Origin of the sequence: Lacihabitans sp. CS3-21, from assembly GCF_024343675.1 — a bacterium.
In the GTDB taxonomy this organism is placed as follows: Bacteria; Bacteroidota; Bacteroidia; order Cytophagales; family Spirosomataceae; genus Leadbetterella.
Genome location: NZ_RJUD01000004.1, coordinates 57,672 through 115,342 on the forward strand (window position 1 = coordinate 57,672; position 57,671 = coordinate 115,342).

Genomic DNA, 57,671 nt, shown 5'->3' on the forward strand with positions numbered 1-57,671 from the left:
AGGATTAGGGTTAAATGTCATTGGTGTGGATGCGTCAAAAAGATTTTATGCAGCATTAAAAGGCCTGACCGATCCTGAAGCAAAAAGAAAAGCAATTGGTAAAACTTTCATTGAAGTTTTTGACGATGAAGCACACAAAATTTCAGATGTTAAGTGGCTTGGACAAGGTACAATTTATCCGGATATTATAGAATCGGTTTCAGTAAAAGGACCTTCTGTAACGATAAAGTCTCATCACAATGTTGGTGGCTTGCCAGATTATATGAAACTAAAAATTGTAGAGCCGCTAAAAACTCTTTTTAAGGATGGTGTAAGGTTAGTTGGAAAATCTATGGATATGCCACAACATATTTTAGGTAGACACCCATTTCCAGGCCCAGGCTTAGGAATTAGAATTCTTGGAGAGGTGACCGCCGAAAAAGTAGAGATCCTTCAAAATGTAGATGATGTGTTTATTTCAGGTTTAAAAGAAAAGGGATTATATGATTCTATTTGGCAGGCAGGAGCAATGTTATTGCCAGTACAAAGTGTAGGTGTTATGGGCGACGAACGTACTTATGAGAGCGTGGTAGCTTTAAGAGCTGTAACTAGTGTAGATGGTATGACTGCTGACTGGGCACATTTGCCTTATGAATTTCTAGGAGAAGTTTCAAATAATATTATCAATAAAGTTCGGGGTGTTAACAGAGTCGTTTATGATATAAGTTCAAAGCCACCTGCTACCATTGAATGGGAATAAAAAAAGCCAGACTATTCAGTCTGGCTTTTTTTTAAGAATATTTTTGTCAGTTTGGATTTATGCTTCTTTCAAATTTTAATGAAGGCTTTCTCATTGATTTCAAATTTTTTTCAGCTTCTTTATTCGAAATCTTCTGCTTATAAAACTTCAATCTTCTTACTTCTAGCTGTCTAGCCAATAAAAGATAGGCTAAAAATAAAATCAAAAGCGATACTGATAATTGAGTATTTGTAAAGTAAGTTCTCAAAACGTACGTAAAAGTGGTAAGTGAAATTGTAGCGAAATAAAGAATAAATGAAGTAGCAATGTGGGAAAGCCCATTATCGACCATTAAATGGTGTAGGTGCAACCTATCTGCTTTAAAAGGCGATTTACCCTTTAAAATTCTTAAGCCAAAAACTCGTAAAGTATCAAAAATAGGAACTGAAAGCAAAACTATTGCAATTACGGGAGCATTTTGATATACTGAGTTATGATTTGTATTAAAAACATTGTGTTGAACAAACTTGATGGCCAATACTGCAACTACAAATCCGACTATTAATGAACCAGTATCTCCCATAAATATTTTGTTGGTTGGAGAAAAGTTATATCGCAAGAAACCCAACAAAGACGCAGACATTGAAAAGCCAAGGCATGCCAAAGACCATTCATTATTTAAAGCAAACCAAAGAGCAAAACCAGCACTGGCAATCATAGCAATTCCACCAGAAAGACCGTCAACGCCATCTATTAAGTTAAATGAGTTTATAAGTGCCACTATTAGAAATATTGTAAAAAGAACGCTGACCACATAATGAAGCTCATAAATTCCAAATATTCCAAAAAAACTAGTGATTCTTAAATCGCTTCCAACCACTACTAAAATCGCTACCAAAACTTGTGAACCAAGTTTTTTCAATGCATCTAAAGCAAAAAGATCATCTTTAATACCCAAGAAGAATAGGATAACAAGCCCAGCAAATACTTTATGCAATAAAAAACCTTCATCGCTGAAATTCCACAGCATGTAGCCAATTAAAGTACTTGCAAATATCGCCACTCCTCCGAAAGTTGGAGTTGGGGTTTCGTGCGAACTCCTTTTGATAGGATCCACCATTAAACCCTTAAGATTGCAAATATTTATAATTACAGGAATAGATCTCCATGTAATGGCGAAAGAAAGAACCATTGAAATGACCAATTGATAGGTTTTTTCAAGGAAAAGATTTTCGAATATAAAATTCATTTTATAATTAGTTTCTTCATCAGAACATTTCAAATATACTTACAAAACAACCTTACGAACAAAATTTTAACAGAATATTGCTTTAAAATCTTATTTTAAGGAAAGATTAGTCTAAAATTTTACGTACTCTAAGGAAAATTGCTGGATTTCCTTGAAAAACTGAGTAAGCGGATAAGTTTTTGGTAGCAACTGATCCTACTGTTAAAACAGCATGACTTTCTATAGTTACACCTGGACAAACCACGGTCTTTGCTCCTACCCATGCACCATTTTCAATGGTGATTTTTCCAGGTATAAGGTCGAATGTCTTTTTTGAGTAATCATGATTTCCTGTTAGCAACAATGCCCCCTGAGAAATACAAACATTTTCACAAATTATAACATCAACAAAATTATCAATCCATACATTTTCGCCAATCCAAACATTATCTTTAATGGTCAAGAACCATGGATATTTAATATTTACGCTTGGTTTTATCGTAATATTATGACCAATTCTTGCTCCAAAAAGTCTCAAAAAAAATATTTTAATTTTTATCGGAAATGGTAATGTACTGTTGATGAATATGTTACTAATAACATGCCAAAAAAATCTTTTAATGAAACTTCCTGGTTTATACCATGAATTATCGAATTTTCCCAAGTCAACTTCTTTCATTTGTTTATTCTAGAAATTAGTTCATTACTTTTTCTTCTTCCTTCTTCCAATCTGGGAGCTAAAAACTTTTTAGTAGCATCAAAATGCTGTTCATAGGCTTTTTTATCACCTAATTCAAGGATATTCGTCCATTCATGAACGGCAGTGTGAAATGCCAAATCATCAATAATGTTGCTTTTATCTTTTATGGCTGTTTCTATGGTTTCTTCTAGTAAATCATCATTTAAAAATAAATACTCCGCTAATCCTACCCTCAATTTAAATGGAGGAGTCTGGCACACAAGGTTTTTATAGGGATTTATGCCCAGTTCAGACCAAGTACACACCATACTCAATAAACTTAAATGAGAATTTGCTTTATGATTTTCTCCAGGATTGAGTGTATATTCTTGCATGATGTCATCATTTAACATCATTTCGGCATTGTGATTGGCGAAAACGGTTTCCTTGGCTTTGAGGATTTTATTTCTAAACTTTTGTTTGTTTTCAGAAATCATCATCCCGAAAAGTTCATTTTCAGTGGTAGCGAACTTTCTTACATCCTTAATCGCATAAGGATTGTGAAATGCTAGACCCGAATACACGTGTGATTTGTACGAAAATATCCTTAAAGTGAGCAGAATCTTCATGTTATCAATCCCATTGATGGTGTTTTTATCTTCCCATGGAAAGGATTTTCGATGCATAAAGGCAGTTCCTATACTTTCAAAACCTACATGCGTGATAACTTGTATATCCGCCATCATTTTATCGTGAGCATGAAAATCTTCTAAAACTTCAACATTAGCTCCTGTTTTGGAGAAAAGCTCTTGTGACAAGACAAAAGCCTCATTTGAAGCTCTGTGTTGAAAAATAGCAATCGTTTGTCCTTTGGGGTTGATTGCTGGCCCAAAAAGTGCATGTGAACCTACTATCTGCGTATCCTTTGGTAAATATTTTTCAAAAGCGGCTATTTCTGGAGTTTTTACAGACGTTTGCCCAGTAACGATTGCCCCAAATTTTGTTGAAGGTCCAGCAAACTTTACCACTTCTGCAATGTTTTCGGCTTCGACACAATACATGATAAAATCACAAATTCTGGAAACCGAAACTGCATCAGGTAGAATTTTTATGTTTGTATCCGCAAGTTCGGTTACCAACTCATCAAATTTGTTTGGTAGGTCGCAGCCATAAACTTCCATGGATAGGGAATCCCATGTTTTGGCAAAAAGTTTGCCCATATCACCCAAACCAATAATCCCAATTTTCATTAAAAGAGCGAATTTTTACAAATTTAGGATAAAAGTATGGTTATAAAAAAGGGTTTGATGTAAAACACCAAACCCTTAATGAGTAAATTTGAATAGCTTCTTATTTTATTCCGTACTTAGAATTGTATTTTTCTGCTAGCCTTTTTTGTTTATCGTCAAGTGAAACTTCAGCTCCTTTTATGAATGCTTGTGTTACTTTAGCAGTTCGCATATCCAAAATATCACCTTCTGAAACTATAAAAGTAGCATGTTTTCCAACCTCTAAAGTACCAACCTCCTTGTCGATTCCGAGAATTTTGGCATTGTTGATGGTTATCATTGACAAGGCTTGAGCTTTCGTTAGGCCATGTCCTACTGCTGTTCCTGCCACAAATGGAAGATTTCTCGTTCTCCAATAAGAATCGTTGTAGTGCATTCCTACCAATACTCCTTTTCCAAACAATTTTGCAGGAAGTTTATATGCTTCCCACACATCAGAATCAGCCTTGGCGGGTAGCCTATGTGTACTTGGAATTATTATAGGAACATTGTTTTCCTTTAAAGCATTTATGGCTGTTTCAGAATAAACAGCACCCACTATAACAGGAAATTTTATTTGTTGAGCTACACAAAATGAAATGGCTTCTAGTGCTTCTTTGTCATTTCCAATTTGAATGTATAACCTATCATTTCCTTTCAATACACCATTCATGGCCGAAAGTTTTAAGTTATCATATACATTGTTTTCTGTGGCCAGGAGTTTGGCTTGAGCAAAAAACTTGTTCAATTCTTCAACGGTTGTTTGATAATTCTCATTTTTCTTGGCTTCTCTAGTTCCAGTTGTAAAGTCAAAAGAGGTTGTCATTTTAGATGGCCAATTTAACCAAACACCATCGTCAGCTTTCAAAAGAGCGTCTTCCCAGTTCCAGCCATCCAAATACATAACAGATGATCTTCCTGAAATCAAACCTCCTTCTGGAGTAGCTTGGGTGATTAAAACACCATTACTTCTAACCGTAGGAATTACTTCAGAATCTGTATTGTAGGCTATTAAAGCTCTTACATTTGAGTTAAGTTGACCAATTTCTTGGTAATCAGACGTAGTTCTTACTGCTTCTATTTCAGTTAATCCAAGAGCGTTTACTGGAGAAATAAGGCCTGGGTAAATATGCTTTCCGCCCACATTGACTTTTTTGGCAGAAGCATAATTGGCAGAAATATCTCCTTCAGAAACTGAAGTTATTTTGCCATTTTCAATTACCAATGAACCATTATTTATTTCTCTGCCGTTTCCAACGAAAATTTTGGCGTTTGTAAAAACTGTAACGCCTGCGACAGATTTGCCAGCTGCTGGGTTTTGAGCCATTAAGCACTGACTAATCAAAATTAGATTTATTGCTATGATTATTTTTTTCATCATTCTTAGTTTTGATTGTTCATTTTTTCTAAATATTCATCCAAATTTTCAACCGATACTCCATCATATTCTAAAATAGCATCACAATGAAAATCTGATGGTCTTGTTCTGTTTGTAGGTCTAACTGTTGGAGTTCCTTTACTTTTTTCAAGTAAAAGTTTCTGAATGATTCTATTTTTCTCTGTTTCTACGCTTTTGAATTTGATTGATTCATTTTCAAGGTCAAAATAGATTGTACCATCGATGATAGTCTTTTCTGGTTTTGCATAAACCGAAAGTGGATTATCTGTCCAAAGAACCAAATCTGCATCTTTCCCTTTTTTAATAGATCCTAATCTGTCATCTAAATGCAACATTTTAGCGGGATTGAGTGTAACTGTTTTCCAAGCTTGCTCTTCTGTCAAACCACCATAAAGGATGGTTTTAGCAGCTTCTTGGTTTAATCTTCTGGCCATTTCAGCATCATCAGAGTTTATGGCTGTGTTTACACCTACTTTGGTCATAATGGCTGCATTGTAAGGGATTGCCTCTTTTACTTCCATTTTATATGCCCACCAGTCTGAGAATGTCGATGCATTGATACTTCTTGCTTTCATTTTATCCGCAACTTTGTAACCTTCCAAAATGTGGGTCAAAGTGTTCACTTTAAAACCTAAAGAGTCAGCCAATTTCATTAACATATTGATTTCTGACTGTACATAAGAGTGACAAGTAATATTTCTTTTTCCGTCTAAGATTTCAACCAAAGCATCTAGTTCTAGGTCTCTTCTTGGTGCAATAAGACCAGTTTTAACTTTTTGATTGTTATAGTTGGCCCATTCCTTCTTATACGCTATAGCTCTTGTAAATGCATCAGTAAAAACTTGCTCCACGCCCATTCTAGTACTTGGGTAGCGATTTGGAGCTTGTGGTGCGTTGCCTCTTTTTACGTTTTCACCTAAAGCAAACTTGATGAATTTTGGAGAATTCGGCATAATCAAGTTTTCTGCAGTTTCGCCCCACTTAAGTTTTATAATGGCCGATTGACCGCCAATACAGTCAGCAGATCCGTGTAGTAGTTGCGAAGTTGTTACCCCACCAGCCAATTGGCGATAAATATTAATATCTTCCGAGTTTACTACGTCTTCTTGTCTAACTTCAGATGAAACCGTTTCTACTTCATTGATTGAAAACAATGCAATATGACTATGTTCATCTATAATTCCGTTGGTAAGATGCTTTCCTGTGCCATCTACAACTTTAGCTCCCACAGCCGATAAGTTTTTGCCAACGTTTTCAATTTTGCCATCTTTCACCAGAACATCACCCGTCATATTTCCTTCGGTCTCGTTTGTCCAAATGGTAGCGTTTTTAATCAGCAAATCTTGTTTTGCAGGGATTGAAGGATTGCCAAATGCGACAAAAGGATAAACCAAATCTCCAACTTTAGGGAGGTCAGCCTTTTTTGTACTATCTGTTTTGGCTTTTTCAGTAGTTGTTTCCTCCAATGAAGCAGACCAAACAAAAGACTGTCCACTAGGATCTTTGCCTTCTCCTGATATTTTTTTGTCAGAAATAAAACCTGAAAGTCTATATGAACCTGCCTCTTTTTTCTTGTAGCTTATTGTTAAGAAATTCCTATCTCTTACTGTGGTTGCTTTTATTTTGGTTGTGTCATTTTCGAAAAACTCAAGTGAGGGCTTGTCGTTTTCACCTGTGATTTCTAATTTAGAAAACCCTGGGAGATTTACTTTGTATTTGCCATTGATAGTGGATAAACTTAAATCTGTAATCACAAATTTTTGGCCTTGAACCCAGTTTTCTAATAATTTAGCTTTTGCATCAAAAATATCTTCATTAGAAATCAAGAAGTTTGCGATAAGACCAGTTTTTATTGAACCAACTAAGTTATCAATTTTGAAAGCTTTCGCTGGTTGATTGGTGAGAGCATCTAAAGCAGCTCCTTTATCAAGTCCATGGGCTACAGCTTTTTGTAAATTCCCGAAGAATTGTGATTTATCTACTAAATCTGAAGTAGTTATAGAAAAGCTGATTTGGTTCGACGCCAATTTTCCTAAATTTGTTGGGGCGAGTTCCCAGTGCTTAAGGTCAGTTAGTGAAACAGATTCAGCATCTAATGGATCTTCAACATCTAAAGCTTTCGGGAAATTAATGGGTGCAATTATATGGGTATTGAGTTTTTTGATTTCTTCAATCCTTTGATAATCGTCTCCTCCAGATTTAAGTATATATTTTTGACCAAACTCTTTGCCAATTTTATCGGCTCTAAGAGCATCTAAAATGCTTTTTCCATGAAAAACCGATGGTAAAGTCATACTGCTAGACAAAGCCTCTAATGATAAATTTCTCTCGGAATTATTTCCGCCGTTTTTAAGCCAAGTGGCATCGTAGTAAGCCTGACGAAGCAAAGCAACAGAACCCATCAATGAAACTGGATAAGACTGCGTGCTTGAACCCTTTTCAAATGAAAAATGAGCTGAAACGTCAGACTTTAACAAAACCTCGTTTTCTTTTCCATTCGCTAAAGAAACCAATGCAGAATTTCCTCTAGCAATACCGTCCTTTGAATGAGAAATGACTGCTCCAAAACCAATTTTCCTCAAATCTTCGGCTCCTTTAGGATTCGCCTTAAAAATTTCGGAAGCTTTGGTTTCTGGTTTTATGGCCTGATTCCAGTAATATGCTCCATCTTTTAGTGAGTTGAATTGTGTTTCAAAGAAATTTCCACCTCTCGTTCTTTTGATTTCGGGCATTCCATAGTCTGAATAAGCATCTACAAATCCAGGATATATGTGTTTTCCTGCCAAATCAAAAACTTGGGCTGATTTAGGAAAGTCAAAATCTTTTCCCACTTTCTCAATTCTGTCGCCTTTGATCAGTAACCATCCATTAGAAATGGTAGTTTTTCCGTCGACATGAATGGTGGCATTTTTGAACAAACTATATTCTGGGCGTTTGTCTCGTACCCCATTTTCGTGGAAGGTGGGTTGGGCATAAGCAGCCAATCCCAGTCCAAATAGATTTAATAAAAAGAGAAATAGTCTTTTCATAAGTATAGTTTAAATGATGATTAATAATCTTTAAAGATAATATAATCATAGTTTTATTTTTTTGAAAATGAAGTTTTTTTGCTGGTTTTATAGACTAAAGTTTACTTTTTGTTGATTTAGGGAAATTGGGCTTTTTTACTTTGCAATCCTACAAAAAAAAATGTCTCAGTGGAAGTTTCCAATGAGACATTTTTTAAATATCTAAATTTCAATTATTTTACACGTAATGTACCTTGCATCAGCGTGTAATGCCCTGGAAATGTACAGACAAAAGTATAATTTCCAGGTTTTGAAGGTGCAGCGAAATAAATCGTTTCTGACGACTCAGGCTCCAATATTCCAGTGTGATAAATCACCTCTTCTAGATTTGGAATGTAGTTTTGCTGAGCTCCTTCTAAGCCAAGCTCAAGGGCTGCCTTTCCTACCTTATCTACTGTATTAGGTTTAACAATCAATAAGTTATGCAACATATCGTCATTGTTTTCAAAAACCAATTTAATTTTTGAGCCTGGTTTCACTTGAATATTGTTGATATCGAACTTTAAACCAGGTTTTGTACCAATGGTGATAGTTTGATCAACAGCGTTATTCCAACTTTCAGGCATTTTGTTAATTCTTTTGGCAGATGCTGGCATTGGAGCAACTTTCATATCTTCCATTTTGTGATTTTCATGACTCATAGCTTTTTCTTTTACTCCAAAAATCGATAAATCAACCTTTGAATCAGCAATATTGATCTGATTCAAAGTATAATATCCCACATTATGAAGTAAAGGCTTGTTTTGGCTATTCAAAATACCTTCCATTTTCACTTCATGAATATAGCCTAATCGCAAAGTGTCCAAAACGATTCTTACACTAAGGTTATCTTCCGCTACTTTTATTCCTTTAATTTTAAGTTTCAAATTGTTAATAACCGGACTTCCGTAAAAGTGGTGATATTTATAATTAAAACTATTAAAGCTATAATTATCAGCATCTAAGGCAGATTTTTTATCTACTTCTTGTGTAAATTCTATTTGAAAACCGTCAGGCATAGATTTGATTGTTTTCATTTCGAAGGGTGTATTTCCTGTCCAAATCATTCGTTGCAATCCAAATTTTTCTTTACCTGTAGATGCCCAGCCACGGCTCGTCATCCCAACAAACATTGAGCCATCCAATCCCCATTTCATCCGTAAAATACCTGAACTAAATCCTTCTCTGAATGGAAAACAAGCACCTTGGTAAACGCCGTTTACTTTTTCGAGGTACATTCTCATTATTTTACTGTGACCTTGATCACCGACAAACATTTGGCCTTCAAAGGGTCCAAAGTTTTTTGGCGAGTCCAATTCCAGAATATCGGAGGTAGAAATACCCATTAAAGTATGTGGAAACCAAACAGCAGGTGGTTTTATACCCGGTACTCTTTTGGCCACATCGTACAAGGGTTCTCCGGTATCAGGAATATCTTTAAGAGTAAGTTTTACAGGAGAATCTTTCTCTCCTGACCAAATTAAACCAGCTGCATTACCGGCAAAATCTCCTTTTTCCAAGTGTGTAACTCTTCCAGAACCAACCCAGTCGCCTTGGTTTTCAGTATAAAAAATATCTCCGGCCTTATTGATATTGAAACCTGAAGGTGAGCGAAGTCCGGTTGCCCAAGGTGTCATTTTGCCATCTGGGCTAATTTTCAGCATCCATCCACGCCATTTTGAAAGACTTGCTCCTCTTCCAATCCAATCTAAATTAAGCGTGAAAAGCATGTCTTTGTTCGGCAGTAATATCGGGCCATAAGAATATTGGTGATAATTGCCCGAAAGTGGCCATTTGTAAAAAGTCTTATAAGAATCTATTATTTCGTCACCATTTTTGTCTTCCAAAGTGGTAACTTCCCCCCTTTGCGTGGCGAAAAATTTATTGTCGATATAATTTAGACCCAAAACTTCGTGCATTCCCTCTGCTATTTTTTTATAAATTGGCGGAGTGTTATCAATCATATAGGGATTTTTGATTAAAAAAATCTCACCTCTCCTTGTTGAAGTTGCAATATTTCCATCATTGAGAACAGTTAGCCCTCCTACTTCCATTTCAACTCCTTCTGGCGTCGGGAGCGTAATTATTTTATAGAAATCATCCTCCGTTTGTGGTTTTTGTTGTGCCTTAATATTTTGACACAAAAACAAAAATGAAATACCTGTTAATATTATATGTTTCATGATTTACCAAGTTAAAGTATAAGCAATTTTTCCAGTCAAATTAGTCCTCAAATAGTATTTCCCATTAATTTCTTTTATATAAACCTTCGCTTTTTCATTAATTTCAATGTAAAAATTATCAACTTTGTACAAATTATCGCTAAGCTTGGTTATTTCATTGCTTATGGCAATTGTATAGCCAAATTTTAAATTCTGATTAGAGGTAATCTCACAAAAAAGCCCACCATTACTAGGTGAAAATTTTTGTGTGAAGTTCGCATTTTTCCAATTGTACGAATAAGTCGGAACCCCGCCTTCATCCAAATCGTAGCCAGTATTGACAAATTCAGTATAAACATCAGATTTAGGCTGGACTTCATTGCTGAGTTCAAAAAATGGTATTTCATCATTCAGAACTGTGAGTAATCCAGATGGATAAAGTAACTGCGGTTCTCCCCTTTCATGCCACATTTGCGTAACATCGGCAAATTTACCTTTCCAAACTTGCAGAAGCGATCCATTGTCTAAATCAAACGAATAATGAATTTTTTCAGGAGTGCCTACCGAAATCACCTTAGTTAGTTTAGTTTCGTTAAAATTCAAAAAAGACCTTATTGTTTTGGCCTTACTTTCTACATTATCGATAAATATTCCACCTTCTAACTGTCTGGTAGGGAGTGTTTTAGGGTCGTTTAATCCATAAGGTCTAAAGTCAGCTCCAGAAACTTCTATACCAAACACAGGTCTCCAATAAATTGGATGATAAATATACTCGAAACTGTGCTTTCCAGCCTTGATTTCTTTTAAACCCGAAATAGGATTTCTATACAAATATTCTCCAGAACCCACCACTTGTTCTCCATCTATCAAAAGTTTTCCAGTTCCCTGGTGTTCCAAGGTGAATCCATACATTGCATCTTTTTCTACTGTCAAATCTCCTTTATAATGAAGAATATATTTATTGAAATTATTCGGAATGTCTGTAGTCAAGGCTGCACTTTTTCCACTTACTTTTTCTTGCTTTTTTGATTCAAAAGAGCGGTCAGCGTTGTAAGTTTCTTCTAATGTGTAAGTTAGGTTACTGATTGATATAGGTTTCTTTTTCTCAAATCCTATATATTCAAAGTCTTTGAATGCCAGTAAGCCGGTCTGATTAGTGAATGAAAGACTTCCATTTGTACTTTTTAGATTGGGCAAAAGTACATTTGAATGAATGAGCAAATCATTCAAAATAACTTTTTCAATAACTGGAATGCCGTTTAATCCAGTTAGTGACAAGACCAATTCCACTTTTTGCCACAAACCTTCCTTTCTTTTGGCTTCTGCCAAAGGTTTAATGATTGTTTCGTTGTTCTTTAATATGGCTCCAAATGTATCATTTGAATTCATATCAAAAATCAAGCTCAAATTATCCCCAAGATTCAGTTTCGCATTTCCTGATTTTGATTGCAAAATATAAAATTTCAATTTTAGGTCTTGTAATTTTATTGCGGACACAATGCTGCTGTTTGGAGCTTTCGAGTAAATAATCGAATTTCCATCAATTATTTGGGTTTTCTTTTCATTGATTGGATTCAATGTAATCTTACTTGCATTTTGCCAAGGACTGGAAATACTCCAAGTGAGCGTATTGAGCGGGAAATCCTTCTGTCCAAACACCAAAAGCGTTTGTAACAATAAGAGTTTTAGAATTATTATTTTCTTCATTTAAAGTTAATTATTTAGAATTATTTACAAATTTATTAATAAATGTTAATATTACACTTAAAGAATTTCTTTAGAAATATTTAAATATAACTATTTTTGCAAAAAAAAGATAAATGAAACCTACACTATTGATTTTAGCGGCTGGTATGGGAAGTCGTTATGGAGGCATAAAACAGATTGACCCTTTTGGACCAAACGGAGAAACTATAATTGATTACTCACTATATGATGCTATACGTTCTGGATTTGGAAAAGTTGTATTTATTATTCGTGAGGAACTTAAAGAAGACTTTATCAGACTTTTTGGTCCAAAATTAGAAGGAAAAATAGCATATGATTTTGCTATTCAAGGATTCCAAAGTTATGTTCCAGCAGATTTATCGGGTGTTAAGCGTGAAAAACCTTGGGGTACTGGTCATGCTGTTTTATGTGCTTGGGAACAAACAGAGACACCTTTTGCAGTAATAAATGCAGATGATTTCTATGGCTTTGAAGCTTTCAAGACTATGGCAGATTTTTTAAGTAGCAATATTGACGATGCCATGCATGCCATGATAGGCTATCAAATAAAAAATACACTTTCTGAAAACGGTACAGTTTCAAGAGGAGTATGTGTAACTACTCCCGAGGGTCTTTTGATAAATGTGACCGAACGGACTAAAATAATTAAGCAAGAAAATGGTGAAATTGCATTTCTTGACGAAGGAGATCCAGTAATATTGGGAGAAAACACCCCTGTTTCGATGAATTTCTGGGGTTTTATGCCGAGTGTTTTTCCAGAAATAAAAGCTTTGTTTGAGACCTATGCCAGAGAAAATTTTGATGCTCCCAAAGCAGAATTTTATATTCCTAAAGTTATGAGTTATTTGATTGATACTGAAAAAGGAAATTGTAAAGTCTTCGAGAGTGCTTCTGATTGGTTCGGAGTAACTTATCCAGAAGATAAAGATATGGTTATAAGCCAATTGAATAGACTAATTAGCGAAGGGAAATATCCAAACAAATTGTGGTAAGCCGAGATTAATTCTCGGCTTTTTTTATTTTCTCGATAATATTTATTTGTTCTAAAATCTGCTCCGGCTTAATAATCGGTTCAGCATTATTTGTAATTACATCGGCCAAATTATCAAATAAATGACCCCAGTTTCCACCTTTGGTTTCCACTTTTCCAGAAATTTCGACACCATTGATGTTTGTTTTGACGGAACCATCCATCGCTTTTAGTTCGAATCCAAATCCAGCCTGATTTGGCCATAACCCAGCAACCAAGTGGTCTTCTTGAATATCCAATCCGTATTTTGTGTAGGTACCTAGTGTACCGTTTATGACATATTTAGGTCCTTGGTCTTTTACCATCAAACTCGATTTTAGTGTAACTCTGAGTTTTCCATAATCTAAAATTATGTCAAATGCGTCATCAATTTCAGAGCCTGCTCTTTGGGTAAAGACTTCTCCAAATACTTTGTTTGGTTTTCCAAAAAGATAAATAGATTGGTCAATTAAATGTGAACCCAAATCATAAAGAATTCCATTGGCTGGTGCCACAACTTCTTTCCATTTTTTTGCATTCAAAATTGGCTTATATCTGTCAAAATGAGCCTCATACGAAATTATTTCACCCAAAACTCCTGATTCAATTACGCTTTTGACGGTCATAAAGTCTGAATCAAACCTGCGGTTTTGGAAAACACAAATTTTGAGATTCAATGCTTCGGCTAATCTAAAAAGTTCTTCAGCCTCATCAAGATGAGCGGTAATAGGTTTCTCTATCAGAATATTTTTGCCTGCCTCCAAGCATTTTTTGGCATATTCGAAATGCGTATTACTTGGAGAACAAATTGAAATCAAATGAATGCTTGTGTCTTCCAAGAGCGTTTCGTAAGTGTCCACTCTTTGCGTTTCTGGAAATAAATGCTTGGGTATTTCCTGTGAAGTAACGATACTTTTTAAATTGAAATTTGGATTGGTTTGAAAAAAAGGAGCTTGTAGGTATTTACCAGAAAGTCCGAAACCAATGAGGCCTACATTTATCATAATTTTATTTAAAAGATTGAATACCAGTTATTTCGTTTCCTAAAATCAATAGATGAATGTCATGCGTGCCTTCGTAAGTTACCACAGACTCCAAGTTCATCATGTGTCGCATTACTGAGAATTCTCCAGTAATACCGTTTCCTCCAAGAATTTGTCTTGCTTCTCTCGCAATTTCCAATGCCATTTGTACATTATTTCGTTTGGCCAATGAGATTTGGGCGGTTGTGGCTTTACCCTGACTTTTATTTTGACCAAGTTTCCAAACCAGCAATTGTGCTTTCGTAATTTCTGTCAACATTTCAGCCAATTTCTTTTGAATCAGCTGAAATGCTGCTATGGGTTTTCCAAATTGAACTCTTTCCGCCGCATATTTTCTAGCTGTTTCATAACAGTCCATAGCTGCTCCTAATGCACCCCATGCAATACCGAATCTGGCATTGTCCAAACAAGCTAAAGGGGCTTTTAATCCATCGGCTTCAGGCAAAATATTCGACTTTGGAACTCTTACATCGTTAAAAACCAATTCACCAGTAGCACTTGCTCTCAAAGACCATTTATTGTGAATTTCTGGTGCAGTGAAACCAGGCATCCCCTTTTCTACAATTAAACCTTTAATTCTGCCTGCTTCATTTTTTGCCCAAACTACAGCAATATCGGCATATGGAGCGTTTGAAATCCACATTTTGGATCCATTCAAAATTACATCATCGCCATCTTCCTTAAAGTTGGTCACCATTCCGCTTGGATTGGAGCCATGGTCGGGTTCGGTCAATCCAAAACAACCCAAAAACTCTCCTGAAGCGAGTTTGGGTAAGAATTTCAATTTTTGTTCTTCAGAGCCAAATTTGAAAATAGGAAACATGACCAAAGAACCTTGAACTGATGCTGTAGATCGGATTCCCGAATCGCAGCGTTCTAATTCCTGCATCATGAGTCCGTATGAAGTGTAATCTGTACCCATACCTCCATATAGCTCTGGAATAGTTGGGCCAAATACACCCATTTCGCCCATTTTTTTCACCAAATAGTACGGAAACTGGGCACTTTGGGCCGCATCCTCAATTATGGGAGAAATATCTTTTTTTACAAAATCTCGAACCGATGAACGAATCATTTTTTGTTCATCAGTCAATAAATCATCTACACCATAAAAATCTGGTGATTCAAATTCGTCTTTTTTGTGAGAAATTTTAAAATTGTACTCCATCATTTAAAAGTCCACGAGGACTTGGTTTGTTAATATGTCTTGAATTGTTTCTCTTTTCCGTACCAAATGAGCCTTATTTTCGTAAATCAAAACCTCAGCAGGTCTAAAACGAGCATTGTAATTGGAAGCCATAGTGAATCCATAAGCTCCTGCATTTTTAATCGCCAATATGTCACCCTCTGAAGCCTCTGGTAGCTCTCTTTCCTTAGCAATATCGTCTGTTTCGCAGATATATCCCACCACATCATACATTTTTTTTGGAGACGTTGCTGGTTGTGAAACATTAACAATATCATGAAATGCGTCGTACATCATGGGTCTTATGAGGTGATTAAGTCCTGTATTCAATCCCAATAGCGTTTTTGTAGGATTTTCTTTTACCACATTAATTTGAGCAAACAAATAACCACTTTCGCTTACCAAATATTTACCCGGCTCAAACCAAAGCTCTAAGTCTCTACCATATATTTGACAAAATTCCTTGAAAGAAGCACTTATTTTTTCTCCCAAATCTTTCATATCTGTTTCTGTGTCTCCTTTTTTGTAGGCGACTTTAAATCCACCACCAAAATCAAGGTATTTTAAGTTTGGGAAATCCATCGCAAATTCAAAAATCACTTTGGCAACGTTCACAAAAGTTTTTCCATCTTTTATGTCTGAACCGGTGTGTTGGTGTATTCCGACAATGTTCAAGTCATATTTTTTGATTAAATCCAGAATTGCCGGCTTTTGTTCAATCGCGATTCCAAATTTGGATTCCTTATGTCCAGTACTTATTTTCAAGTTTCCGCCGCCTTCAATATTCGGTCTTATTCTTATCAAAACTGGAACCGAATTACCATATTTTTGTCCAAACTTCTCTAAAGATGAAAGATTATCAATGTTTATTAAGACATTTTCGGCCACACACTCTTCTATTTCATCAAAAGAAACACCGCTAGAGGTGTAAGTGATTTGACGTGGAGAAAATCCTGCTTTCAATGCAATGGCCATTTCTTGAGGAGACACCACATCAATATCGACCCCCAATTTATTCATCAATTTAAGTACAGAAATATTCGTATTGGCCTTACAAGCATATTTTATTTTCATTTTAACGCCACTAAAGGCCTCTTTCAATGCATTGACTTTTTCTTCTATTTTAGCTCCATCATATACATAAAGCGGCGTGCCAAAATTCTGACAAAGTTCTAACACATCTTGATTTTGAATAAAATACCTATCTTCTCTAACAGTCATTAATATTTTTTTTCTGCAAAAATAAGTTTTAAAACCTAAATAGAATAAGTATAATCTAACATATTTCGGTACGATATGATATTTATTGAATTCTTAATTTTAGGATATTGAAGATTAGAAAAGGAATGTATAAATTGCAGATGTATTAAAATCAACAAATGAAAAAACAAGCCACAGTTCTCTTAGTAGTAATTATAGGATTTATTTCGAATATTCAAGCACAGATTAAATCGGGACCAATGCTGGGATATTCAGAAATGAGAGAGGTTTTGCTTTGGATTCAGACTGAAAAGGCTGATTTTGTTAAGTTTTCCTATTGGGATAAAGAGGCCCCAGCTGTAAAATATTTTACAGACGAAATTCAAACAAAAAAAGACAATGCCTTTGTAGCGAAATTAATCGCAGACCAAGTTTTACCAGGAAAAAAATATGGATATGAAGTTTGGATAAACAAAAAGCCCATTAAGGCATTACATGTTCAAGAATTTCAAACACAAACGCTCTGGCAATACAGATTTGATCCTCCAGCTTTCAAATTTGCCTTGGGAAGCTGCACATATACCAATGAGGAGCGTTTTGACAGACCTGGAATCCCTTACGGGAAAAGTACTTCCATTTTCACCAAAATTTATGACCAAAAGCCGAATTTTATGGTTTGGGGTGGTGATAACATCTATTTGAGAGAGGTAGACTGGAACACCAAAACGGGTGTGAATCATCGTTATTCAGAATTTAAGAAAGTTAAAGAACTTCAGCCTCTTTGGGCAAATGTTCACCATTACGCCATTTGGGACGATCATGATTTCGGGCCAAATGATGCCGACAGAAGCTTTTTTGGGAAAAACACCACCCTGGAGGCTTTCAAGAATTTCTGGGGAAATCCGAACTATGTTTTTGAAAATGAAGGAATCACCGGTTCCTTTTTATGGGAGGATTGTCAGTTTTTCTTAATGGACGATCGGTATTTCAGGGCTCCTAATGATTTGATAGATTCTACGAAAGATTATTATGGTGAAAAACAACTAAATTGGCTAATCGATGCATTGAGTGCTTCTGCAGCCCCATTTAAGTTTGTTATAACAGGTGGACAAGTGGTAAATGAAGCAGCCGTTTCCGAAAATATGGCCACGTATCCAGTAGAAAGAAAAAAGCTTTTTGATAAACTAATTGAAAACAAAATATCGGGTGTGATTTTCGTTTCGGGGGATAGACACCATACCAACCTTCAAAAATTGGAAAGAAACGGGACTTACCCATTGTATGATTTGACAATTTCTCCGCTGACTTCGAGTGCGGGCAAACCAGCAGATGTTGAACTGAAAGGTAATACTATTATTCAAGGAACTGAGTTATACAATTCACAAGCTTTTAGCATTATGGAAGTTTCTGGAAAAAGAACAGACAGGGTACTGAAAATCAATGTTTTTGATGCAAACGGAGATAAAAAATGGGATTATGTCATCAATGCCAAAGACTTAAGGGCTAAATAATTTTTTATGGACAAGCAGATTTTTGTAGATTCAGAGATTTCAACGTTACAACGTTTAATAATTCATAGCCCAGACAGTGGTTTGGGAAAAGTAGTGCCATCCAAAGCCCAAGATTGGTTGTTTGAGGACATTATTCACCTCGATACCATGCGTAGAAAGGAGTACGATTACTATGTTAAACTACTTTTGTTTTTTTTAGATCCAGAAAAAATAGTCAACCAAGATATATCCGATCCAAAACGAGAGTTTTTCAAACCTAATTCAAAGGGTTATTTTAATTCAGAAAAAGTAATTGATTTTGAAAAGCTGTTGGCTGATGTCTTGAATATTGAAGAGGTAAAAGTACAGTTGGTGGCGGCCGTAAGTGCCATAGAGGAATGTTCATACCTCGAAATGAAGCGTTTTTTGACATTCACCAGTGTTGAACTGTCTAAAGTATTGATTACTGGCATTACCGATTCTGGAGAAATGTTCTTCCCCCCCATTCCGAATTTGATTTTCACGAGAGATATCGGAATTGTAATCAATGATCATATTCTATTGAACAAACCTGCAAGAAGAGCGAGGTCTCGAGAATCTTTATTGGCCAAATATATCTTCTTTAATCATCCGTTATTTATTAATTTGACTGGTAAAATCATAGAAATTGAAGAGGATGAGGAGCATTTTCTTTTACCAGAAGATCAAGGAAAAAGGATTGATACCCTAGAAGGTGGGGACGTGATGATGGTGGCTCCCAATCATTTGTTGATAGGTATAAGCGAAAGAACAACTGTTGAAGCCGCCCGACAGGTTATAGACAAGCTTTTTGCCAAAAACATAGTCAAAAAAATATCGCTTATAAAAATTCCTGCTAAGCGGGACTATATGCACATAGATACAATCTTCACCCAAATTAAACGAAACGTTTGGGTTCTGTTGGGTTCACTAGCTCGCACTAAAGAGACGGCTGAAAATGAGAAAGTTTGGGACGAACTGGGCCAAAGAGTAACGCACGAAGACATTATAATAAAGCAGTTTTATAAAGAAGGTGACAAGATACTGAGTAGAGATTTTGATAATTTGGAAGAACTTTTGAAATATATTTCCGAAATTGATTTGAAATGTACAGAAACTGTAAATTTTATATATTCAGGCAACAATGTTTTTCCATTTGGAGCAAGAGAGCAATGGACTGATTCATGTAACTTATTGGTACTAAAAGAAGGTGTAGCTGTAGGCTATGACCGAAACGATAAAACGAGTGAGGCTTTTAGAGAATATGGATTCAAGACTATTTATGCAGTTGAACTTGTAAATCAACTTGAGCAAGGCAAAGTAAAAGTTGAAGATATTAAAGACACCATAATATTGCTTCCTTCCTCGGAACTTTCAAGAGCCAGAGGTGGGTCGCATTGCATGAGTATGCCACTTCAAAGAATTGCTTATCAACCTAAAAATTAGAATCATGCAAGAACAAATCACCTCCAATGTGTTAATGATAAGGCCGGTTAATTTTAATTTCAATGAGCAAACGGCCGAATCTAACAAGTTTCAAAACAAAGGAACTGACGAAAACATTAATTTTTCGGCACAAGTGGCGTTCGATCAATTTGTGTATCAGCTGGAACTAAGGGGAATTAACGTAATGGTAATTGAGGATACTCCCGAACCATTTACGCCAGACAGTATTTTCCCGAACAATTGGATATCGATGCACCACTCGGGTAAGGTTGTACTTTATCCAATGGAAGCTCCAAACCGCAGAGAGGAAAGAAGAAGAGATATTCTTGATAAAATAAAGCAGAAATATGACTTGAATGTGGTCTTGGATTTCACGCATTTTGAGGAAGAAAATAAGTTTTTAGAAGGAACAGGCAGCTTAGTTTTGGATAGAATGCATCGCATAGCTTTTGCCTGTATTTCGTCAAGAACAAACCCTGATGTTTTGGCTGCATGGAAAAAACAAATGAATTATGATTTGGTAACTTTCAATGCTTTTGACCAAAACCAGCATCCCATATATCATACTAATGTGGTTATGTGTATGGGTGATACTTTTTGTGTTATTTGCCTCGAATCCATTTCTGATTTAGATGAACGGCTCTTAATAAAACAAAAACTGGAAAGTTTGGGCAAAGAAGTTATTGAAATAAGTCTCGGTCAAATGAATGAATTTGCGGGAAATATGCTTCTTCTGAAAAACAAAGCCGAAAAGAAGTTCCTTGTGATGTCAGACCGAGCATTTAAGTCATTAACCAAATATCAGATTGAAATTTTGGAAGATTATGCTGAGATTATTCATCCTGATTTGGGCATAATAGAAACTTATGGCGGTGGCTCAGCCAGGTGTATGATTGCAGAAATTCATTTGCCAGAAATTTAAAAAATACAATTAATCATAAATGCAAAAAGCCCTTTCTAATAATATTGAAAGGGCTTTTTCTCTTTAATTTATTGCTTATTGAAATTTAAAATTATAAGATAATGAAATAATTGGAGCTCCAAATACTGTTAACTTATTCGCTTTTATGGCCGTTCCTTGATTTTTTAAGAAAACAGAGTAAGCGTTCTTTCTTCCGTAAAGATTATACACAGTAAATGTCCAATTTCCTTTCCATCGTTTGGTTTCGTCCATACTTGGATTGTAGATATTCCAAGAAAAATCCAATCTGTGATAATCCGGAATTCTTGCATTGTTTCTCAAAGAATAGAACGGGTAAGTTCTGTCTTGATATAAAATAAAACCTTGTGGCATCGTGAATGGTCGGCCGGTGCTGTAAGTAAAATTAAATGAGAAATCGTGGTGCTTGCCTTGATTTATAACCATCGTGGCATTTGCTGAATGAGGTCTATCATAGTTAGCAGTATACCAGTTTCCTTGATTAATCTGAAGTGATGGACCGAATCCTTCATCTACTTTATTAAAGCTTCTAGAATAGGTATAATTTAACCAGCCGGTTAATTCCCCTTTTTTCTTTGAAATCATAAATTCCAAACCATAAGATTTGTTTTTTCCTTGAAGCAACTGACTTTCCGGATATTCTTGTAAAAGGAAATCTGCACCAGGCTTATAGTCAACAATGTTGTTGGTTTGTCGCCAATAGGCTTCAATGGAATATTCATAAATATTGTCAGTTAATTCTTGGAAATATCCCAAAGTATAAAGACTGCTGATTTGAGGTTTGATGTATAAATCCGAAGTTTTCCATCTTGACGTTGGCAGCGGAGTGGTGGTATTGGTAATCACCTGTAAGTATTGCCGCATCAAATTATAGCCAAACTTCAAGGATTTTCTTTTATCTAATTGATATCGCATACCTACCCTTGGTTCAAAACCACCGTAAGCCTGCTGAACCACACCATTATTAATAAAAACGGTATCCAAAAGGGCAATTTCTTCTCTCGGAAAACCTTCTTGGTATGTCCGGTAAGAGCCAGGACCCATATTAAAAAACTGAGAATATCTTACCCCAGCAGTCATTACAAATTTCTTGCTAAATTCTATCTCATCCTCAATATAAGCACCTAATTCGTAAGCGTTTTCTTGCTGAGTTATAACTCTTCTGATGTTTGGGTTGCTACCGGGATCCAATTCACCTGGGTTGATATTGTATTTGATTCCATCCAATCCAACCTCTAGTTTATGTTTTCCTTTGAAATAATTGAGGTTAGTTTTTACTTGCTTATAGTCAATCCCCGATTTGATTTTTACCTTATTGGTAGAATTTAATTCAGGCAAAATGGTGGTTGGGGCATAATTTGAGGAGATGAATTTTGTCTGAAAATTAAGATTGTTAGTGATGGCATAAAACCAATTCAACGTATTGTTGATAGTTCTGTATTGATATTGGGTGTTGGTTGAATTTATTTCATTTATTGAGCCCAATATTTCGGTTTGAAAAAAGTCAGTACTGTAATACGTACTCAGTGTAAATGTATTTTTGTTGTTGGGTCTAAAGAATATTTTTGAAGAACCATCACCAAACTTAGCCTTGATGTTGTCTAATTTTTTTGAAGCCAACGGAAGTAAAAAATCATTAAAAGCACCACGTCCTGAAATTGAAATTCCCAATTTATCTTTAATGATAGGCATGTCTAATTTAACCCTATTCGATACCAAGCTAATTCCACCAGACATTTTGAATTTGTCAAGACTTGGATTGGCCAAAGTTACATCCAAAACTGCAGCCGCTCTACCGCCAAATCTCGTGGGGACGTTTCCTTTGTACAAATCAAAACTTGAAACCGCCTCGGAAGGAAATGCCGAAAATAAACCGAACATGTGGGTGGGATTAAAAATGGGTGCATCATCAAGCAAAATAAGATTTTGATCTGTTGCTCCTCCCCTGATATTCACACCGTTTGCGGCTTCACCCACACTAGTAACTCCAGGTAACATTTGCAATCCACGTAATATGTCAATTTCACCCAAAGCCGACGGTATTTTATTTAAAGTTTTTATGCTAAGAGAATTAACACCCAAAATTGGTCTCTTGATATTTGTTTCTTGATTTTTACTGCTAACAATCACTTCTTCTAAATCATTTGAGACAAGGAGAAGTTTGATATCAAGCGTAATGTCTTTGTTGTTTGTTAGGGTAATTCTCCATGGTTTATAACCAACAAACTTAACGGTAATAACATTTTCTTTTTTTGTAGCCACAAGGCTAAAATTTCCTTTTTTGTCGGTTATGGCATTGTTATCTCCATAATTGAGATTGACATTTGCACCAGAAAGAGGTTCATTTGTTAACGAATCAGAAACCTGCCCAGAAATTGTAAAAAAACCTTGGCTAGCCGCTTCATTTTTTGCAAAAAAGACTAAAATGACAAACAAAAACGTAAATATTTTTTTCATAAAATTTTTATAAAGGCCAGCCTTCAGGTTTTAATGGGGTTCTTGTATTGGTTATAACACATGGTGCAAAAGGCGGCCGAGAGCCATCAGCTGATGCCGGTTCATAATTTTCTTTTCTCCCTAACATATAATATTGTTGAGTACCTTTGGCATCTAATCTATCTATCCAAATTCTTTTTATTTTTGAGTTGCCAACCATAAAATAACCACCAACTGTTTCTTTGTTATCGTTGATGTTTTTGACATTACCAATAAGTGCCGCTGGAGGTGCATCTACCAAAGTTCCGCTATTTTGAGACTGATTGGCAAGTATTTTTAAATATTGAAATGCTGAAGGTGAAACGGTCTGTTGTTTTATTTCTATTAAAAAACCATTTTCTTGATAAAAAGGCACACTGGCAACCAGTCTATTTTTTATTTCTTTTCCCTGAGAAAAAGCATCACTCATAACATTCAGATCTTGCGAATAATATATTTCCCAACAATTTCCTTGGCAAAGATAATCGTATTCAACGCCAGCCTCAGCCAAAGCAGTGACTGGGCTACACTTGCCTAGCGGTGCTGGTGAACTCAAAAATATTCCTCCAGAACACGTTTTGCAAATGGTTTGTTTTTCATATAATTTCCAATTCCACATAAAATTATCACCAGGTTCCACAGGGTCTTTAGTGTCTATGTAAATTAAGTGTGCACCTATACTGTTTTCACCTAATTTTATGCCTTTAGGGTCAAATTTTACGGTATAACCCGTTATTTCAGGCGTTGCACGCATCAACTCTTCTGTTGATTCATACACTTTACCATCTTTTAAAATGATTTTTAGTTTATACTTGCTGCCTACTAATGCTTTAAATCCCAATGGCAAATAATAGTACCCATTTTCTCTATATATGCAATCTATTTGGTCTTTACCGTCTTTTATTATACTCACTTTAGCTCCAGTTTCATTGGCATATCGTATGTTGCCTGTTGAAGATGGGATAAATTTCTTCACCGTAATAAACTGGTCATTCGTGGCGTCGTCAATGGTTCCATCTATGATTAATATAGTCTCAGTCGTTACAACCTCTAAGTTATACGGCTCTACGCAGGCAATAAAAACTGCTAGCGACACAAGAAATACTATTTTGGATTTTATATATTTCAATTCTGTAATAATTAGTCTATCCAGCCTATTGGCTTAATTTTAGTTCGATTTTCACCCTCTATGCATGGAGCAAAAGGCGGCCTTGAAGTATCATTGCCCATAGGCTCAGGAGTTACCTGCCTTCCTTTAAATAATCCAACTGCACTCACGCTAGTAAAACTTTCATTCCTCTGTATTACAAAAGTTTTGGAGGTTTTACTGCTCACCATAAATATTCCACCTACTGCTTCTGATTTATTACTGGTATTTTTAACATTCCCTATCAAACCAGCAGGGGGAGTGTCGGCCAAACTACCGTTTCTTTGCGTTTGGTTGACCATAATATTGAAGTATTCAAATGCAGATTTTGAAATGGAATACTGCTGGATATCTATAAGTGCATTTCGATATTGAAAAAATGGGATATTGGCCACCAAACGTCCTTTTATAGTTTGTCCATTTGCATAGTTGTCGGTCATTACGTTTATCTCCTCATTATATATAATATCCCAACAGTTCGAAACGCACAAATAATCATAGGTAACTCCCCTTCTTGCTAGGTTTGCGTCATCAACGCATCTGCCGAGTGGAGCAGGTGTGGTAAAATATCTACCGCCGTTGCAGCTGGCACAATAACTCTGCTTTTCGTAAAGTCTATACTGCCACAAATAATATTGACCTTTGGTTTCAGAATCTTTCGTATCTATGAATATCCTATGCCCATCAACTTTTCTATCTAAATAGTCAATTCCTTTTTCAACAAACTGAGAATAAATTTTTTCGATTGGTGAAGTTGGTGAAGTAGTCTCAACACTAGACTCATAAGTGGAACCCTCCATAACTATTCTCAATTGATATGGCGTGTTTGTTTTTGTTTTGAAGCCCTTAGGTAATTGATATTTGCCCTCAGATACATAATTGCATTCATAAAAAGTAGTTTTACCTTCTATCAACTGCACCTTGGCATTTTGTATATCTCGGTAAACTATATTATTAGGCTCTGGAATATTCTTTTTTATAATTACATATTGGAGAGAATCGTAATCATTAATGTCTGCCTCTATGAACAATATTTCCTTTTGACTTCCAAAGTTTAAATCATAGGGCTCTACACATGCAAATACCACCAATCCAACCGCTGCCAATAATAATTTAATCCTATATTTCATCAAAATGTTTAAAGATCTCAAATCTACTGAATTTGAGCCAAAACTGCATATTATATTCTGAAAAGTATCAATATCTGCATATATAATGAAAGAATGTGTAGATAATACAATACATTTATTTTAAAATAAAGTGTTGTTTTATAATTCCTTTTCTGAAAAACACAAGCCCTACAAAAAATAGATCTATACTAATAGAGACCTCATCATGACTTTTCACCCTTTCCCAAGCATTTTTCATTTCCTCTGACCAATAAATATCATCAAAAACAAAACATGAATTTTCGGCTTTAAATTTTAAACACTTTTCAAAATACCGCATAGTAGGTTCTTCTTTGTGATTAGCATCAAAAAAAGCTAAATCGATTTGGATTATCTTTTTCAAATTGTCCTCAAGAGTTAGGTCAATATTGCCTAGAACACAATGAACATTTTGAATATCGAGGTTTTGAAATGTAGATTGTGCGATTTTTAAAGTTTCTGGACATCCTTCAAATGTGTAAACTTGGACATCCGTGTTTGATTTGGCCAAATATGCAGTCGTAACGCCAAATGAGGTACCTAAATCAATTATTGTTTTATAATTGTAATATTTAATAATTCTAAACAAAAGTTGGCTCCACTTTTTCGGTTTAAGTGAAGTCATAGCCAATGAAGATATTTTTTCAGGCGTATTTTTTTTTGTTCCAGCTCCAAAATCTTGCCTATTAATTGTGCTATTATTGGCAATCAATTTTTTTCGTTCAGTCTCAATAATACTAAAATCTGGAAATACAGACTTCGCTTTAAAAATTTTATTGTAAAATTCAAATACGAAAGGAGAATGAATTGTATGAGCGTTATTTGCCCTAAAAAAGTACCTTAAGAAGTCGAGATACATTCGTTAATTCAATAAATAGGGTACCGTCATTATAAATTCGGGTATAACAATTAAAAATGTTTTGCCATCAAGAACGCGTTCCATGGTGTAAAAACCATACATTTTGCCAATTCCAGATTTGAAATTGCATCCCGAAACATACTCATGATAACTTCCTGGCTCAATAACTGGCTGATATCCAACCACCCCATCTCCAATGACTTCACTTGATTGACCAATAGAATCCCAGATGTACCAATGCCTTTTGAGCAATTTCATTGTGGCATCAGAATGGTTTTCAATTCGGATTCTGTAAGAGAAAGCGAAATGATACCTTTCTGGGTCTGAATAGAACGGTTGGAACTCTGCAACTACACTCACTTTTATGCCTTTCGTGACAGCTATTTCCATATCAATTGTTTTTTTAGTTTCTAAACGAAACTTTTATAATTTTCTTTGTAAATAAAAGAATAATTTTGAAATCTATCAATATTAAATAGATAAAAATCTCCTATATGAATATAAAACTAGAGGAATCGTGGAAAGTTCAACTCCGTGATGAATTTGAAAAGATTTATTTTCAGAATCTCATAAATTTCGTAAAAAAGGAATACACTTCTACTGTTTGTTATCCTCCTGGAAAACTGATTTTCCATGCTTTCGATAAATGTTCTTTTGAAAATATAAAAGTGGTTATTATTGGTCAAGATCCATATCATGGACCGAATCAAGCAAATGGTCTATGTTTTTCAGTAAGTGATGGCGTGCCTTTTCCGCCTTCATTGATTAACATTTTTAAAGAAATAAAAAAAGATTTGGGGACAGAAATTCCAAAATCAGGAAATCTCGAAAGATGGGCTGAGCAAGGGGTGTTACTATTAAATGCTACATTGACCGTCAGAGACAATCAGGCAGGTTCGCATCAAAAACAAGGCTGGGAAACATTTACAGATGCCGTAATTTCAAAACTTAATCAGGAGAAAGAGAACTTGGTTTTCTTGCTTTGGGGAGCTTTTGCTCAAAATAAAGGGAAATTTATTGACACCTCTAAACATTTAGTTTTGAAATCAAAACACCCATCGCCGCTTTCGGCCAATCAAGGCGGTTGGTTTGATCAGCATCATTTTTCTAAAACCAATGCGTTTTTAAAAAGTAAAGGTTTAAAAGAGATAACCTGGTAATTCCTTTCTATTTCAGGAGTATATTCAAATTTTAGATTATAATGTTTTAGATTTGTACCATGCAAAAATACGAAATAGTAGCCACTACTTTGATGGGGTTCGAAAACCTCCTAATAGATGAACTGAGAAGCTTTGGTGCAGAAAATATCGAGAAATTAAGACGAGCAATTCGTTTTGTGGGTGATGACGAATTGCTTTACAAAGCCAATATGCTGTCTAGAACTGCCATTAGGTTTCTGGTACCTATTGATGATTTTACCGCCGAAAACGAAACCGAACTCTACAATAAAGCAAAATCCTTTCCTTGGGAAAAAGTACTTCATTTAAACCAGACTTTTTCTATTGACGCCACCATAAGTGGTAATCATTTTAGTAACTCCCATTATGTGGCGTTGAAGGTCAAAGACGCCATAGCAGATCGATTTAGAGAAAAAAAAGGCAAAAGACCCGACGTGGGTAAAGATAACCCAGACATCGTAATAAATATACATGTAACTGGTAGCGAAGTAGTTATATCCTTAGATTCTACAGGAGTAAGTTTGGACAGACGTGGTTACAGAATTAAATCAAACGAAGCTCCAATTAACGAGATACTGGCCGCTGGAATAATTCTCATCAGTGGATGGAACGCTGCGTTACCTTTTTATGACCCCATGGCGGGCTCAGGTACTTTTAGCATTGAGGCCGCACTTATTGGAACTAAAACACCCCCAAATCTTAATCGGTCCTTTTGTTTGCAAAATTGGCGAGATTTTGATTCCGCACTTTTTAACAAAGTAAAAGCCGAATTGAAATCTCAGATAATTGAGCCCGATCTAAAGATTTTTGCAAGAGATATTTTGCCAAAAAACTTAGAAATCATTGCTGAAAATGCAGAATTAGCAGGAATGGACGAATATATTAACTTAAAAAAAGCGGACTTTTTTGAAACTGAACCTACAACTGAAAACGGCATAGTTTTCCTTAATCCACCTTACGGCGAAAGAATGAAAATGGATGATGTTTTTGACTTTTATAGTAGAATTGGAGACACACTTAAACAAAAATATGCCGGTTTTGAGGCTTGGATGATAAGTTCAGACAAGGAAGCGATAAAGAAAGTTGGCCTCAGAGGTGAGCAGAAAATAGATTTACTTAATGGTGGTTTGGATGCTCGATTATTAAAATATGAATTGTATAAAGGCAAAAAATAAGGCTACTTCTATTAAAAAGTAGCCTTCTAAATACAGTAACTTCTAATCTTACTTAATCAAGCTAAACAATCTGCTCCACCTGATTTTGTTCAGCAAACTTCCGTTTGCATCGATAGACATCCAAATAAATACAGCTTTACCAACTATATGATCGGCAGGTACAAATCCCCAGAATCTTGAATCATCAGACTCGTAACGGTTATCCCCCATCATGAAGTAATAATCCTGATTGAAGGTGTATTCATTCACTTGTTTTCCATCTATAAATATCTTCCCATTTTTATATTCAGCGTTTTTGTTCAAATCAAAAACTGTTATAACCGATTTGTACATGGCGATGTTTTTCTCAGTCAACTGAATTTTCATACCTTTTTTAGGTACAGTAAATGGCTCAAAATTGTCTCTGTTGTTTGAAAACAAAGTAGTTTGGTGCGGAAATGCATTATAATTTTGATCAGAAGTATCTCCTTTTGCGATTATATCAGGAAAAATATTCGTCACAAAATCATACTTTTTTAATTCAGCCAAAGCCGACTCAGTGGAATTGATAGAATAATAGATTTTCCCATTTTCAGAACGCTCACCTTTATTTTCGATACCTAATTTCTCAAACAATTTCTCATTTACATTGGTATTCGTCTCTATGCTGTAATACTTTTGGGTATTGGCCGCGTTATCAAATTTCTTATTATTTACATAAACCTCCGAATTTCTGATATCAACTACATCTCCGCCAATGCCGATACATCTTTTGATATAATTGGTTCTTAAATCCACTGGATATTTGTCATAACCACCATAAGGATCAGGTCTTTCAGGGCAACCAGGATAATTAAATACTACCACATCACCATTTTTTACGGAAGTAAAACCTGGAAGACGGAAGTTTGGTATTTGAATTGCATCTGAATAAGAAGGTATTTCAGTGAACCAAATTTTCTGATGAGTAAGTGGAATTTGAAGTATAGTTTTTGGAGTTCTTGCTCCATAATGTACTTTTGAAACAAAAAGAAAGTCGTTTATCAACAAACTTTTTTCCATTGAGCCAGTTGGAATTGTGTAAGCTTCTAGAAACAATCCTCTAATAAGTGTAGCGGCTACCACTGCAAAAAGCACTGAGTCCCACCACTCTCGCATTGCCGATTTTTGTTTTTTGGGTTTCTTATTTTCTTGTTCTGCCATGAAATAATTTCAAATTAATTTTTACAAAAATAAATAAAATACGCCAAAAGCTCTAAAATAATTGCTTGATTGGCAAAATAGATGGATTAATCCACCGAATCGATGATGGCATCAAAGTCATTTTCCATGTCTTTGAAACGCTCAACCACCTTTTTAAGGAAACTATCGCCCATCATTTCTTCAATATCCTCTTCACCTGATACGTCTAACTCAGAAACTTTGTAAATTTGCTCTAGCATTCCAGCTTCAAACTTAATAATATATTTATTGTTGAATTGATAAAGCTCTGCTTTGCAGAAATCATTTTCTATATTTTTTACAAACCTCATGAAAAAGTTATTAATTATTGTTTTGTTGGCTCCTCTTTTTTGGGCGTGCAAAGGTAACAAAGAATCTGCTGAATTTTTTAAACGTGGAAATTTTCATTTTAAAAAAAATGAACTTGAAAAAGCCGAACATTTTTTTTCAGAGGCCATAAAAAAGAATCCTGACTTTGCTGATGCATACAACAACCGAGGTGTCGTTTATTTGAAAGTTGGAAGAACTGATGAAGCTTTGAATGATTTCGAAAAAGCCGTTTCATTAGACGATTCATTTGTGGACGCAAAACTTAACTTAGGCAGATTGTACAGTGAAATGGGAAAAACCACCGAGGCTGAGAATTTGTTCAAATCAATTGAAAAGAAATTAGAAAAATCAAGTGAGTTTTATAATTCTTATGGACAAAACTTCGTAAGACAGAATCATTTTCCCGAAGGGGAGCAGATGCTAATCAAATCATTGGCTTTAAATCCCAAAAATATTGAGGCTTTGGCTAATATTTCGTATTTGAAAACAGTAACTAATCATTCTACTGAAGCCCGAACCTACTTAGCAAAAGCACAAGCTTTGAACAACGAAAACCCAGTAGTTTTCAATAACTTGGCGATTCTAGACGGAAAAGACCGGAATTTTGATTCGGCTATTAAAAACCTTTTGCTTGCTGAAAACAAAGAAGTTAATAATATTATTTATTCCAACAATTTGGCTCTTTTCTATTTTGAAAGTGATAGGTATTTTCTTGGAAAAGAAAAACTGGAGAAAGCCCTTAAAATTGATGATAAAAATCCATATGTCCTTAGAAACCAAGGAATTCAAGCATTTATGGATAAAGATTTTGTTAAAGCCATGGAATTTTTCTCTAAAGTTGAGGCATCCAATCCTGAAGTCGATTACATCTATTATTATATTGGAAAAACACTTTTGGCAATGGGTAAGAGTAAAGAAGCTTGTGAAAATTTCAAAATTGGGTCAAAGCTAAATGACAGTTGGAGCAAGAAATTCGCAGATAATTGTCTTTAAGAATTCTTTTTTAGGAAATCAATATTTCTCATCAAACCTTCATATTTAGTACGCTTTATGGCCGAGTTTTTAAAGGTTTTTGAGAAAACTTCTTGCGTTATTTCTTCCCAATTTTTAAGTTTTTTTAAGTCTTCATTCGGCAGAAACTCGACTGTATTGTGTGGTTTGGCGAATGAATTCCATGGACAGACATCTTGGCAAATATCACATCCAAATGCCCAGTTTTCCATTCTATCCTTAAATTCCGTTGGTATATTTTCTTTTAACTCAATAGTCAAATAGCTGATGCATTTGCTACCATCAACCACATAGGGCTCACTTATTGCATCAGTAGGGCAAGCGTCTATGCATGCCGTGCATGTACCACAATAATCTTTTATTGGGCCGTCATAGTTTAAGTCTAAGTCACAAATAATCTCTCCTATAAAGAAAAAACTCCCAATTTTTCGATTAATCAAATTACTGTGTTTACCTATCCAACCAAGACCCCCTTTTTTAGCCCAAACTTTGTCCATAACTGGGGCAGAATCCACAAAAACTCTTGCGTTTATATCACCTATTTCGCTTTGCATTTCTGATAGTAGACTGGAAAGTTTATCTTTTATAACAAAATGATAATCAGTCCCATAGGCATATTTTGAAATTTTGTATTCTGTTTCAGTAAGTTCTTCTTCTGGATAATAATTAAGAATGAAAGTAATAACGGATTTGGCTCCTTCTACTAGTAAACGAGGATCAAGTCTTTTGTCGAAATAATTGGCCATATAGGCCATTTTTCCATTGTAATTTTTATTGAGCCAAATTTCTAAAAGTCTCGCTTCATCTTCCAAAAAATCAGCTTTAGAAATACCACAAAAATCAAATCCCAGCTCCAAAGCTTTAGATTTTATAAAAGCAGTATTTTTGTCTTTTTGCAATGAAATCAAATTTTCTTCAAATGTACTTTGCTTTATTTTCTGTGCAAAGGTTTTTTATTATCTTGTTTGAAAACTATTTTTGTGTAAATCAATACATATAACGTGTATGACCTATTTTACCCGTGCTTTAATAATTGTTTTCATTTTTGGTATCTCGTGCCAAAGACCGCCTGATTTACCTCCATTCATAATTACTGCAACTGTGCTTGACAATAGTACCTCTGTGCGATTGGATTGGCCATTAGTCGAAGATTCGAGGATAGGGCCAGTCAGATATGATCTTTATTTGGAAAATACCTTGATAGCAAGCAATTTAAATACAATAACCTACACCATAAACAATCTAAATTTCAACACTATTTATAATGGAACATTAGTAGGAAAAACACTTGCGGGCGATACAGAATCTTCTGATTTTTCATTTACAACCGGAAAAGAATATATAGCTATACCAGATGCTGGTTTTGAACAAGCTTTGATTGCTGGAGGACTTGATACTGAAGGACTTACAAATGGAAAAATGATCAAGGTAGATGCTTTATTAGTAAAAAACCTGAAGGCAAATAATAGAAATATTTCTAATCTTGAAGGCCTACAGCACTTCGTGAATTTAGAAGTTGCAGATTTATCCAACAACCAGATAAGTCAAATAAATTTAGGTCAAAATCTCAAAATTTCTGAGCTCAATTTGGGTGGCAACCAACTTTCCAACGTCAATCTTTCACCAAATATTAATCTTAAGTACTTATATATTTTCAAAAATAACCTTTCTCAACTCAACATCACCCAGAATACACAATTGGAGGTATTAGTAGCAGAATATAACAATCTATCAAGCATAGATATTAGTAGAAATACCATCCTAAATACCTTAGGGCTAAGTCATAACCTTATTAATCAAATTAATCTTTCAGCAAACCAAAGACTTACCGTTTTGGACATGAGTTACAATCCTATTACTGGCCTTGGCCTTTCAGCCACGTCTTTGTTACAAAATTTAGCTTGTCAATCTTGTAAATTAACAGGAATTGGTGTTGGTAATTTGACTAATTTGATCTATTTAGATATTTCTAAAAATTCAATTTCAAGTATTAGTTTAACCAATAATACCGCGTTAAAAACTTTAAATGTTTCAAATAACAATTTGAATACATTGAATTTGAAAAATAATCCGAATTTATCTATACTCAATACAGAAAATAACAATAATCTTTCCCAAATTTGTGTCACGAATGTGACTTCAGCCCAAAACAATGAAGATTGGGTAAAAGATGTTTCTACCATATATAGTTCAAATTGTAATTAAAATAGAATGACTTACGCTACAACAGAAATAACCAGTGCAGAGATTTTATCTGACAATCCAGTGCATCAAAGGCTTTATTTTCCCTACGAACTGGCTGCCAAGATAATAAGTGGAAAAGTGCTTGAATTAGGTTGTGGATGGGGCCGTGGTGTTGAAAAATTAATAAGCAATTGTGAACATTTTACTGGTTTGGACAAAAACGAACCACTCATAAAAGCTCTTCAAGAAAAACATCCAAAGCACTATTTTAACACTGCAAATCTTCCTTTTCTGACTGAATTTGAGGACAATACCTTCGATTTCATAGTTACTTTTCAGGTTATTGAACACATTCAAGATGACCATAAGTTTTTGCAAGAGGCACATAGAGTTTTGAAGTCAGGAGGTAAAATATTATTAACAACTGTAAACAAAGAGTATTCACTAAGCCGAAATCCATGGCATATTAGAGAATATAAAACAGAAGAATTGAAGAGTTTGATGTTGAAATATTTCAAAACTCTTGATGCTAAAGGTGTTGGCGGAAATGATAAAGTTTGGGAATATTATGCTCAAAATAAGGCATCTGTAAATAAAATTATGCGTTGGGATATCTTTAATCTTCAACACAATTTGCCAGCTTGGATTCTTAGAATTCCTTATGAAATACTCAACAGATTCAACAGAAATAAGCTTTTGCAACAATCTGAGGGCTTAGCAGCTGAGATTAACTGGGATGATCATTATTTGAGCGATGAGCCTGAGAAATGCATTGATTATTTCTTTGTGGCCACCAAATAATGCACCTCTACATTCATATTCCTTTTTGTAAACAGGCTTGCTATTATTGTGACTTTCATTTCAGCACCAATCTTTCGTTGAAAGACAAGATGGTTGATGCCATTTGTACCGAAATTGAACTTCAGAAAGAATATCTTAAAAAAAAGAAGCTTCAGACCATTTATTTTGGCGGGGGTACACCTTCCCTACTAACAGGTGGCGATTTTGAGAAAATATTCTTTGCCATTTCAAAATTTTATGATGTATCTTCTCTAGAAGAAACTACTATTGAAACTAATCCTGATGATATCAATTTAGAGAAAATCAGTGATTGGAAATCCTTTGGTATTGATAGAGTAAGTTTGGGAATTCAGACTTTCGATAATGATTTATTGAAGTTCATGAACCGTGCCCATGATTCTCATCAGAGCAAATTAGCCTTGGATTTACTCCTCAATAACAATTTAGAAAACATCACTATTGATTTGATTTATGCCAAAAATGCGAAGAAATTTGATATTGAAAAGCAAAATAACATTCTAAAAAATGATTTAGAAATCATTGAAAAGTATAATCTAAACCATATTTCAGCCTACAACTTGACTATCGAGGAATCTACAGTTTTTGGAAAATGGGTAAAACAAAAAAAATTAGAACCAATCGGTGAAGATTATGCAGCAGAACAATATGACATTCTCGTTAATAATTTAACTGGCCATGGATTTGAACAATACGAGGTTTCCAACTTTGCTAAAAGCGGCAACTATGCCCTTCACAATTCAGCTTATTGGAAAAATGAAGAATATTTAGGGATTGGCCCGTCTGCCCACTCTTATAATTTGGCTTCTCGTCAAGCAAATATTTCCAATAATTCAAAATACATTGCATCTATTGATTTAGGAAATATTCCATTTTCAATAGAAAATTTAAGTATTTCAGACAAAATAAATGATTACTTATTATGCGGTCTTCGAACAATCTGGGGAATTGACACAAAAAAAATATCCCAAATAGTCGGAGAAATTCCTCAAACTTTTTGGAATACTTTAAATATATTAAAAAATCAAAATCTTGTTGTTCAATCCGGTAATTCTATCAAAATCACCTCTAAAGGAAGAATTTTTTCTGACCGAATCGCATCTGATTTATTTTTCGACTAATTATTCAGCTACACAAACTTCCTCATAAACAGCTGCCAAATGGCCACCTATCATTTGTGCAGAACGTCCTTCAATGTGGTGTCTCTCTACAAAATGTACCAACTCACCGTCTTTAAACAAAGCAATTGATGGCGATGATGGAGGCAATGGGATGTATTCACGCATACGTTGCGTAGCTTCTGTGTCTACACCAGCAAAAACTGTCACCAATTGATCAGGTTTGGCTTCTGACATTTCAAGAGAAAGCTTTGCTCCTGGACGACAAGTGCCTGCTGCACAGCCACATACTGAATTTATAACTACAAGTGCAGTGCCTTTTTGATTGGCCATAAATTGGTCAACCTCATCGGCTGTTTGCAACTGCTGAAAACCTACCGAAGTAAGGTCAGCTTTCATGGGTTCTACTAAATGGGGAGGATACATTGTTTCTTAATTTTATTCCCCGACCCCTTCGGGGGAGTTTTAAAAATCAACAGCATTTTTGGAGGGGTGTACTCAAAAAAGCTTTTTTATAAAAAACCTAATTCTAATTTTGCAACATCACTCATCATTTCTGTACCATAAGGTGGATCAAAAGTCAATTCGATGCTTACATCATTTACGCCTTCAACTTCCCTTATCTTTTGCTCTATCTCCGACGGAATTGCCTCTGCTGATGGGCAAGACGGAGAAGTAAGTGTCATTAAAACAAATACATTATTAACCGGGAAAATTTTGATATCATAAATAAGACCAAGCTCAAAAACATCCACAGGAATTTCAGGATCATACACCTGCTTTATGGCTTCAATCACCTTGGCTTTCAATTCTTCTTCTTGCGTATCCATTTCAATTAGGTTTTAAATACTTCTAAAAAACACAACGAATTTTAATAAAGTTCTTTATTTTTCTAAACTTTGATAAGCCAAAGCATAGGTTTTCATTTGCTTCACCATAGACGCCAATCCATTTGATCGCGTTTGTGCCAAATGACTTGTAAGTCCTATTTTTTCGATGAAATACAAATCTGCATTTAATATTTCAGAAGGTGTATGATTTGTAAGCACTTTTAAGAGCATACTTACTAAGCCTTTAACAATTATTGCCTGGCTATCCCCTTCGAAAAAAACATGTCCCTTTTCATACTTGGCATTTAGCCAAACTACTGACTGACAACCTTTTATGATATTATCTTCGGTTTTAAATTCTTCAACAAGCGGAGAAAGCTTTTTCCCTAAATCAATGATGTACTCATATTTTCCTTCCCAATCATCCTCGAAAAGCTCAAATTCCTCTATAATCTCGTCCTGTAGTTCGTTGATGCTCATTTTATGACAAAAGTTTTTTTACTTTCAAGATTCCCGCAATTAATGCATCTATCTCTTCAAAAGTGTTATATACTGAAAATGAAGCTCTTGCAGTTCCTGGAATTCCTAATCTTTGCATCAAAGGCTGGGTACAATGGTGACCAGTTCTTACAGCAATACCTTGTTGATCAAGTATAATTCCTATATCTTGTGGATGAATTCCTTCCAAAACAAACGATATTACGCTTACTTTTTCTTTGGCTTTTCCTATAACTGTAAGCCCTTCTATTGCCTCCAATTTTTCGGTTGCATAAGCTAGAAGTTCATTTTCGTAAGCCGCAATATTAGTTTTACCTATGCTTTGAATGTAATCCAAAGCAAATTTAAAGGCCACAACATCTGCAATATTTGGTGTTCCAGCTTCAAATTTATAGGGCAAATCTGCGTAAGTAGTCTTTTCAAAAGTTACCTCCTTAATCATTTCACCACCACCTCTGTATGGAGGCATAGCTTCTAAAAGTTCTTTTTTGCCGTAAAGTACACCCATACCAGTAGGTCCGAATAATTTGTGTGCCGAAAGTGCATAAAAATCGGCATCCAAATCTTGAACATCAATGTCCATATGACTGCTCGCTTGGGCACCGTCAATCAAAACCTTTGCTCCAAAAGCATGTGCTTTTTCAATAATGGTTTTAATGGGATTTATAGTCCCTAAAGCATTAGAAACATGAACGACCGATACCAATTTGGTTTTCGCAGAAAGTAGCTTCTCGAATTCATCCATAAGGATTTCTCCTTCGTTATTAATCGGAATTACTTTCAAAACGCACTCTTTTTCTTCACAAAGCATTTGCCAAGGAACTATATTAGAATGGTGCTCAAGTGTAGAAATGATGATTTCGTCTCCGGCGTTTATAAATTTTCTACCGAAAGTACCTGCCACCAAGTTGATGCTATCTGTTGTTCCGTAGGTGAATATAATTTCCTCGGTCGAATTGGCGTGGAGAAAAGTTTTGACTGCTTTACGAGTTGCCTCAAATGCTGCGGTTGCCTTTTCTGCCAAATGGTGAATTCCTCTATGAATATTGGCATTATACCCTCTGTAATAGTCATTGAGAGCATCTATAACCTGGACGGGCTTTTGCGTGGTGGCTGCATTATCGAAATAAACCAATTTTTTACCATTGATAGATTGCTCTAAAATCGGAAAATCTTGTCTTATTTTATTGATATCGAGTTTCAAAATTCTTTTTGTTGTAAATAAATTCTGGAAAAGAATTTATTTGAGTTTGTTTTCAATCATCGAATCCAACATTTCTCTTAGTTCCTCTATTTTAATTTGAGAAACTACATCCTCTGCAAACGCAACCAGCTGTAATCTAATGGCTTCTGGCTTGGGAATACCTCTAGATTGCATATAAAAGATAGCATCGTCGTTTAGTTTTCCTGTGGTAGTTCCGTGTGAACATTTTACATCATCTGCCCAAATTTCCAATTGTGGCTTGCTGTTCATAGATGCTGTATCTGACGTAATTACATTTCTACAATTCTGATAAGCATTGGTTTTTTGAGCATCTTCCCTAACGAAAATTTTACCATTAAAAACACCATTTGAACTATCCATCAAAACCCCTTTATAAAGCTCATTGCTTTCACAATTTGGCATTTTGTGATCTACAAGTGTATGGTTATCAACATGTTGCTTTCCATTAGGTATGTATAAGCCGTACATGTGATTGTCAATATATTGACCATTGAGAACCAAGTTTAGGTTATTTCTTACAAAACCACCATTCAAGGTAATTGTAGCAGAATAGAAATAGCTTTTATCTTCTTGATTCACCTGGGTGGTACCTACATGGTAACTTTGGTCGTTTTCGTCTTGAATTTTGTAATAATGAGCAATGGCATCCTTATCCACAAAAATCTCCGTAACAAGATTCGAAAATGCTGTTTTTTCTCCTTCAGTTTGGAAAATTTCAACAATTTTTGCCTCCGAATGTTTTCCTACCACAATTAGATTATGAATGTTAACGGCAATATCTGCAGTCTTTACATCAGAAATATAACGGATAATTATTGGACTTTCTAAAACATAATTTTCGTCAATAACAATAACACTTCCAGAATTTGAAAGTGCATTGTTTAATGCCGAAAGGCCTTCTTTTTCTGTTTCAATATAACTTCCGTAGTGTTTTTCTATGACATTAGGAATTTGTTCAATCGCAGCTTCAAGTGTTAAAACTTTGATTTTTGGTGTATTACCAAGTTGCGAAAGTTGCTCACTAAAAACTCCATTTACAAAACAAATAGAGATTCCTTCTAAACTTGAAAAAGGAAGAGCATCTAAATCTGATTTTGAGAAATTTGACTTAGCGTTAAAACTAAATTGGATTTTATCTAAATTTTTAAGATTCGAATACTTCCAGTCTTCGTGTTTTACCGTTGGAATTCCAAGTTGCTTAAACTTTACAAAAGACTCTTTCCTGATTGTATTGAAATCAGAGCCGCTTTGACCGTTTAGTTTTTTTTGAATATTTTCAAATTCAGCCTCAAATTGGGCTTGAATATTCTGAAATGACATTTTTTTTTCTTTTAATGAATTAATTATCAAACCATTGATGCTTCTAATGCATCGGCTTCAGATTTAATCCAATCATAGCCTTTTTCTTCAAGTTCAAGTGCCAATTCCTTGGTTCCTGATTTTACTATTCTTCCTTTATATAATACGTGAACAAAGTCAGGTACTATATAATCTAAAAGCCTTTGATAGTGCGTAACTACAATGAAAGATCTATCTGACGACCTCAATTGATTTACACCATCGGCCACAATTTTCAAAGCATCTATATCAAGACCAGAATCGGTTTCGTCCAAAATCCCCAAACTTGGCTCTAACATAGCCATTTGGAAAATTTCGTTTCTCTTTTTCTCACCTCCAGAAAAACCTTCGTTTAATGACCTTCTAAGAAGTTGATCATCAATTTTTACACTTTTAGCCTTCTCTTTCATCAATTTCAAGAATTGAGCAGCATCTAGAGGCTCTTTTTCGTGGTATTTTCTGATTTGATTGATAGCTGTTTTTAGGAAATTAATAGTAGTTACACCCGGTATTTCTACTGGATATTGAAATGCCAAGAATATGCCTTCCGCTGCCCTTTCTTCAGGAGCAAGCTCTAGCAAATCTTTGCCATTAAACTCTACTGTTCCGCCAGTGACTTCATAGTCTTCTCTCCCGGCCAAAACAGATGCCAAAGTACTCTTTCCAGAGCCATTTGGACCCATTATCGCATGAATTTCACCTGGTTTTATTTCCAAATTTATTCCTCTAAGTATCTCTTTACTTTCTACTCTTGCCTGTAAATTACTGATTTTCAGCATAAATGAATATATCCCTTTAATTGTGGTACAAAGATAAATTATTAAACTTTAATAATAATCATTATTTTTAATAACTCTAAATAGGCAATCCTTGTTCCCAAAAGCCTTATTTTTATTTTTTTTAAACCAATTGATCCGTTCATTCGTATTTAATAAAAAGAAAAAACATGAAAAAAATATTAATTGCATTTTTAGCAGCTTTTAGTTTTACTATGAGCTGTGCCCAGAAGGTCAAAGACAATTGTAACGTAACGAAAGTAAAAAAAACCGAAAAAGAATGGAAAGCCCAGCTGACACCTTTGCAGTATAATGTCACACGACAATCTGGCACAGAAAGATCATTTACAGGTATTTACTGGGATAACCACGCTAAAGGCATTTACAAGTGCATCGGTTGTGGTTTGGATTTATTCACTTCAGAAACAAAGTTTGAATCCGGTACGGGTTGGCCAAGTTTTTGGAAGCCTATTGACCCTTGTAGTGTGGAAGTAGGTACTGATGCTTCCGCTGGCATGGTACGTGACGAAGTTAAATGCAAAAGATGTGATGCACATTTAGGTCACGTATTTGACGATGGTCCAAAACCAACGGGTTTGAGATATTGTATGAATTCAGCCAGTTTGAAATTTGTGGCTGTGAAATAGTTTTTTAAAACCGCAAAGACGCTATTTTGCAAAGGGTTTTCTTTGTGTCTTTGCGGTTTAGTTTTTATAATCTGGGTGCTGTTGGTTTATTCGGTACATCGAAATTATTCGCACCTTTTACTTTTACCTTTCTTTTATACACTTTATCATGCCCAGAGGCATAGATTATATCGAAATTCGGTCCGCCAAAGCATAAGTTTGAAACTTGGCCTTTTGTTTTCGGCAAAGGAAGAATCGCATTGACCCTTCCCAATTGATCCATCACTTGTATTCCGCTCAAACTTGTTACATAAATACGTCCATCTCTATCACATTTTATACCATCGCTCCAAGCATTTTCGTCGGTGTCTCTCACGTGAAGCCAACCAAACTTTTGTTTATTTGCCAAAGTGCCATCTGGCAAAATAGAATATACCCAAACCCAGTGCGAGGCCGATTCTGTTACATAAAGGAGCGTTTGATCTGGAGAAAAACAAAGTCCATTTGCAAATTTAAGTCCTTCGTCTAAGATAACTTTCTCACCATTTGGCCTCAATAATAAAAGTTTACTAGGTTTTTCTCTTCCGTCAGGTTGAGTAATGTAAATATTCCCATTTTTGGCTATCGAAATATCATTTCCAGGTGTATCTTCTGTAAGGGCTTTTATGAATTTACCATCTGCTCCGTATTGGTGAATTTGCTTAGTGGGCGGTTGCGACCACCCACCTGTGATTGTCAACATTTGACCATCGGCTGTAAAAGTAGTTCCACTGGCTTTTTTTGCATCGTCAATATAGATTTCTGGTTGGCCTCCGGAGTTTATTTTGTAAGTTTTTGAATTAGGAATATCTTGAAAATACACCTCTCCTTTCGCATTTACGGCGGTGCCTTCGGTAAAACCGTAGTTTTCGCCAACCAGCTCCCAATTTTCATTTTCTATCAGAATATCTTTTAAAAATTGATTTTTAGACGGCCCAGCCTCTATTTTCTTCGGATAATCTCTCCAAAGCCACCTCATGGCATCAGCAAAAACAGCAGTTCCATGCTGTCCATTATGACCACCTTCTCCCCAAATATGTTTAACATCGTAACCCGCAAATGTTAAGGCCCTTTCCATGGTTTCGTTGGCTTTCCACCAGTCACCTGCATATATATTGAGGTCGTTTGAGCCATCTTGGAGAAATATTCTCAGTGGTTTTGGTTCATGTTTTCTTACCAAAATATCGTACCTATCTGCTCCTCTCAAGCCCACATAAGTGCCAATAGCACTGAAAACCCTTGAAAATTCCTGTGGTTTTTCCCAGGCTGCGGTAAAAGCACAAACTGCACCGCTACTTGAGCCACCAATAGCTCTATCATTACCGTCCTTTGAGAGGATAATTGCTCGGCCATTGCTACTTTTTAGTTTTTCAACCTCTGGCAAAACTTCTTCCAAAAGAAAACGTGCATAATTATCTCCCAAACCATCATATTCGTAACTCCTATTAAATCTATTCAATGCCACGTCTGCATTTTGTGCTCTCACTTGGCCTGGAGTAACAAAAACACCTATGGTAACAGGAATTTCTTTTTGGTGGATTAAATTATCAAATACAATTGGGGCTTTCCATTGAATTCCATCCTGATTTATATAAACACATGCAGGTTTTTTTCCATCGTATTGTGCTGGTATGTAAATACTTACTTCTCTGGTTGTTCCAGGGAATATTTTTGAATTTTCTAAAGTAAATTTTATAATTTCTCCTTTGGGAACACCGGTTTTTTCTACTGAGGCGGGATCTGTTGGATAATTTTCTGGCGTATTTTGCCCAAATGCTTTTCCGATAAATAGGAATAACAGAAATGCGACATTACTTTTCATTTTTTAAGTTTTAAGGTTGAATAATATAGAAATCTATCTCTATGGATGATTTCTTAGACTGCAATTTATCAATTTCGGAATCAATTATCTATTTCGATGGTAATTTTCTTAAAAGCATGTTTTAGATTTGGTTATTGATTTATAAAATACAAAGATTTTGGAAAACAGAAAAGTAAAAGTAGGCGTAGTGCAAGCAACACCTGCACTATTTGATATTGAGAAAACCGTTGATATTGTCATTTCTTGGATAGAAAAAGGAGCAAACCAAGGCTGTGAATTGTTACTATTTCCTGAGTCCTTTATCCCATGTTATCCTCGTGGATTGACCTTCGATGCGGTAATTGGAAGGCGTTCTGAAAAAAGCCGTGAACAATGGCTTAAATACTGGAACAATAGTATTGAGTTGGATGCTGTAAGCAAATCGGCAAAACATCTTTCAAAAATAAGTGAAGCTATCAAAAAGGCCAATATTTTTGTTGCTTTGGGGGTAACCGAAAAAGAATCACTTGGAGGCTCATTACATTGCTCTCTTTTGTATTATGGGAAAGATGGAAAATTGCTTGGAAAACATAGAAAACTAAAGCCAACTGGCTTAGAAAGGTATATTTGGACTGAAAGTGATGGAAGTACGCTGACAACTTTAGATACAGAAATCGGCAAAATCGGTGGACTAATTTGTTGGGAAAACTATATGCCATTGGCTAGAATGGCCATGTACAATAAAGGCGTGGAGATTTATCTCGCTCCTACTGCTGACAGTCGAGAATCTTGGCAATCTACCATGCAGCATATTGCTTTAGAAGGGAGATGCTATGTTTTGGCGGCCAATCAAATTGTTAGAAAATCTGATTATCCTGCTGCATTTGAAGAAGATTTGGCCAATGAACCCGAAATAATGTGTGCCGGCGGAAGTGTGATTTTGTCACCACTGGGCGAAGTTTTGGCAGGCCCGCTTTGGAACCAAGAAGGTATACTAACAGCAGAATTAGACTTTTCAATTTTGGCAAAAAGTAAATTAGACTTTGATGTAATAGGACATTACTCTAGAAATGATGTCTTTAATTTTAGCGTCAATAAGCAACCTGAAACTTTGAAAATTTAAAGGCGTATTTAATCAATTTTTAAACAAAATATTTAAGGTTTTCTCTTTCTTCAAAAATAAGCTTACTATTTTTGCTATGAACAAATTCTTATAAATGAAAAATAATATAAAATTTCTTTACGAATACCTCAACAACGCCTCTCCTACTGGTTTTGAGTCCACGGGCCAGCAAATTTGGTTGGATTATATAAAACCTTATATCGATGAAAATATCGTGGATGTGTATGGAACAGCCGTTGGAGTAGTTAATCCTGGCAAGGAATACAAAGTTGTTATCGAAGCCCATTCGGATGAAATTTCGTGGTTTGTAAACTACATAACTGACTCAGGCTATATTTATGTCAGACGCAATGGAGGCTCTGACCATCAGATTGCTCCTTCCATGCGTGTAAACTTGCATACACGCAAGAATGGCATTGTGAAAGGGATTTTCGGTTGGCCCGCAATACATGTGCGTGATTCTGCCAAAGAAGAAACGCCAAGCTTGAAAAATATTTTTATTGATGTAGGTGCTTCTACTAAAGCTGAGGTAGAATCCATGGGAATTCATGTAGGTACAGTGGCCACATTTGAAGATGGGCTTATGGAATTGAACGAGAAATTCTACGTAGGCAGAGCTTTGGACAATAGAATTGGTGGTTATATAATAGCCGAGGTGGCCAGAAAACTAAAAGAAAACAAGGTAGAATTGCCTTATACGCTTTATGTAGTAAATGCAGTTCAGGAAGAAATAGGTTTGCGTGGCTCAGAAATGATTTCGAGAAGATTAAAGCCTGATGTTGCGGTAGTTATAGATGTAACTCACGACACGCAATCACCGATGTATGACAAGAAAAAAGATGGCGACATAGCTTGTGGAAAAGGCCCGACGCTTTCTTATGGTCCGGCTGTTCAGAATAATCTATTGAATATGATTATGGACTTGGCCGAAGAAAAGAATATTCCTTTCCAAAGAGCTGCGGTAAGTCGTTCAACGGGCACAGACACAGATTCATTTGCTTATTCGGCAGAAGGTGTTGCATCAGCTTTGATATCTTTACCGCAGAAATATATGCATACCACTGTTGAAATGGTACACAAAGACGATGTTCAAGCTTGTATTGATTTATATTATGAGTTTTTACTGAACTTGAGAGCCGGAACAGATTTTAGGTATTTATCCTAATTCTTGAGCCAATTAAAAGAAGTTTTTTCAAATACCAGAAGATACCTACTTTTCACAGTAGGTATTTTTTTTACCTGTTTATACTATTTTTCAAATAAAAGTCAATCCCTGATAAATTTACTTTTTATGGATAGGTTTTAGTGTAACCGAAGACAATTTTCCAGGATGTATTATGTTACTTTTTTAATAATTCTAGTCTTATTTGAAAAAAAGAAATAATTTTGGAAAAATACATCGAACAATTCACACAAGTAGCAATTACTTATGCACCGCGTTTTATCTTAGCAGTCATTACACTTCTTTTTGGATTTTGGTTGGCCAATAAAATAAACAATATTTTAAAAAACATCCTGAACAGAAAGCATGTTGAGCCTACAATAATTCCTTTTCTAGGTTCAATAGTCGCCACCCTTTTAAAAATTTTGGTGGTGATAAGTGTGGCTGGAATGTTTGGTGTAGAAACTACTTCTTTTGTGGCCTTGATAGGTGGTGCTGGTTTGGCAGTTGGCTTGGCTCTTCAGGGAAGCTTGGGTCACTTTGCGAGTGGAGTGTTGATATTGGTTTTCAAGCCCTATAAACAAGGCGATTTAGTGACTATAAATAGTTTTACAGGCATGGTAGAAGAAATACAAATATTCAATACTATTCTAAAAACACTTGATAATAAGAAAATAATCATTCCAAATGGTTCTATTACTACTGGACCAATTACGAACATTTCCGGACAAGAAACCATTAGAGTAGACATGCAATACAATGTCTCGGGCGAAGAAGACATAGATAAAGTCAGAAAAGTGGTTCAACAAGTATCAGATTCTTGTCCATTAATTTTAAATGATCCCAAAATTGATATTTTAGTAAATTCCCAAGAGATTGGAATTACAAAATTTGATGTGAGACCTTGGTGCAAATCTGAGCATTATTGGGATGTCTATTATTTCATGCAAGAAAATATCAAAAGACAATTTGTGAGTCAAAATGTAAAAGGTCCAAAACCAGCCATGGACATTGTCATAGGAAAATGATAACACTTAAGTAGTTCGAGAGAAAATATTTCGAACTACTAAGTTTTTTCTTACTCACAACCCACCACCTTGTAAATTCTCCCATCCGTTTTGGTGTAAACGTAAATTTCTCCATTTGCCCCTTGCCCAAACCTCAGGTCAGTTTTATTGTTTTGACAGATGTTTCTGAAATTGTCAATTTTCCCATCAATTTCTAAAGTAAATTCTTGAATATTAGTTATTTGACCGAGACTCAAATCTTTGTTTTCCACAAATAAAACCTTACCGTTTACAATATCGCCAAATATATATTTTCCTTTCAGCGTCGGGATTTCTTTTTCATTATATACATACCCAGCGGAAACGGCATATCCTTCATCATGGTCATATTGTGCTGATGGCCAAGTGTAAGATTTTGTATTCCCTTTTAAATCAAATACTTGCCTCATGTTCGCATCAGGTTTTATTATGAAGGTACCTTCACGATATGGCCAACCATAATCCAATCCTTTTTGTCCTATATTTAGCTCTTCTACATTGGTATGACCAATATCAGAGATGATCATTTTACCATCTGGCGTCCAATAAATGCGGTTTGGATTTCTGAAGCCACGACAATAAACCTCTCCAGCAAATCTTTTATCAGTTTTGAAAGGATTGGTTTCTGGTATTCCATATTTCCCATTTTTAGAATTATTCCCACTTGGGTTTATTCTAAGTACAGAACTCCAAAGGTTTTTTGGATTTTCACAAATAAACGGATAACCACTTTCAGAAGATCCACCATCACCAATACCAATGTAAAGCAATCCATAATCTTCGTCAGAAGGCTTAGCATACGGATTGAAAGTAATTTCTTGCATTCCATGTATTTGAGAAACCATATCGATTCTGAAAAGTTCTCGTCTTGTTCCTTCAAAAGTTTCAGATGCAGGATTATTCGTTTTCCATTCTGTTAGCACCCACTGAAGTGTTATTTTTATACTATCTGCATAATTAAAGTCTGGTTTTTTCGAATTCGCCTTTTCTGAATGAGCCGTATAAAAAAGTCCATTTTTTAGAAAATCTGGATGAAAGGCAAAAGAACCTAAACCAGTGGCCAAGCCTGGAACATGAATGTATTCAGGTACCATTTTCTTGAAATCAAGATAGGGTTTAAGCTCTTTTTCATTAAAATGATAAACTATTCCTCTCAAATCAGATAAAAAGACTTTCTTAGATGTATCATTTAGTACAACCATTGTGTTTATTCTTGCCAAAGGAATTTTATCACTTGTCGCTGGAGCTGTATAGAGATATTTTAACCTTAAAGTAAGTTCCGACTTTTTGATGGATTCAGGAATCGGATTAATAAGACCATCTGGTGAAATAGCTCTTTTAGGATCTGGTTTTGACTGACGGCTATTAATAAATGCCAAAATGTCTTCTACTTCGTTCTTCTTTAGATGAGCAAAAGCAGGCATGGCAATAACTCTCTTATCGAAATTCAGCTCCTCAGCCATCGTTTTTTGTGGATTTTTGAGATAACTAATCAGCCAGTTCTTTTCTCGTTTCATAATGATTTGAGAAAGCTGAGGGCCAATACCATTCTGAGTAAAATTATGACAAGCGGCACATTGTACTTCAAAAATTTCTTTGCCCGTTTGAATACTTTTTGTGTCTAAATTATACTTGGTTTGCGAAAAAGAAATACGGCTTAAAATACAGAAAAGGACTATAAAAACAGTTTTCAGAAGTTTCGTTGACATTTTAATCTTAAGGTTGAATATTTTTCGAAAAATACAGATTTTTTCTGAGAACGCATTTCTTTTTATGAATATTGAACCATTTGACCTAGATTTGCATTCTGATATAGCAATGGGGGCGACCGGTTTTGACGGCATGATGCCATTGCGAGTATAAGCATGTATGGAGTTGGTGGAAGGTCTCCATTCAAAAAATCTACCGAACAATATCTGGCAATACATCGTATGCCATGGCTGCTTAATTTCGGAGTAAATTAGCATTCGCCATCGTTCCTCTTTTGCTAACCTCTGTTGCGGGAGATTCAGGAGCGTCGAAAATAGAGAGGCGTTTTAGTGCGGACTTCTGACGCTAAAATAGTAAACGAGAAGATAAGGATTGGGTTAGGTACGTCGGACGGCTTCCCAATTTCGAAAATTAAGAACGAATAAACATGTAGAAGGCTCGACAGTAGCCGTGTTCGGACCAGGGTTCGAATCCCTGCGTCTCCACTTTTTTAAACCGTAACTATTTAATTAATAAACAGTTACGGTTTTTTATTTGAATTTTAGTCCACACTTAGCCCACATTTTATGCAGAATTTCATAACTGAATGGTTATTAATTATTCAGAGAATAAAAACATCTTATGTACCAACCATTGGCTAAAAGTATATCACTTTACTAACTTACCATCTCAAGCATTTCGTTCAGCTTAGTAGTAAATCGCCTCGAAAGCTTCTGCTTCTTATTTTTTTAAACTCGATCTTGGTCTTGTATCGCCAACTTTTCTTTTTGTTGACCTATGTCAGTAATAAGCTTATCTACAGTACTATTCAATATTTTGGGCCTTGGGTTAGGTGCCTCAATGGGTATCTAATCATTCATTATGAAGCTTCGCCTTATAGGACCTCAACAATTTTAACATTAGCGGTATTGTCAATGATGGGGATTTGAGAATTCATTCCGAAGCAGAATACAAGTGCCAGTATAAATATTTACTTCAAAAAGGAATCGATATGAGTATCGACCCCTCTTAGAAGTCCTATAACTGTATTCTAAAAACAAGTTAATCAATTTTCGAAACCTTTTCAATGAAGAGAAAGTTAAGACATTTTGACTAAGCTGAGCTCTAGTATATTCTATTAATTCACGAAATTGAAATTAACAGAGCCTCCAATGTTTTTCGGGAAAACAAGGTTGGTTAGCACTGCCTGACCATCATTAGCAAAGATTTCGACAATTGAATTGTCTACGAAAATATCTAATTTAATGATGTTGTTTTCCGGTTCCACAGTCATATTTTCAATACTCGGAAATTTTTCATGAAAATTTACAACACCAGACTTTGTTCGGTCAAAGCTCAGTTTTTTGGTGATTGAATCATAATTTATGGTTGATTTTTCGTCACCATTTTTTAATAAATCAATAGAAAATCCTTTTGAACCTGTTAAGTCTATCGTGAAATTCAGGTGAAACGAATTGCTTTTCATTTCAATGGTTTTTCCGTTGGCCGACTTGCTCATACTCAAATTGATCATTTGGGTTGGAATAACATCTGAAAAAACGGGTTTCTGAACCATCTGATATTCACCATTTTTTTCGATTAACGAAACTTTTCGTGGCATAATGAACATTGATCTTCTACCTTCAGCTGTAAGGTCACCTGCATATGCCCAGTTATTAACCCAAGCCATTATAATTGGGTATTTTTGATCGTCAGGTCTGCTGTTGAAAGGTACTGCAGCATAAAAGTCTTTGCCATGGTCAATCCTCAAAACACCTTTTTGAGCATCTGGTGTGAATTTTTTTCCATCAAATTCACCAATAAAATACTGCATTCCTACATAATCCGTATCTTCATGTGCACTAGATATCATTGAAATCCATTTAAATTTATCACTGTTTTCAATCGGTACTTTAAATAGCGATGGACATTCCCATATTTTAGCATAATCTCCAATTTTTCCAAATTCGCTCACTAATTCCCAGCTTTTTAGGTCAGCTGATTCATAGATTTGAGCAGTATATTCTAGCGATTTTACAACAATCATTTTCCATTTGCCTTCATGCCAAAACACTGATGGGTCTCGGAAGTCTGTCATTTTGAGGTCAAGTACGGGGTTTTTATCATAAAATTTCCATGTTCTTCCTTTGTCAGAACTATAGGCCAAACTTTGTACTTGACCGATACCTTTACCATCCTTCTCAATGTGGGCGGTATAAATTGCTACCATGCCAAACTTGAATCCTTCTTCAAAAAGTCCAGATGTATTTAAACTATCTATCACCGCACTTCCTGAGAATACCATGTTTACAGACCCATCGGAATTCTTGATTTCTGGTATAGCTACGGGCAATTCTTTCCATGTCTTGAGGTCTGTGGAAACGGCATGACCCCAGCTCATGTGGCCCCATTTCTCGCCAAATGGATTATATTGGTAAAACAAATGGTATTCGCCTTCTAAATAAACCATGCCGTTAGGGTCATTTACCCAGTTTTTTTCTGAGGTATAATGATAGGCTGGATGATAAGTAAGTAAATCCTTTTTGGTATCTGCCGATATGGTAGTACAAGCATTAGAAATGATTGCAATTATCAGAATGATAAATATATTTTTCATTGAATAAATGTTTAAATAATATACTCAGATTTAAAAAAATGGTAGCAGTAAAATAACCACTACCATTTTGGACAATTAAATCCTATGAAGATTTATTTTTTTAATACCCTGGATTCTGTTTGTATAATCCATTGGTAAAGGTTATTTCTGCCTGAGGAATTGGTAAATACTCATCTCTTCCTGCCGTAAATTTGGCAGTCGCTAAAAATGTTCTTCTTGATTTTTCCTTCTCTATATATTTATTAAGCGTAGACTCTGCTATGCCCCATCTTACTAAATCAAAAAAACGTGGTCCTTCAGTGGCAAATTCCAATCGACGCTCCCATTGTAAAGCTTTAAAAGCGAAATCTTTTGTCCAACCAATAGACGAGTAGGGCTTTACATTGTAGGTAGAAGAAAAACTACCATCGGATTTTTTTAGTCGGCCTGTACTTTTTGCTGCTCTCTCTCTTACTTGATTGATAAGTGAAAGGGCTTTGTCTTGTTCGCCAAGTTGAATATAAGCTTCCGCCTGAATCAATAAAATGTCGTCAAAACGGAGTATATCATAGTTTTTGGCTGTTCCCATAAATGGTCCTAATTTAAAATATGAACCACTAGAGGCCAATTGCTGAAAACGCATAGTATGGAAATTTCCATATACACCCGGGTCACGTACCCAACTGTTGCTAAACAATTTTGTGTTATCGTATTTGTAAACACGGCCATCAATTCCAACTGTGTGATCAAGTCTAGGGTCAACCATTTGTTTTGACAAATCAGCATTGGTTTCATTAAAAGTATCAAAATTTGGCCAACCGTTGGCATCTGTTGTATGAGCATTGACCAAGTTTTGGCTACCAGCGTGGAATCCACAACAGCCGTATTGAGGAGCACCATGAGGGTAGTTTAAGCCATCTTCATAGCTCATGCGGCCTGCTGTTGTGCCATCATTTACAGTAAATTGAATGGCAAAAATAGATTCTGGGCCGTTTTCAGTTTCAGGCAGAAAGTTATCTCCAATGTCATTACTTAATCTATACTTGCCCGAACTTATTACCGATTGCGTAAGCGTTATGACCTCTTGTAACCTCGATTTGTTGATATTTGTAACTTTATGGGTGGCATCTTGTTCGTAAGCTTGAAACAATCTCAACTTGGCTAAATAGGCTTGGGCTGCATACTTATTTGCTCTACCCATTTCTGCTTGGTTTGTAGGTAAATTGTCTATGGCAAATTGAAAATCTGCGGCAATTTTATTCCAAGATTCGTCATTGCTAAGTGTATTTGAAACCTTCAAAATGTCTTCTTCGGAGGCCGTTTCGTCAAAAATTGGAATGTTTTTGTATAGAAGTTTCATAGTAAAATAACTATGAGCTCTCAAAAACTTAAGTTCGCCCAATCTTACTTTTTTGATTGGGAAACTTGTTTCATCGAGGTTGTTTACCGCTCTAATGGCCACATTAGCTCTCGAAATTGATTTAAACAAGTTTTGCCAAGTCCGTGTAACAAAAGCTCCCATTGTGGGCGTTACAAGATTGTAATGCTCTAATGCATCAATTTCTCCCACATCGCCCGTACCACCGCCACCTTTGTAGGCGTCGTCAGAACGAACCGAGCCATAAGCCCACATACTGTAGATAGGTCCTATCATGTCACCATTACCAATGGCAGCATAAGCTGAGGTTACTAGGCCATCAACCGCTGTTGCCGAAGTTAGGTCTGATGAAGAAAGAACACCTTTTGGAGTGTACTCTAGCACGTTTTCGCATGAGCTGAATGCCAGCAAGCTAGAGGCTAATACTGTTATAATAATTTTATTTTTCATTACTTAAATTTTAAATTTATTTCAAATTCACTTGTTTATCAAAAGAACGCATTAACACCAAACGTGTAAGTTTTTGGAATTGGAATTGGGTCAAGATCAATACGCTCTGGATCTGGGCTTAAATAGCTTTTGCTTTTTATCCAGAAAATATTTTCAGCCATACCAAAAATTCGAACACTTGAAAATACCTTTTTAGGACTCAAATTGTATCCAAGCTGAATGTTTCTCATTTTGAAATAAGAGGTATTTACGATAAAATAATCGGAAGTACGACCTTCGCCGTTGTTATCTTTTAGTGTCAGGGCTGGTACTCTCGTAGCAGTATTTTGAGGAGTCCATGCCTCGAACACACCAGGTCCTACATTTTCTCTACTTCTCATAAGGTTGTTGAAAACCGTATAGACATCAAAACCTTCTCTTCCAGCAACTCCCGACCCAAACACAGACAAATCAAATTTCTTGTAAGCTAAGTCAACTCTTAATCCGTATTCTAAGGCTGGAAGAGTAGTTCCTATCCAAGTTCTATCAAGGTCATCTATTCTTCCATCGTTATTGATATCTACATACTTTATTCTGCCAGGTCCTGCACCTACTTGGTCTGGAGCAGCGTCAACCTCGGCTTGAGATTGGAAAAGCCCATCAGTTTTATAACCGAAAATATCAAATTGAGAGTGTCCAATTATGGTATTAACAAGGTTGCCAGCATAAGCAGGACGTACGTTTTCAGGGAGTTCTGTAATTTTGTCTCTAAAATGAGTCAAATTGGCCACAACATTGTATTTAATGTTATTATTTGTGTTGCCTTTATAGCCCAATACAAACTCAAACCCTTTATTAGATTTCGCTGCACCATTTACCGCTTTTGTTTGACCTTCACCAAGCGTAGCTGCTACTGGAGGCGTAATTAATATACCCGATGTTTTCCTGGTGAAATAATCAAAAGAGCCAAATAGTTTATCTTTCAACAAACCGAAGTCAAGACCTACATTTATCTCATCAGTAGTTTCCCATTTAAGGCTTGAATTAGCAGCTTGAGTTTGAACAAATCCCGATGGTAAAGTACCTGTATTGGCACCAGTTAGTGAGTAAGCCGTACCGATATTCATGTATTGCTCCCAAAATCCACCTACTAACTGAGCCTGTGTAGTTCCATATCTTGTATCAAAAAGACCAAAACGAGCCAAATCACCGATTTGTTGATTTCCAACACGACCCACCCCGATACGGGCTTTTAATTCACTAAATACTTTGTTACCTTCCATGAATCGCTCCTTATCAATTCTCCAACCTGCAGAAGCGGCAGGAAAGATACCATATCTATTGTCGGCACCGAATCTTGATGATCCATCACGACGAACAGTTACCGCAAGAAGATATTTATCGGCATGGTTGTAATCAACACGGCCAAATTGTGACAACAAGCGATGGCCCGAAGAGCTACCTGAAACTGTGGTGTTTCCTGTTCCGGCATTCAATGTGAAATAATCTTCAGATTGAAGTGCGAAGCCTTCCTTTTTGGTGGTTTGGAAATCTATGTCAGTTTTAATAAACTCCGTTCCTGCCAAAAACTTTAAATTATTTTTTTCGTTTACATCCCAATTATAGCGAATGGTATTTGACCAAGTAAGGCTTAAGAAATGATTTTGATCAAAAGTTAAACTATTGGTAGTACGGTTAAAAGCACCTTCAGAAAATGTTGGGGTGATTACCTTATTCAAAAAACGAGCATCGTCAGCTCCCAAGTTAGACTTGAAAAATAGATTCTTGATTGGTTGAATTTCTAAGAAAACATTTCCAAAAGCACTTTGTCTATTGGCATTGTTCCATTTGGCGATGTCTTGCATGTGCAGAGGATTATTTCTATCCGAATATCCACCTCCTGAGGCTCCTGCATAGGTACTTCCGTCTTTTTGGTACACCGGAATAGTTGGAGCCAATGATACAGCCAAATAACTTGTAGCAGCCCCGCCCAAATCTCTTGCAGTAAGTGTTTCGTTAGAATTAGCAATTCGGAGATTTACCCCAAAACGAGCTTTATCGTTAAATGCACGCGTCAGAGCATTAATGCTACCACTAAGTCGCTCATAGCCAGTGAATTTTAGCATTCCTGTGTTTTTCAAATGGCCCAAATTTATTTCTAATGAAGAAAATTTGTTACCATAAGAGGCTGTAAGGTTATTTTGGGTTACTATACCCGTTTTGTACATTACGTCTTGCCAATCCGTGTTACCAACTGGAGTATTAGCGTCACCACCAACAAAAGGTTTAGCACTAACACTATTCAATACTGGGTTTGAAAAGTTTTTGTTCCAATCAAAATTGTAAATTTCACCGTATCCAGCCGTAGGGTCTTGGCCGTCATTTACAGAAGCTTGCCAAAGTGCTTTGCCTCTATCTATCGAATTGAGCATATTAAAACGCATAGATTTTTCTGACTGGGCTGAAACACTGCTATTGAACTGGAACTCTACCTTTCCATTGGTATCTCCACCGTTTTTGGTGGTTACTATTATTACTCCGTTAGATGCTCTTGCACCATAAATCGATGATGCCGATGCGTCTTTTAAGACCTGAACCGACGCAATATTGTCAGGATTCATGTTCTGGAATACCTCAGGTCGAGTGGTTGGAATTCCATCAATAATATAAAGTGGGTCGTTGTTGCCCAGCGTATTTGCTCCTCTAATTAGAATCCTGCCATTTGAACCGTTTGGTGAACCATCTTTTTCAATGTATAGTCCTGAAACTCTACCTTGAAGTGATTGCATGGGATTACCCGAGCTATTATTTTTTACAGGTTTTAAATCTACAACAGAAACGGACCCTGTCATATCTGTCTTTTTTTGTGTTGTATAACCTACTACTACCAATTCTCCCAATTCTTCACCAGCAGAAAGTACTATTTGGAGGTTATTTTGGACAGCAGTTAGTACTACATCTTTAGATTGGTAGCCGATAAATGACACAGTTAAAGTAGCTGCATCTTTGGGCACCTCTAATAAAAATTTACCGTTTACGTCGGTAGTGGTTCCCTTGGTGGTTCCTTTGAGAGTTACACTTGCACCTATTAAATAATCATTGGTGTCGCCCCCCTTTACTACACCAGAAATAGTCCTCTGGGCAATAGCCAATTGCAACGACAACAACATTGCAATGAAAGATAATAAAGTTTTTTTCATCATTTTGAAAGGTTTTAATTAAACATAAGTTAAAAAGGAATTATACTATAAATCGCTCAATTTGAGTTTCTTAGAAATTAGAAGCTGAATCTCTTCTTTTGAAATAAGGGGTGATGCCCCATGATATGTAGCCACCAAAGCCCCCATGGCACAAGCCTCGATTAGGGCGTTTTGGACAGGTTTGTTTTTTAGAAAATTAGAAATAAAGGATGCTAAAAATGAATCGCCACTGCCGATAGTATCCACAACTTCCACTTCAAAGCCTGCACTTTTGAAAAACTCATTGTTGTGCAAAAGCATAGCTCCGTCTTCGCCGAGTGTTACGCAAATTGTTTTGATTTTGAATTGTTCAGATAAGCGAGTTAAATTTTCTTGGATTGTTCCTGATTGAAAAAACCACGTTGAAACTTCGTCGAGTTCTAAATGATTGAGTTTGAGTAAATCAGTATTATTCAATAAAAACTCAATCGTTTCTTTTTCATAATAAGGAGGGCGTAAATTGATGTCCAGCACCTTGAATGGAGCAACCACCAATAATTTTTTAAGTGTTTCAAAAGTCTGTTCAGACCTTGCCGAAAGACTTCCAAAAACGAAACAATCAGAATTTTTTACGGCCTCTAATGCGTCATTTTCTAACAAAATATAATCCCATGCCACTGGTTTTACGATTTTGTAGCTCACGTTGTTTTTATCATCCATGTTCACTTTCACCACACCAGTCAAGTGCGTTTGTCCGTGTTGGATAAATTGGGTATTCAGACCATTTTCTTTAACAAAATCTATCAATTCAGTTCCTAAATCGTCAGTGCCAACTCTACTTATAATAGTGGCATTATTGCCAGAGTTTTTTAAATGAATGGCTACATTCATTGGAGCTCCGCCAGGCATTTTGCCAGTAGGCAACATATCCCAAAGCATTTCTCCAAAGCAGATGATATTTTTATGATTGTTTTCCATGATTCGTTTTTAATGAACTAAAACAACTGATTCCATATTTTCCAATGATTTTCCTTTGGTTTCGGGCATGATTTTCCATGCAAAAAGCAACTGCAAAACCATCATTAGAGCAAAAAAGCTGAATACGATTCCGCCGCCGAAGGTCTCGGCGATATAAGGAAAAGTAAAAGTGATGATACTCGCCATCAACCAATGCGTAAAACTGCCTAATGCCTGCCCATTGGCACGAACTTCATTTGGAAAAATTTCGGAGATAAAAACCCAAATAACCGCACCTTGTGAAAAGGCAAAAAAAGCGATATATGCAAAGAGATAAAATGGAACATTCATGCCCATTCGTTGCGTAAAAAATGCTTGAGCAACCAAAAAGAGTGTAAGAATAAGTCCGCAAGAACCTACTATCATTAAAGCTCTACGACCAAATTTATCAATTAATGAAATACCCAAAAGTGTAGAAACAAGGTTTATGAGTCCAATACCAGCCGAAGAAAGTAAAGCTGAATCTTTACCGATTCCTGCCATTTCAAAAATACGTGGGGCAAAATATATAATTGCGTTAATGCCCGAAACTTGATTGAATACTGCAAATAAAACCGCCAACATAATAGGCTTGCTATACGTCTTTTGAAATAATGAAATCTGAACTTTTGAGGTGTTTTGCTTGATAGAAGCAATGATTTTTTCGGCAGAGTTTGCGTCAATCGTATGCAGAATTGTACGAGCTGTTGCAATATCACCTCTTTTCAAAATCAACCAACGAGGGCTTTCTGGAATAAATAAAACTGTGATAATAAATATGATTGAAGGAAAAGCTTGCACGCCTAACATCCAACGCCATTCGTTTTCGCCTATGCCCGATAAAAGATAGTTGGAAAGATAGGCCATCAAAATACCAAAAACGATATTGAATTGAAACATCGCCACCAAACGACCACGCTTGTGGGCAGGAGCGATTTCGGAAATATATAATGGAGCAACCACCGAAGAAACACCAACACCAAGTCCACCCATAAATCTAAAAACCAAGAAAACTGACCAATCAACGGCGTAGGCGGTGCCAAGTGAAGAAACCAAATAAAGTAAAGCAATGATTATTAGCGATATTTTTCTGCCTAATTTTTCAGCAGGAAAACCACCAATTACGGAACCAACAACAGTACCTATTAAGGCAATAGAAACCGTGACGCCATGCTCAAAGGCATTGAGATTCCAGAGTTTTTGAAGTGTTTGCTCTACGCCCGAAATAACGGCAGTATCGAAGCCAAATAGAAAACCGCCAAGTGCGGCAGAAAGTGACCAGAAGAATATCTTGAGATTTTGATTCATTTCAAACTTGTTGAGTTTTTTGATGAACCAAAATTAGGGCTAAACTTTAAGGGCGGATTTTAGTATTCATTCAAATACTTATGATTTTGATACATTTTTGTAAGTTATTGATTATCAATAAAATAGTATTATTTTTACTTAGATTTTAAATTTTAGATACTATAATTGTAACACGAAATATCACTATTGTTACAATTAACCATTTCGCCATTCAGTAGGCGTTTGATTGGTTTTTTGTTTGAAGAAAGTCGTGAAATAACTTGGAGTACTGAAACCCAATTCGTAAGCTATTTCGGCAATATTTTTTTCTTGTTCTTTCAATAAAATCTTTGCTTTTTGGAGTTTATATTCTGCAATATAATCCGCTACATTTTTGTTGGTCAATGCAGATATTTTTCTAAATAGTTGCACCCTCGACATTCCCAAT

47 protein-coding genes and 1 other RNA gene (2 of these 48 cut by a window edge) are annotated in these 57,671 nt (G+C 35.7%); 16 read left to right on the forward strand and 32 right to left on the reverse strand.

Features of this window, described 5'->3' with window-relative positions; all coding sequences use genetic code 11:
* A protein-coding gene (gene guaA / locus EGI24_RS03895) for a glutamine-hydrolyzing GMP synthase (RefSeq protein WP_255047009.1) crosses the window boundary here: on the forward strand, positions 1-739 show its end. 794 nt of this gene lie to the left of the window's left edge; the window shows 739 of its 1,533 coding nt (coding positions 795-1,533); its start codon lies beyond the left edge, outside the window; its stop codon occupies positions 737-739.
* Between the two features lie 46 nt (positions 740-785).
* On the opposite strand, the gene EGI24_RS03900 is transcribed toward guaA, so the two are convergent.
* The 7 genes from EGI24_RS03900 to EGI24_RS03930 all read right to left on the reverse strand — a co-directional run bounded on the left by EGI24_RS03900 (position 786) and on the right by EGI24_RS03930 (position 12,208).
* Complete coding sequence (locus EGI24_RS03900) at positions 786-1,967, reverse strand: glycosyltransferase family 4 protein (protein ID WP_255047010.1); 1,182 nt, start codon at positions 1,965-1,967, stop codon at positions 786-788.
* A gap of 106 nt (positions 1,968-2,073) precedes the next feature.
* On the reverse strand, positions 2,074-2,625 hold the full coding sequence (locus EGI24_RS03905) for a WcaF family extracellular polysaccharide biosynthesis acetyltransferase (RefSeq protein ID WP_255047011.1): 552 nt from the start codon (positions 2,623-2,625) through the stop codon (positions 2,074-2,076).
* A complete protein-coding gene (locus EGI24_RS03910) occupies positions 2,622-3,875 on the reverse strand; it encodes a prephenate dehydrogenase (protein WP_255047012.1) in 1,254 nt (417 codons plus the stop codon). Before EGI24_RS03910 ends, EGI24_RS03905 begins: the two co-directional genes overlap by 4 nt.
* Before the next feature lie 100 nt (positions 3,876-3,975).
* On the reverse strand, positions 3,976-5,271 hold the full coding sequence (locus tag EGI24_RS03915) for an amidohydrolase family protein (protein ID WP_255047013.1): 1,296 nt from the start codon (positions 5,269-5,271) through the stop codon (positions 3,976-3,978).
* A 5-nt stretch (positions 5,272-5,276) separates the two neighbouring features.
* Positions 5,277-8,321 (reverse strand): amidohydrolase family protein, encoded by a 3,045-nt coding sequence (locus EGI24_RS03920; protein WP_255047014.1) that lies wholly within the window; start codon positions 8,319-8,321, stop codon positions 5,277-5,279.
* Positions 8,322-8,533: 212 nt separating this feature from the next.
* Positions 8,534-10,522 carry a plastocyanin/azurin family copper-binding protein gene (locus tag EGI24_RS03925; RefSeq protein WP_255047015.1) on the reverse strand — a complete coding sequence of 663 codons (1,989 nt, stop codon included), beginning with the start codon at positions 10,520-10,522 and terminating at the stop codon, positions 8,534-8,536.
* A 3-nt stretch (positions 10,523-10,525) separates the two neighbouring features.
* Positions 10,526-12,208: a hypothetical protein gene (locus EGI24_RS03930; protein ID WP_255047016.1), complete on the reverse strand. Its 1,683-nt coding sequence runs from the start codon at positions 12,206-12,208 to the stop codon at positions 10,526-10,528.
* A gap of 113 nt (positions 12,209-12,321) precedes the next feature.
* Here EGI24_RS03930 and EGI24_RS03935 point away from each other — a divergent pair, with 113 nt between their 5' ends.
* Positions 12,322-13,221: a sugar phosphate nucleotidyltransferase gene (locus EGI24_RS03935; protein ID WP_255047017.1), complete on the forward strand. Its 900-nt coding sequence runs from the start codon at positions 12,322-12,324 to the stop codon at positions 13,219-13,221.
* 7 nt (positions 13,222-13,228) lie between these two features.
* Here the strand turns inward: EGI24_RS03935 and EGI24_RS03940 are convergent, their stop codons facing one another.
* The 3 genes from EGI24_RS03940 to lysA are packed head-to-tail and all read right to left on the reverse strand — an operon-like array spanning position 13,229 to position 16,688.
* On the reverse strand, positions 13,229-14,242 hold the full coding sequence (locus tag EGI24_RS03940; protein WP_255047018.1) for a Gfo/Idh/MocA family oxidoreductase: 1,014 nt from the start codon (positions 14,240-14,242) through the stop codon (positions 13,229-13,231).
* Between the two features lie 4 nt (positions 14,243-14,246).
* Complete coding sequence (locus EGI24_RS03945; RefSeq protein ID WP_409035467.1) at positions 14,247-15,449, reverse strand: acyl-CoA dehydrogenase family protein; 1,203 nt, start codon at positions 15,447-15,449, stop codon at positions 14,247-14,249.
* Positions 15,450-15,452: 3 nt separating this feature from the next.
* Positions 15,453-16,688, reverse strand: a complete 1,236-nt coding sequence (gene lysA, locus EGI24_RS03950; protein WP_255047020.1) for a diaminopimelate decarboxylase — start codon at positions 16,686-16,688, stop codon at positions 15,453-15,455.
* Positions 16,689-16,846: 158 nt separating this feature from the next.
* Here lysA and EGI24_RS03955 point away from each other — a divergent pair, with 158 nt between their 5' ends.
* From EGI24_RS03955 to ctlX, 3 genes are read left to right on the forward strand one after another with little or no spacing between them, the layout of a single operon-like run.
* Positions 16,847-18,178, forward strand: a complete 1,332-nt coding sequence (locus EGI24_RS03955) for an alkaline phosphatase (RefSeq protein WP_255047021.1) — start codon at positions 16,847-16,849, stop codon at positions 18,176-18,178.
* 6 nt (positions 18,179-18,184) lie between these two features.
* Entirely contained in the window at positions 18,185-19,621 is a 1,437-nt protein-coding gene (locus EGI24_RS03960; RefSeq protein WP_255047022.1) for an arginine deiminase family protein, read from the forward strand.
* 4 nt (positions 19,622-19,625) lie between these two features.
* Entirely contained in the window at positions 19,626-20,543 is a 918-nt protein-coding gene (gene ctlX / locus EGI24_RS03965) for a citrulline utilization hydrolase CtlX (RefSeq protein WP_255047023.1), read from the forward strand.
* 75 nt (positions 20,544-20,618) lie between these two features.
* Here ctlX and EGI24_RS03970 read toward each other — a convergent pair whose 3' ends face one another.
* The 5 genes from EGI24_RS03970 to apaG all read right to left on the reverse strand — a co-directional run bounded on the left by EGI24_RS03970 (position 20,619) and on the right by apaG (position 26,580).
* Positions 20,619-23,018 carry a TonB-dependent receptor gene (locus tag EGI24_RS03970; protein ID WP_255047024.1) on the reverse strand — a complete coding sequence of 800 codons (2,400 nt, stop codon included), beginning with the start codon at positions 23,016-23,018 and terminating at the stop codon, positions 20,619-20,621.
* Positions 23,019-23,025: 7 nt separating this feature from the next.
* The gene (locus tag EGI24_RS03975; RefSeq protein ID WP_255047025.1) at positions 23,026-24,132 is read right to left on the reverse strand and encodes a DUF4249 domain-containing protein; all 1,107 of its coding nucleotides are present in this window, start codon (positions 24,130-24,132) and stop codon (positions 23,026-23,028) included.
* 44 nt (positions 24,133-24,176) lie between these two features.
* Positions 24,177-25,313, reverse strand: coding sequence for a DUF4249 domain-containing protein (locus EGI24_RS03980; RefSeq protein ID WP_255047026.1), 1,137 nt, complete (start codon positions 25,311-25,313; stop codon positions 24,177-24,179).
* A 115-nt stretch (positions 25,314-25,428) separates the two neighbouring features.
* Entirely contained in the window at positions 25,429-26,043 is a 615-nt protein-coding gene (locus tag EGI24_RS03985) for an O-methyltransferase (RefSeq protein WP_255047029.1), read from the reverse strand.
* 150 nt (positions 26,044-26,193) lie between these two features.
* On the reverse strand, positions 26,194-26,580 hold the full coding sequence (gene apaG / locus EGI24_RS03990) for a Co2+/Mg2+ efflux protein ApaG (RefSeq protein WP_255047030.1): 387 nt from the start codon (positions 26,578-26,580) through the stop codon (positions 26,194-26,196).
* A gap of 104 nt (positions 26,581-26,684) precedes the next feature.
* On the opposite strand from apaG, the gene ung reads away from it, so the two are divergent.
* On the forward strand, positions 26,685-27,350 hold the full coding sequence (gene ung, locus EGI24_RS03995; RefSeq protein WP_255047032.1) for a uracil-DNA glycosylase: 666 nt from the start codon (positions 26,685-26,687) through the stop codon (positions 27,348-27,350).
* 59 nt (positions 27,351-27,409) lie between these two features.
* Positions 27,410-28,543: a class I SAM-dependent RNA methyltransferase gene (locus EGI24_RS04000; protein WP_255047033.1), complete on the forward strand. Its 1,134-nt coding sequence runs from the start codon at positions 27,410-27,412 to the stop codon at positions 28,541-28,543.
* A gap of 48 nt (positions 28,544-28,591) precedes the next feature.
* Here EGI24_RS04000 and lepB read toward each other — a convergent pair whose 3' ends face one another.
* Both lepB and EGI24_RS04010 read right to left on the reverse strand, forming a co-directional pair.
* Positions 28,592-29,725, reverse strand: coding sequence for a signal peptidase I (lepB, locus tag EGI24_RS04005; RefSeq protein ID WP_255047035.1), 1,134 nt, complete (start codon positions 29,723-29,725; stop codon positions 28,592-28,594).
* Between the two features lie 86 nt (positions 29,726-29,811).
* Positions 29,812-30,054 carry a hypothetical protein gene (locus EGI24_RS04010; RefSeq protein WP_255047036.1) on the reverse strand — a complete coding sequence of 81 codons (243 nt, stop codon included), beginning with the start codon at positions 30,052-30,054 and terminating at the stop codon, positions 29,812-29,814.
* Between EGI24_RS04010 and EGI24_RS04015 the strand changes: the two genes are divergently transcribed.
* Entirely contained in the window at positions 30,053-31,066 is a 1,014-nt protein-coding gene (locus EGI24_RS04015) for a tetratricopeptide repeat protein (protein WP_255047038.1), read from the forward strand. The genes EGI24_RS04010 and EGI24_RS04015 overlap by 2 nt on opposite strands.
* On the opposite strand, the gene queG is transcribed toward EGI24_RS04015, so the two are convergent.
* Entirely contained in the window at positions 31,063-31,983 is a 921-nt protein-coding gene (queG, locus tag EGI24_RS04020) for a tRNA epoxyqueuosine(34) reductase QueG (RefSeq protein ID WP_255047039.1), read from the reverse strand. The two genes, EGI24_RS04015 and queG, sit on opposite strands and share 4 nt — an antisense overlap.
* Before the next feature lie 106 nt (positions 31,984-32,089).
* Here queG and EGI24_RS04025 point away from each other — a divergent pair, with 106 nt between their 5' ends.
* The 3 genes from EGI24_RS04025 to hemW are packed head-to-tail and all read left to right on the forward strand — an operon-like array spanning position 32,090 to position 35,208.
* A complete protein-coding gene (locus EGI24_RS04025; protein ID WP_255047040.1) occupies positions 32,090-33,289 on the forward strand; it encodes a leucine-rich repeat domain-containing protein in 1,200 nt (399 codons plus the stop codon).
* Positions 33,290-33,295: 6 nt separating this feature from the next.
* Positions 33,296-34,069: a class I SAM-dependent methyltransferase gene (locus EGI24_RS04030; RefSeq protein ID WP_255047042.1), complete on the forward strand. Its 774-nt coding sequence runs from the start codon at positions 33,296-33,298 to the stop codon at positions 34,067-34,069.
* A complete protein-coding gene (gene hemW, locus EGI24_RS04035) occupies positions 34,069-35,208 on the forward strand; it encodes a radical SAM family heme chaperone HemW (RefSeq protein ID WP_255047044.1) in 1,140 nt (379 codons plus the stop codon). Before EGI24_RS04030 ends, hemW begins: the two co-directional genes overlap by 1 nt.
* On the opposite strand, the gene EGI24_RS04040 is transcribed toward hemW, so the two are convergent.
* The 6 genes from EGI24_RS04040 to sufC form a co-directional block, all read right to left on the reverse strand.
* Positions 35,209-35,631, reverse strand: coding sequence for a BrxA/BrxB family bacilliredoxin (locus EGI24_RS04040; RefSeq protein ID WP_255047045.1), 423 nt, complete (start codon positions 35,629-35,631; stop codon positions 35,209-35,211). It lies immediately after the preceding gene.
* 86 nt (positions 35,632-35,717) lie between these two features.
* On the reverse strand, positions 35,718-36,035 hold the full coding sequence (locus tag EGI24_RS04045; RefSeq protein ID WP_255047046.1) for an iron-sulfur cluster assembly protein: 318 nt from the start codon (positions 36,033-36,035) through the stop codon (positions 35,718-35,720).
* Between the two features lie 54 nt (positions 36,036-36,089).
* Positions 36,090-36,515 (reverse strand): SufE family protein, encoded by a 426-nt coding sequence (locus EGI24_RS04050; protein ID WP_255047047.1) that lies wholly within the window; start codon positions 36,513-36,515, stop codon positions 36,090-36,092.
* A gap of 1 nt (position 36,516) precedes the next feature.
* Entirely contained in the window at positions 36,517-37,737 is a 1,221-nt protein-coding gene (locus tag EGI24_RS04055; RefSeq protein WP_255047048.1) for a cysteine desulfurase, read from the reverse strand.
* Between the two features lie 36 nt (positions 37,738-37,773).
* Entirely contained in the window at positions 37,774-39,078 is a 1,305-nt protein-coding gene (gene sufD / locus EGI24_RS04060) for a Fe-S cluster assembly protein SufD (RefSeq protein WP_255047049.1), read from the reverse strand.
* A 26-nt stretch (positions 39,079-39,104) separates the two neighbouring features.
* Complete coding sequence (gene sufC / locus EGI24_RS04065; RefSeq protein ID WP_255047051.1) at positions 39,105-39,875, reverse strand: Fe-S cluster assembly ATPase SufC; 771 nt, start codon at positions 39,873-39,875, stop codon at positions 39,105-39,107.
* A gap of 167 nt (positions 39,876-40,042) precedes the next feature.
* Here sufC and msrB point away from each other — a divergent pair, with 167 nt between their 5' ends.
* Positions 40,043-40,519, forward strand: coding sequence for a peptide-methionine (R)-S-oxide reductase MsrB (msrB, locus tag EGI24_RS04070; RefSeq protein ID WP_255047053.1), 477 nt, complete (start codon positions 40,043-40,045; stop codon positions 40,517-40,519).
* 64 nt (positions 40,520-40,583) lie between these two features.
* On the opposite strand, the gene EGI24_RS04075 is transcribed toward msrB, so the two are convergent.
* Complete coding sequence (locus EGI24_RS04075) at positions 40,584-42,359, reverse strand: SMP-30/gluconolactonase/LRE family protein (RefSeq protein ID WP_255047054.1); 1,776 nt, start codon at positions 42,357-42,359, stop codon at positions 40,584-40,586.
* A 157-nt stretch (positions 42,360-42,516) separates the two neighbouring features.
* Here EGI24_RS04075 and EGI24_RS04080 point away from each other — a divergent pair, with 157 nt between their 5' ends.
* From EGI24_RS04080 to EGI24_RS04090, 3 genes are all read left to right on the forward strand, one after another.
* Positions 42,517-43,461: a carbon-nitrogen hydrolase family protein gene (locus EGI24_RS04080; RefSeq protein ID WP_255047055.1), complete on the forward strand. Its 945-nt coding sequence runs from the start codon at positions 42,517-42,519 to the stop codon at positions 43,459-43,461.
* Positions 43,462-43,555: 94 nt separating this feature from the next.
* Positions 43,556-44,626 (forward strand): M42 family metallopeptidase, encoded by a 1,071-nt coding sequence (locus EGI24_RS04085; RefSeq protein ID WP_255047056.1) that lies wholly within the window; start codon positions 43,556-43,558, stop codon positions 44,624-44,626.
* A 221-nt stretch (positions 44,627-44,847) separates the two neighbouring features.
* Positions 44,848-45,651 carry a mechanosensitive ion channel family protein gene (locus EGI24_RS04090; RefSeq protein WP_255047057.1) on the forward strand — a complete coding sequence of 268 codons (804 nt, stop codon included), beginning with the start codon at positions 44,848-44,850 and terminating at the stop codon, positions 45,649-45,651.
* Between the two features lie 50 nt (positions 45,652-45,701).
* Here EGI24_RS04090 and EGI24_RS04095 read toward each other — a convergent pair whose 3' ends face one another.
* Positions 45,702-47,378: a PQQ-dependent sugar dehydrogenase gene (locus EGI24_RS04095; RefSeq protein ID WP_255047058.1), complete on the reverse strand. Its 1,677-nt coding sequence runs from the start codon at positions 47,376-47,378 to the stop codon at positions 45,702-45,704.
* A gap of 111 nt (positions 47,379-47,489) precedes the next feature.
* Between EGI24_RS04095 and ssrA the strand changes: the two genes are divergently transcribed.
* Positions 47,490-47,867, forward strand: a transfer-messenger RNA (tmRNA) gene (gene ssrA / locus EGI24_RS04100).
* 629 nt (positions 47,868-48,496) lie between these two features.
* On the opposite strand, the gene EGI24_RS04105 is transcribed toward ssrA, so the two are convergent.
* From EGI24_RS04105 to EGI24_RS04130, 6 genes are all read right to left on the reverse strand, one after another.
* Positions 48,497-49,975, reverse strand: a complete 1,479-nt coding sequence (locus EGI24_RS04105; protein ID WP_255047059.1) for a glycoside hydrolase family 32 protein — start codon at positions 49,973-49,975, stop codon at positions 48,497-48,499.
* A gap of 100 nt (positions 49,976-50,075) precedes the next feature.
* Positions 50,076-51,782, reverse strand: coding sequence for a RagB/SusD family nutrient uptake outer membrane protein (locus tag EGI24_RS04110; RefSeq protein WP_255047060.1), 1,707 nt, complete (start codon positions 51,780-51,782; stop codon positions 50,076-50,078).
* A gap of 38 nt (positions 51,783-51,820) precedes the next feature.
* A complete protein-coding gene (locus EGI24_RS04115; protein WP_310586072.1) occupies positions 51,821-54,964 on the reverse strand; it encodes a SusC/RagA family TonB-linked outer membrane protein in 3,144 nt (1,047 codons plus the stop codon).
* Between the two features lie 42 nt (positions 54,965-55,006).
* Positions 55,007-55,918 carry a carbohydrate kinase family protein gene (locus tag EGI24_RS04120; protein ID WP_255047061.1) on the reverse strand — a complete coding sequence of 304 codons (912 nt, stop codon included), beginning with the start codon at positions 55,916-55,918 and terminating at the stop codon, positions 55,007-55,009.
* 9 nt (positions 55,919-55,927) lie between these two features.
* Positions 55,928-57,244 (reverse strand): sugar porter family MFS transporter, encoded by a 1,317-nt coding sequence (locus EGI24_RS04125; protein WP_255047062.1) that lies wholly within the window; start codon positions 57,242-57,244, stop codon positions 55,928-55,930.
* A 195-nt stretch (positions 57,245-57,439) separates the two neighbouring features.
* A protein-coding gene (locus EGI24_RS04130) for a substrate-binding domain-containing protein (protein WP_255047063.1) crosses the window boundary here: on the reverse strand, positions 57,440-57,671 show its 3' portion. 2,477 nt of this gene lie beyond the right edge of the window; 232 of the gene's 2,709 nt are visible here — the last part of the coding sequence; its start codon lies off the right edge, out of view; the stop codon is at positions 57,440-57,442.

Coding starts and splice junctions, on each gene's coding strand:
- EGI24_RS04095 (WP_255047058.1), bottom strand. CDS start 47,378: ATGTCAACGAAACTTCTGAAAACTGTTTTTATAGTCCTTTTCTGTATT.
- EGI24_RS03930 (WP_255047016.1), bottom strand. CDS start 12,208: ATGAAGAAAATAATAATTCTAAAACTCTTATTGTTACAAACGCTTTTG.
- EGI24_RS03945 (WP_409035467.1), bottom strand. CDS start 15,449: ATGGAGTACAATTTTAAAATTTCTCACAAAAAAGACGAATTTGAATCA.
- EGI24_RS04010 (WP_255047036.1), bottom strand. CDS start 30,054: ATGAGGTTTGTAAAAAATATAGAAAATGATTTCTGCAAAGCAGAGCTT.
- EGI24_RS04120 (WP_255047061.1), bottom strand. CDS start 55,918: ATGGAAAACAATCATAAAAATATCATCTGCTTTGGAGAAATGCTTTGG.
- sufD (WP_255047049.1), bottom strand. CDS start 39,078: ATGTCATTTCAGAATATTCAAGCCCAATTTGAGGCTGAATTTGAAAAT.
- hemW (WP_255047044.1), top strand. CDS start 34,069: ATGCACCTCTACATTCATATTCCTTTTTGTAAACAGGCTTGCTATTAT.
- EGI24_RS04125 (WP_255047062.1), bottom strand. CDS start 57,244: ATGAATCAAAATCTCAAGATATTCTTCTGGTCACTTTCTGCCGCACTT.
- EGI24_RS03940 (WP_255047018.1), bottom strand. CDS start 14,242: ATGATAAATGTAGGCCTCATTGGTTTCGGACTTTCTGGTAAATACCTA.
- lysA (WP_255047020.1), bottom strand. CDS start 16,688: ATGACTGTTAGAGAAGATAGGTATTTTATTCAAAATCAAGATGTGTTA.
- EGI24_RS04030 (WP_255047042.1), top strand. CDS start 33,296: ATGACTTACGCTACAACAGAAATAACCAGTGCAGAGATTTTATCTGAC.
- EGI24_RS04105 (WP_255047059.1), bottom strand. CDS start 49,975: ATGAAAAATATATTTATCATTCTGATAATTGCAATCATTTCTAATGCT.
- apaG (WP_255047030.1), bottom strand. CDS start 26,580: ATGGAAATAGCTGTCACGAAAGGCATAAAAGTGAGTGTAGTTGCAGAG.
- EGI24_RS04050 (WP_255047047.1), bottom strand. CDS start 36,515: ATGAGCATCAACGAACTACAGGACGAGATTATAGAGGAATTTGAGCTT.
- EGI24_RS03900 (WP_255047010.1), bottom strand. CDS start 1,967: ATGAATTTTATATTCGAAAATCTTTTCCTTGAAAAAACCTATCAATTG.
- EGI24_RS04115 (WP_310586072.1), bottom strand. CDS start 54,964: ATGATGAAAAAAACTTTATTATCTTTCATTGCAATGTTGTTGTCGTTG.
- EGI24_RS03915 (WP_255047013.1), bottom strand. CDS start 5,271: ATGAAAAAAATAATCATAGCAATAAATCTAATTTTGATTAGTCAGTGC.
- EGI24_RS04040 (WP_255047045.1), bottom strand. CDS start 35,631: ATGTATCCTCCCCATTTAGTAGAACCCATGAAAGCTGACCTTACTTCG.
- lepB (WP_255047035.1), bottom strand. CDS start 29,725: ATGGCAGAACAAGAAAATAAGAAACCCAAAAAACAAAAATCGGCAATG.
- EGI24_RS04110 (WP_255047060.1), bottom strand. CDS start 51,782: ATGAAAAATAAAATTATTATAACAGTATTAGCCTCTAGCTTGCTGGCA.
- EGI24_RS04015 (WP_255047038.1), top strand. CDS start 30,053: ATGAAAAAGTTATTAATTATTGTTTTGTTGGCTCCTCTTTTTTGGGCG.
- EGI24_RS03935 (WP_255047017.1), top strand. CDS start 12,322: ATGAAACCTACACTATTGATTTTAGCGGCTGGTATGGGAAGTCGTTAT.
- EGI24_RS04045 (WP_255047046.1), bottom strand. CDS start 36,035: ATGGATACGCAAGAAGAAGAATTGAAAGCCAAGGTGATTGAAGCCATA.
- EGI24_RS04000 (WP_255047033.1), top strand. CDS start 27,410: ATGCAAAAATACGAAATAGTAGCCACTACTTTGATGGGGTTCGAAAAC.
- EGI24_RS03955 (WP_255047021.1), top strand. CDS start 16,847: ATGAAAAAACAAGCCACAGTTCTCTTAGTAGTAATTATAGGATTTATT.
- ctlX (WP_255047023.1), top strand. CDS start 19,626: ATGCAAGAACAAATCACCTCCAATGTGTTAATGATAAGGCCGGTTAAT.
- ung (WP_255047032.1), top strand. CDS start 26,685: ATGAATATAAAACTAGAGGAATCGTGGAAAGTTCAACTCCGTGATGAA.
- EGI24_RS03910 (WP_255047012.1), bottom strand. CDS start 3,875: ATGAAAATTGGGATTATTGGTTTGGGTGATATGGGCAAACTTTTTGCC.
- EGI24_RS03925 (WP_255047015.1), bottom strand. CDS start 10,522: ATGAAACATATAATATTAACAGGTATTTCATTTTTGTTTTTGTGTCAA.
- EGI24_RS04075 (WP_255047054.1), bottom strand. CDS start 42,359: ATGAAAAGTAATGTCGCATTTCTGTTATTCCTATTTATCGGAAAAGCA.
- EGI24_RS03920 (WP_255047014.1), bottom strand. CDS start 8,321: ATGAAAAGACTATTTCTCTTTTTATTAAATCTATTTGGACTGGGATTG.
- EGI24_RS04085 (WP_255047056.1), top strand. CDS start 43,556: ATGAAAAATAATATAAAATTTCTTTACGAATACCTCAACAACGCCTCT.
- EGI24_RS03960 (WP_255047022.1), top strand. CDS start 18,185: ATGGACAAGCAGATTTTTGTAGATTCAGAGATTTCAACGTTACAACGT.
- EGI24_RS03980 (WP_255047026.1), bottom strand. CDS start 25,313: ATGAAATATAGGATTAAATTATTATTGGCAGCGGTTGGATTGGTGGTA.
- EGI24_RS03905 (WP_255047011.1), bottom strand. CDS start 2,625: ATGAAAGAAGTTGACTTGGGAAAATTCGATAATTCATGGTATAAACCA.
- EGI24_RS03970 (WP_255047024.1), bottom strand. CDS start 23,018: ATGAAAAAAATATTTACGTTTTTGTTTGTCATTTTAGTCTTTTTTGCA.
- EGI24_RS04025 (WP_255047040.1), top strand. CDS start 32,090: ATGACCTATTTTACCCGTGCTTTAATAATTGTTTTCATTTTTGGTATC.
- msrB (WP_255047053.1), top strand. CDS start 40,043: ATGAAAAAAATATTAATTGCATTTTTAGCAGCTTTTAGTTTTACTATG.
- sufC (WP_255047051.1), bottom strand. CDS start 39,875: ATGCTGAAAATCAGTAATTTACAGGCAAGAGTAGAAAGTAAAGAGATA.